Source organism: Streptomyces sp. NPDC013187 (genome assembly GCF_042899705.1).
GTDB classification, from domain to species: Bacteria; Actinomycetota; Actinomycetes; order Streptomycetales; family Streptomycetaceae; genus Streptomyces; species Streptomyces hawaiiensis_A.
The window spans coordinates 1-48255 of the sequence record NZ_JBIBAF010000017.1 but is presented as its reverse complement, the minus strand read 5'-3'; the positions used below and the strand labels follow the sequence as shown (position 1 = coordinate 48255).

Genomic DNA, 48255 nt, shown 5'->3' with positions numbered 1-48255 from the left:
CCTGGAGCCGGTGCCTGCTCGTGGTCCTCGTAGCGGCTGGAGCCGGTGCCTGCTCGTGGTCCTCGTAGCGGCTGGAGCCGGTGCCTGCTCGTGGTCTTCGGAGCGGCTGGAGCCGGTGCCTGCTCGTGGTCCTCGTAGCGGCTGGAGCCGGTGCCTGCTCGTGGTCCTCGGAGCCTCCGCAGCCGGTCCCTACTCGTCGTCCTCGTCGTCCAGCCGCGCCAGCCACGTGGCCAGCCGCTCCACCGGCACCTCGAAGTCGGGATTGAGATCGACGAACGTCCGCAGCTGCTCGGCGAGCCACTCGAAGGTGACTTCCTCCTCGCCGCGCCGCTTCTCCAGTTCCTCGATGCCACGGTCCGTGAAGTACATGCCTCAAGGATAGGTGCGCGAAAACGGCCGGGCCGCACCCCCCGAGCGGGGGATGCGGCCCGGCCGCGCACGCACTGCACGAGGGCGATTACGCCTCGAACACCTCACGCACCAGCTGCTCCTGCTCGGCCTGGTGCCGCTTCGCGGAACCCACCGCGGGGGACGAGCCGTGCGGGCGCGAGATGCGCCGCAGCCGCTCGCCGTGCGGGACGTCCGCGCCGACCGCCAGATCCAGGTGGTCGATCAGGTTGAGTGCGATGAACGGCCAGGCACCCTGGTTCGCCGGCTCCTCCTGGGCCCACAGGTACTTCTCGGCGTTCGGGTACTTCTTGATCTCCGCCTGGAGCTCGGCACCCGGCAGCGGGTACAGGCGCTCGATGCGGATGATCGCCGTGTCCGTCACACCGCGCTTCTGACGCTCGGCCTCCAGGTCGTAGTAGACCTTGCCGGCGCAGAAGACGACCTTCTTGACCGCGGCCGGGTCCACCGACGCGTCGCCGATGACCGGCTGGAACTGACCCGTCGTGAACTCCTCCGCCTTCGCCGCCGCGGCCTTCAGGCGCAGCATCGACTTCGGCGTGAAGACCACCAGCGGCTTGTGGTGCGGGTTGTGCACCTGCCACCGCAGGAGGTGGAAGTAGTTCGACGGCGACGTCGGCATGGCGACCGTCATGTTGTTCTGCGCGCACATCTGCAGGAAGCGCTCCGGGCGGGCGGACGAGTGGTCCGGGCCCTGGCCCTCGTAGCCGTGCGGCAGGAGCAGGACGACGCCGGACGTCTGGGCCCACTTCTGCTCGGCCGAGGAGATGAACTCGTCCACGACCGTCTGGGCGCCGTTGACGAAGTCGCCGAACTGCGCCTCCCACATCACGAGCGCCTCGGGGCGGGCCAGCGAGTAGCCGTACTCGAAGCCCATCGCCGCGTACTCGGAGAGCAGGGAGTTGTAGACGTTGAGCCGCGCCTGGTCCTCGGAGAGGTACTGCAGCGGCGTGTACTCGTCGCCCGTGCTGCGGTCGATGATGACCGCGTGGCGCTGGCCGAACGTACCGCGCTGCGAGTCCTGGCCCGCCAGGCGGACCGGCACGCCCTCCAGCAGGAGGGAACCGATCGCGAGGGTCTCGCCCATGCCCCAGTCGATCGTGCCGTCCTCGACCATCGACGCCCGGCGCTGCAGCTGCGGCAGCAGACGCGGGTGCACGGTGATGTTGTCGGGGATGTTGACCTGGGACTCGGCGATCCGCTTGACGACCTCCGTGGTCACCGCGGTGTTCACGGCGACCGGGAACTCGGCCTGCGGGTCCGTGGACTCGACCGTCCCCGGCTGGGACGTGGCCTCACGGACCTCCGTGAAGACCTTCTCCAGCTGGCCCTGGTAGTCCTGCAGCGCCTGCTCGGCCTCTTCCAGGGTGATGTCGCCGCGACCGATGAGGGACTCGGTGTAAAGCTTGCGCACCGAGCGCTTCTTGTCGATCAGGTCGTACATCAGCGGCTGGGTGAAGGCCGGGTTGTCCGACTCGTTGTGACCGCGGCGGCGGTAGCAGATGAGGTCGATCACCACGTCCTTGTTGAACGCCTGGCGGAACTCGAAGGCGAGCCGCGCGACGCGGACCACGGCCTCCGGGTCGTCGCCGTTCACGTGGAAGATCGGGGCCTCGATCATGCGGGCCACGTCCGTCGCGTACATGGAGGAACGCGAGGACTCGGGGGCCGCGGTGAAGCCGACCTGGTTGTTGATGACGATGTGGACCGTGCCGCCGGTGCGGTAGCCGCGCAGCTGCGACATGTTCAGGGTCTCGGCCACCACGCCCTGGCCCGCGAAGGCCGCGTCGCCGTGGATCGCCACCGGCAGGACGGTGAAGTCCGTGCCGCCCTTGTTGATGATGTCCTGCTTGGCGCGCGAGACGCCCTCCAGGACCGGGTCCACCGCCTCCAGGTGCGAGGGGTTCGCGACCAGGGAGACCTTGATCTGCTCGCCGTCGAGACCGGTGAAGGTGCCCTCGGCGCCCAGGTGGTACTTCACGTCACCGGAGCCGTGCATCGACTTCGGGTCGAGGTTGCCCTCGAACTCACGGAAGATCTGCGCGTACGACTTGCCGACGATGTTCGCCAGGACGTTCAGGCGGCCGCGGTGGGCCATGCCGATGACGACCTCGTCCAGGCGCGACTCGGCGGCCGAGTCCAGCACGGCGTCCAGCAGCGGGATGACGGACTCGCCGCCTTCCAGGGAGAAGCGCTTCTGGCCGACGTACTTCGTCTGCAGGAACGTCTCGAACGCCTCGGCGGCGTTCAGCCGGCGCAGGATGCGCAGCTGCTCCTCACGCTCCGGCTTGGAGTGCGGGCGCTCCACGCGGTCCTGGATCCACTTGCGCTGCTTGGGGTCCTGGATGTGCATGAACTCGATGCCGGTGGTGCGGCAGTACGAGTCGCGCAGCACGCCGAGGATGTCGCGCAGCTTCATCATCGACTTGCCGGAGAAGCCGCCGACGGCGAACTCGCGCTCCAGGTCCCACAGCGTGAGCCCGTGCTCGGTGATGTCCAGGTCGGGGTGCTTGCGCTGCTGGTACTCCAGCGGGTCGGTGTCGGCCATGACGTGGCCGCGGACCCGGTAGGAGTGGATCAGCTCGAAGACGCGGGCGGCCTTCGTGACGTCGTCGTCGTGGCTGGCGTCGATGTCCTTGAGCCAGCGGACCGGCTCGTAGGGGATGCGCAGCGCCTCGAAGATGTCGTCGTAGAAGCCGTTCTCGCCGAGCAGCAGGTTCGCGACGATCCGCAGGAACTCGCCCGAGGCGGCGCCCTGGATGACCCGGTGGTCGTAGGTCGACGTGAGCGTCATGACCTTCGAGATGCCGAGCTTGTTCAGGGTGTCCTGGGAGGTGCCTTGGAACTCCGCCGGGTAGTCCATGGAGCCGACGCCCATGATCACGGACTGGCCGGGCATCAGACGCGGCACGGAGTGGACGGTGCCGAGGCCGCCGGGGTTGGTCAGGGAGACCGTCACGCCGGTGAAGTCGTCCATGCCCAGCTTGCCGTCGCGGGCGCGGCGGACGATGTCCTCGTAGGCCTGCCAGAACTCGAAGAAGTTCAGCGTCTCGGCCTTCTTGATGCCCGCGACCACGAGCTGGCGGTCGCCGTTGGGCTTGACCAGGTCGATCGCGAGGCCGAAGTTGACGTGCTCCGGCTTGACCAGGGTCGGCTTGCCGTCCTTCTCCGCGAAGGAGTAGTTCATCGACGGCATGGCCTTGATGGCCTGCACCATCGCGTAGCCGATCAGGTGCGTGAAGGAGATCTTCCCGCCCCGGGCGCGCTTCAGGTGGTTGTTGATGACGATGCGGTTGTCGAACAGCAGCTTCACCGGGACCGCGCGCACGGACGTGGCCGTGGGCACTTCCAGCGAGGCGTTCATGTTCTTGGCGACCGCGGCGGCGGGGCCGCGCAGCACGACCTGCTCGGGGCCCGAGGGGGCCTCACCGGCGGGCTCCGCCTTCTTCGCCGCGGCAGCGGGCTTGGCGGCGGGCTTCGCGGCCGGGGCGGCCTGCGCCGGAGCGGGGGCCTTGGCCGGAGCGGGGGCCTGCGCGGGGGCCGGGGCCTGCGCGGCGGGCTTCGCCTGGGCCGGAGCCGGGGCGGGCGCCGGAGCGGCGGCGGGCTTCTCGGCGGCCGGGGCGGGAGCCTGCGCGGGAGCGGCCGCAGGAGCGGTGGTGGTCCCCGCGGCCCCCGCGGCCGCGGTACCCGCCGGAGCCGAGGCGGCGGCCGCCCCTGGCTTGTAGTCGGCGAAGAAGTCCCACCAGGCGCGGTCTACGGAATTCGGGTCCTGGAGGTACTGCTGATAGATCTCGTCGACGAGCCACTCGTTGGCACCGAACGACGCGGCAGGGTTCTTCCCCGCTTGGTCGGTGTCGGTCGAGATGCTCGAATTACTGGGGGACTGTGGCGACACGGCGGCAACCGCCCTCTTCCGCTTCACAAGATGATGGACAGCGGGAATCAAGGCTACGCCCCCTGGAGGGGGAAGGTCAGGCCGGGCCCGTTCAACGTCGTGCACATCACATCTGGAACCGTGTTTCGGGGCTTGAAATGGCGGGAAACAAGCGTGGTTCCGCTTAATGAGGCAAGAGCGGGGGAGGGCCCAGGGCGCCGATGGCGCGGGCCCGTGCCTGATCACACGTGTCCGTCAGCGCGGACGCCCGTGGATCTTGTGGCTCCGCTTCGAACTTTACGTCAACTTGGCACAGATGACAGTCCCGGAAGAGTGACAAGAATCCGGCAACCGCGCTCGGATTCGGCCACTCCGATCCGGCCCCCGTGCAGGTCCACCGCCCAGCGGGCGATCGCCAGGCCGAGGCCCGTGCCGCCGTCGCTGCCCGGCCCCTGCGGCCGCTTGGCGCTGCCGCGGTTGAACCGCTCGAAGACGCGGTGCCACTCGGACTTCGGAATGCCGGGGCCCTCGTCCAGGACCTCCAGTTCCAGCGACTCCGGCAGGGCGCCGCGCCGCGCCTTGACCGTCACCCGGCCGTGCGGCGGGCTGTGCTTGACCGCGTTGTCGATGAGATTGGCGACGACCTGGTGGATGCGCTCCGGGTCGGCGTGCGCGGTCAACTCCGGTGGATGGACGTCGAGGTGCAGATGGACGTCCGTACGGGTGTGACTGCCCGAGCCGGTGGCGATGCCCGCGCGTACGGAGGCGACCATGTTGGCCTCCTTCAGCACGCCGGAAAGGTACGGCCACACCTCGAACCGCCGCTGTTTCAGCGGTACGACGCCGTTGTCCAGCCGGGACAGGTCCAGCAGCGTCTCCACCAGCCGCCCGAGGCGCTCGGTCTGCTTCAGGGCCGTGCGCATGGTCTCCGGGTCGGCCTGCGTGACGCCGTCGACGATGTTCTCCAGCACCGCGCGCAGACCCGCGATGGGCGTGCGCAGCTCGTGCGAGACATTCGCCACGAGTTCCTTGCGCTGGCTGTCCTGGGCCTCCAGCTCATCGGCCATGGCGTTGATCGTCACGGCCAGGTCGCCCAGCTCGTCACGGCGGTTCTCCCGCGTGCGGCGGGTGTAGTCGCCCTGGGAGATGGAGCGGGCCACCGCGGTCATCTCGTCCAGCGGTGCGGTGAGTGAATGGGCCACGAACTGCGTAATGAGAAGCGTGGCGATCATCGAGAAGACCGTGATGAAGCGCAGCTCCGTCTTGGTGTGCACCGCGATCACCGACAGGCCCGTGGTGATCAGCACCGAGATGACGACCAGCGCGCCCAGCTTGGTCTTGATCGAGAACGGGCTCACCCCGCCCCAGGGGTTCTCCCCGGGGTTTCTCCGTGCGGCCGGCCCGCCGCTCATGGCGTCGGGGTCTCCAGGGCGTAACCCACGCCGTGCACCGTGCGGATCCGCTCGGCGCCGATCTTCCGGCGCAGGGCCTTGATGTGGCTGTCGACCGTGCGGGTGCCGGAGGCGTCCGCCCAGTCCCAGACCTCGGCGAGCAGCTGCTCACGGGAGAGCACCGCGCGCGGGGTGTTGGCCAGGCACACCAGCAGGTCGAACTCGGTGGGCGTGAGGTGGACGTCCTCGCTGCGCACCCGGACCCGGCGCTGCGCGTGGTCGATCTCCAGTTCGCCGAGGCGCAGGATGCCGGAGCGGGGAGTGGCCGCCGCGATGGCGGCCCGCTCCACCCGGCGCAGCAGGACGTGCACGCGTGCCGCCAGCTCCCGCATCGAGAACGGCTTGGTCATGTAGTCGTCGGCGCCGACCCCGAGACCGACCAGCATGTCGGTCTCGTCGTCGCGCGCGGTGAGCATCATCACCGGCACCGGGCGGGCGGCCTGCACGCGCCGGCAGACCTCCAGACCGTCGAAGCCGGGCAGCATGATGTCGAGGATCAGCAGGTCGGGCTGCCACGCCTCGGCCGTGTCGACCGCGGCCGGGCCGTCACCCGCCGTTTGCACGAGGAATCCCTCGGCCCGCAGGCGGGTCGCGATGGCGTCCACGATCGTCGCGTCGTCCTCGACCACCAGGACCCGGCGCTGTGCGCCAGTAGTAGCCGTCGCCGAACCGTTGTGGGAGGTCTGTGTCTGCTCCATCGCCCGCCCCTGGGGTGTGCTTTCCGGAATCAGTGGGGTGATTCCTTCTGACTGGCTATGCCTGCGCATGGTTGCGATTGACGCTTGAATGATCGGCGTCAGGGGAGCAGCGTACGGGGAGTCAGTACGCCTTTGCTATCCAGGGCTGATGGCGAGGTGTACGACGTCCGGAACGCCCCGGGCAACCGGGATCTCTTCGGTACGCACCTGTTGGAACCCGGCATTCCGCAAGGTTTCTTCGAATTCCGGTGACGGCTGGGCGGACCAGACGGCCAGAACCCCGCCGGGTCTCAACACCCTTGCACAGCTGGCCAGTCCGGCTGCCCGGTAGAGATTTCCGTTGCCCTCCGTGACGGTCCAGCCGGGTCCGTTGTCGATGTCGAGGCACAGGGCGTCGTACGTGTCGGATGTCTCATTGACGTATGTGACGAGATCGGTTTCGACGATGTGCGTGCGGGGGTCCGCCAGGGCCCGGGCGGAGAGCGCGGACAGCGGGCCGTCGCGGTGCCATTCGACGATCGCGTGCTCGCGTTCCACCACCGTGATCCGTCCCCAGCGCGGGTCCGCCGCGGCGTGCGCGAGGGAGAAGCCGACGCCGAGTCCGCCGATCAGGACGTCGGGGCGGTCCCGGCCGGCCAGGGCGTCCAGCGCCGCGTCGACCAGCCGCCGCTCCGAGCGGCCGTCGGAGGTGTCCATCAGGAAACAGCCGTTGGCGATGATCTCCAGCCGGTCGCCGTGCCGCCGCAGCACCACCTCACCGTGGGGGCCCTCACGACGGTCCAGGACGTCGGGAATGTCGTACGAGGCAGGCATGGGGGCATCCTGACAGGGGTGGGGGGTGAGGCGCCTCGCATTTCGCCGGGCCTCGCGGGTCACGCGGGGGACGCGGGGGACGCGGGGCGGGGCTTTCGGGTTGCTGTGAATCGGCTCTCGCGTGGCGAGGGTCACAGACAGCGGAGTGTCCGGAGCGAAGGCTGGGACCTGACGGAAGGAGTGCCCGTGGTGGAACGCACCGTGCCGCCCCCCGATACGGCCGCACCGACGCCGGCCGGCGCGCCCGACGCGGATGCACCGGGGCTGCTGGACGGAGTGCCGCGGCAGCGGGGCCCGGGCGAGCGCGCCGTCGCGGGGGTACGGCAGCCCGATCGGCAGCCCGGTCCGGCGGCGGAGCTCCGGCGACGACTGCGCCCGTGGCGGCTGCCGCCCGGTCTGCGCCCCTGGCTGCTGCTTCCCACCCCCACCGGTACGCCGTTCACCTTCGGATACGCGCTCCTCCTCTGCCTCACCTCACTGATCTCCGCGCACGCGAATCCGGCCCTCGTGCACGCCCTGCTCCAGGGCTCCAGCACGGATGTGACGCACCTGGTGCGCACGCCGGAGCTGGTGCTGGTCGGCAGCGCCCTGTGGGTCGCGGGCGGCGTGACCTCGCCGTTCGCGATCGCCTTCGTACTGGTGCTGACAGCGTTGGAACGGCGGATCGGGGGCGTGCGCACGGCCGGCGTCTTCCTGCTCGGGCATGTCCTCGCCACTCTCGCGACCGAGGTCCCGGTGGGACTCGCGGTCCTGGCCGGGCACCTCCCCGGCAGCTCCCTGCACCGCCTCGACTACGGCGTCAGCTTCGGCGTCGCCGCCGGTATCGGCGCCCTGGCCGGTCTGCTGCCGCTGTGGCAGCGTCTGCCGCTGCTGGCCGCATTCGGCTGGATGCTGCTCCAGGACCTGCTCGCCTACGCCGATCCGATGACGAACTGGGGGCACCTCATCGCGCTGGGCATCGGGATCGCGACCTGGCCGGTGGTCCGGCGGTGGTACGCGACCCACCCCGGCGTGGCCGGGGCCTGACCGTAAGGCTTTCGGGTCCGGGCCTGCCGGGGCCCGACCGTAAGGCTTCCAAGTCCGGGACTGCCGGGGCCTGACCGTAAGGCTTTCAAGTCCGGGACTGCCGGGGCCCGAGCTTGAGGCGCTTCAGGGCCGGGCGGAGGCCGGCGGGTCGTGCCTGGCGCTGGTCAGCGGGGCCACCATCTCCCAGCCCAACGCCTCGTAGAGCCCTCGGCCCGCCGGGGTGCCGGCCAGGACTCCGGTGCGCGCCCCCTGCCGGACGGCGGCGTTCTGCAAGGTCCGCACGACGAGGCTGCCCAGACCCTTGCGGCGGTGCTCGGGAGCCGTCTCGATCTGGTCGACGACGGCGGTCCGGCCCGTCGGGGTGACCTGTCCGCGGGCCGCCAGGGACCCGTCCGGCGCGGCCACCATCAGACGGGTCACTCCACCGCGCGACCACTCGCGCAGCCGGAAGCCCTCGGGGACGGCCGGAGCGCCGTCCGCCTTCAGTGGAACCGTCATCAGGCAGCCGGGCTCGGGGTCGATCCACCAGTCGTCGTCCAGCCAGCCGGAGACCACCGAGGGGTCCCGGAAGGCCTTCAGCCACACGCCGTGCCCGGTCACCGCGCCGGCCACCTTGCGGACGGTCGTCTCGTCGAGGTCCTCGCCCGTGGCGCCGAACACGTGCCGCGTGACGTGCCCGTACATGCCCATGTCGATCGTCCAGCCCCACGGCTCGGTCATGGGCGGCGCGGCCCCGCGCGACACGACCCACCCGTTCACCCAGGCCTGCACGGTTCCGTCCATGCCATCCCCCTGTAATGAGCGCGTAACCTGATCATCCCTTACCCGAGGGGACCTTACGTGCCCTCCCGGCACCGGTGTCACGGGTGATCGCTGACAGCGAACAGTGACTGGGGAACATCCGGCCCCGCTCAAGCATTGAGTCGGCATAGCTCAACTTGACTGCCGAAAGGGAGATCATGGCTTCGACGTCCACACCGCTCACCCTGCCCGTGCTGCCGCTCGACGGCGAGGTCGTGCTGCCCGGAATGGTGGTCCCGCTGGACCTGAGCGATTCCGAGGTCCGCGCCGCGGTGGAGGCCGCTCAGGCCGCTGCCCGGTCAACGCCCGGAAAGCCCCGGGTACTCCTGGTGCCACGCATCGACGGGACCTACGCGAACACCGGTGTCCTCGGCACCGTCGAGCAGGTCGGCCGGCTCGCCGACGGCGACCCGGGCGCCCTGATCCGCGGCCGGGGCCGGGTGCGCATCGGCGCGGGGACCACGGGTCCCGGTGCCGCCCTCTGGGTGGAAGGCACCCAGGTCGACGAGACCGTGCCGGAGCCCCTGCCCGGGCATCTCGCCGAACTGGTGAAGGAGTACAAGGCCCTCGCCACCGCCTGGCTGCGCAAGCGCGGCGCCTGGCAGGTCGTCGACCGGGTCCAGGCCATCGACGACGTCTCCGCGCTCGCCGACAACTCCGGCTACTCACCGTTCCTGACCACCGACCAGAAGATCGAACTGCTGGAGACCGCCGACCCGGTGGCCCGGCTGAAGCTCGCCACCCAGCAGTTGCGCGACCACCTCGCCGAGCAGGACGTGGCCGAGTCGATCGCCAAGGACGTCCAGGAGGGCGTGGACAAGCAGCAGCGCGAGTTCCTGCTGCGCCGTCAGCTGGACGCCGTGCGCAAGGAGCTGCGCGAGCTCAACGGCGAGCAGGAGGGCGAGGAGTCCGACGACTACCGCACCCGAGTGGAGGCCGCCGACCTGCCCGGGAAGGTCCGCGAGGCAGCGCTCAAGGAGGTCGACAAGCTGGAGCGGTCCTCCGACCAGTCGCCCGAGGGCTCCTGGATCCGCACCTGGCTCGACACGGTCCTGGAGATGCCGTGGAACGAGCGCACCGAGGACGCCTACGACATCCAGGGCGCCCAGGCCGTCCTCGACGCCGAGCACTCCGGCCTGGAGGACGTGAAGGAGCGGATCACCGAGTACCTGGCGGTGCGCAAGCGGCGTACCGACCGGGGACTGGGCGTGGTCGGCGGGCGGCGCGGCGGTGCCGTGCTGGCGCTCGTCGGGCCGCCCGGCGTCGGCAAGACCAGCCTCGGCGAGTCCGTCGCCCATGCCATGGGCCGCAAGTTCGTCCGCGTCGCCCTCGGCGGCGTCCGCGACGAGGCCGAGATCCGCGGCCACCGGCGTACGTACGTCGGCGCGCTGCCGGGCCGGATCGTCCGGGCCGTCAAGGAGGCCGGCTCGATGAACCCGGTCGTGCTGCTCGACGAGATCGACAAGGTGGGTTCGGACTTCCGGGGCGACCCGGCCGCGGCCCTCCTCGAAGTGCTCGACCCGGCGCAGAACCACACCTTCCGGGACCACTACCTGGAGGTCGAGCTGGACCTGTCCGACGTCGTCTTCCTCGCCACCGCCAACGTCCTGGAGGCGATCCCGGAGGCCCTGGCCGACCGGATGGAGATCGTCCGCCTGGACGGCTACACCGAGGACGAGAAGGTCGTCATCGCCCGTGACCATCTGCTCCCGCGCCAGCTGGAGAGGGCCGGGCTCGGCGAGGACGAGGTGACCATCGACGAGGGCGCCCTGCGCAAGCTCGCCGGCGAGTACACCCGCGAGGCGGGCGTGCGCACCCTGGAGCGGTCCGTCGCACGGCTGCTGCGCAAGGTCGCGGCCCAGCACGAACTGGGCGAGCGGAAGCTGCCCTTCACCGTCCGGGACGAGGACCTGCGCGACCTGATCGGCCGGCCGCACCACGTGCCCGAGTCCGCCCAGGACCCGGCCGAGCGGCGGACGTCCGTCCCCGGCGTGGCGACCGGCCTCGCGGTGACCGGAGCGGGCGGTGACGTCCTGTACGTCGAGGCGTCCCTGTCCGACCCGGAGACCGGCGCGGCCGGACTGACCCTGACCGGTCAGCTGGGCGACGTGATGAAGGAGTCCGCGCAGATCGCGCTGAGCTTCCTGCGCTCCCACGGCGCCGAGCTCGAACTGCCGGTGGCCGACCTTAAGGACCGGGGCGTGCACATCCACTTCCCGGCGGGCGCGGTCCCCAAGGACGGCCCGAGCGCCGGCATCACCATGACGACGGCCCTCGCGTCCCTGCTGTCCGGCCGGCTGGTCCGCACGGACGTGGCGATGACCGGCGAGGTCTCGCTCACCGGGCGGGTGCTGCCGATCGGCGGCGTGAAGCAGAAGCTGCTCGCGGCGCACCGGGCCGGGGTCACCACGGTGATCATCCCCAAGCGCAACGAGCCCGACCTGGACGACGTCCCGGCGGAGGTGCTGGACAAGCTCGACGTCCACGCCGTCACCGACGTCCGCCAGGTCCTGGAGCTGGCGCTCGCGCCCGCCACCGCGGGTGCCACGCCGGAGGTTCCGGTCGCGGCGTGACGGACGTGACCGGACAAGGGAAGGCCCGGGTTCTCGTGAGGGAGGCCCGGGCCTTCACCGTGTGGTGGCCCTGTGGACACGGACGCCCTGACCTGCGGAATACTTGCCGAACTGCGGTGATGACGGCAGGTGGCGGAAAATTCAGGTACCGGCGTTCTCACGACCGGGTGACGACCGAGGCAGGGGCTGACGTGCACGAGGGCGGCAACGACGACGGACACCGCGACGCCGGTGTGGCCGGAACCGGTGTGGATCAGCCCGCCTTCCTGGCGCTGGAGCGCGAACTGACCGTGCTGCTGCGGCGCGCCCGGGCCAGCCAGGGCGAGATGGCCCGCGAGGTCCACCCCGACCTGGAGTCGTCCGCGTACGGCCTGCTCGTGCGGCTGGACGAGTACGGGAAGCAGCGGGCCACCGAGCTGGCCGCCTACATCGGGGTCGGCAAGGCGACGATGTCCCGCCAGCTGCGCGCCCTGGAGGAACTCGGGCTGGTGGCCCGCGAGCCCGACCCCGCCGACGGGCGCGCCTGGCTCGTCGCCCTCACCCAGGAGGGCCACGACCGCGTCCGCCGGGTCCGGGAGGCCCGCCGCGCCCGCTACGCCGGTCGCCTGGCCGACTGGGACTCCCGCGAGGTCACGGAACTGGCCCGGCTGCTGAACCAGCTCAACCGCGGCATGGAGAAGTAGGCCACGCACCGGCCGGTGCCCCGGTGCGTGGGGCGGTACTAGAACTCGACGAACGCCGCCGTCGCGTCGTCGTGCCTCTTGCTCCGGCCCAGGAAGGTCGTGGCGGCGGCCGACCGCTCCAGTGTCCGGACGCGGTCCACCAGTGCCTGGGGTCCCTCCTTGCGGATCAGGTGGAAGCAGTCCGTCCAGTCGCCCTCCTCGAACCGCTCGACCCAGCGCGTCGCGCCGTCCGTCAGCGCGGCCAGGGCACGCACCTCGCGCCGGGGCACGGTTCCGGTCACCGCCCGGGCGGCCACCGAGGGGTCGGCGGCCGCTGTGAAGAAGCCGCCCTCCAGGTTGCGGAACGTGGAGTCCACCAGCGCGTCGGTGGCCAGCGCCGCGCGGGGGAGCAGGGCCAGCCGGTCGTCGAGGACGGGAGTCACCACGCCGTCCGGCGACTCCAGCAGCAGGGCCGAGTCGGACAGGACCAGATATTCCACCGTGGCCGGATTCCAGCGGGCCACGACCACCGTGGCCTGAGGAGTTCGAGGGTGAGAAAGGTCACAGGTTGCGGCGTGCGCCTCGGAGGTACGCGCGATGGCGCGGGACAAGGCGTCGACCAGGGGGACATCCGGGAGTGAAACGGTCAGTTCGGTCAGTGCCCCACCGAGGCGTGCGGTGAACCAGGGAACGGAATGCAGACAGCCCGTCCCGGTTCTTGGCGGCGTGACCCCGTCCAGAACGACGACCGAACCGCCCTGCCCCGAGGCCGGTAGCCCGACACCGGCGAAGTCCTCGTTGGGGCGGTCGGCGTCTCCCGGCTCCGAGGCGAGTTCAGTGCGCATCCAGCCAGTCTGCACGAGCCCTTCACAAGGTCCGCAGGAGACCGGCAACGGTTGCCTGACCGGCGCAGTCGCGCAGGTCAGACGCCAGGTTTGGGAGGGAATGATTTGTTCCGGGAAGGCGTGGTGGCGAATACTGCCACCGGCCGTCGCCATCGTCCAACCGGTGTGCCGCGCAAGGTCGCTGCAAGGGCCTGCGGAACTTGCCCCTCAACTCCCGTCCGGGGTTCACTCCTTCGGGTGGCGGGTCAGGTGATGCGCGTGCGCTGCCCACCGGCGCTGGGAGGGTCGGGAAGTGTACCGGGAGTACGCACCAGTTGACGGAGCGTCACCCGGGCCCAAGGGTTCACGAGTCAGGAATGCGAGCACCGGTGCAGAAGACGCGGCCTCGTCGCACAGGCAAGCAGAAGGCCCCCGTTCAGGGCGCTGAGCCGACGCCCCCCACCGGCACGGGCCGCCCCACGCACGTACGCAACCGGCTGATCGTGGCCGTGGCCGTGGTCGCCGCGGCCATCGCCGGTGCCGGCACCCCGTCCGTCCTGGCCGCCTCCGGGCAGCTCCACGACTCCCAGCAACTGGTGACGCTCGCGGAGCAGACGCAGGACGCGCTCGCCCTCGCGCACTCCCTCGCCGACGAACGGGACGACGTCACCTCCTACATCGCGGCCGGACGCCCCAAGTCCAAGGCGCCCTCCGAGCAGCGCAGCGCCCGGGTGGACCGGCAGGTCGAGGAGCTCCGCTCCGACACCGACACGCCCGCCTCGCTCCGCTCGGACCTCGACGGCATAGCGGCCGTGCGCAGGGCGGCGCTCACCGGCAAGAGCAGCGCCCTCGAAGCGCACCAGGCGTACTCCCGCGCCATCACCGAACTCCACGACCTCGCCGAGCAGCTGGCGCAGCGGACCCCACCGCGCGCGGGAGCCGGCGGTCACGCGCTGGCCGAGCTGGACTCCGCCGTCCAGCAGGCCGCCGCGGCCCGCGGGCTGCTGCTCGCCGCGCTCAGCGTGCCGCGCAGCACCGAGACGGTCGTCGACCCCGTCACCGGCCTGCCGACCGAGACCTCCACCTCCTCGGACGCCGACGCCCGGCAGCGTGACGCCCTCAGCGCCGCCGCCCAGCAGGCCCGGCTGCGCTCCGACGCGGCCCTGGCCGACTTCCGCGACACCGCGCCCAAGCCGGCCCGCGCCTCCTTCGACTCCACGGTCACCGGCACCGAGGTCAACTCCGCGGACAAGTACCTCGCCACCCTGACCGACCAGCCGACGCTCTCCCGCACCGACCTCGCCACCAGCACCAAGAAGCTGGACGCGACCCTGTCCGCCCGCGTCGACCTGATGCGCGGCGTGGAGTCGGCCCTCTACGACCGCCGCACCAAGGACCTCGAGGCGCTGCGCGACGACGACGTCACCGCGCTGGAGATCCGCATCGCCGTGCTCGGCGCCCTCATGCTGCTCGCCGTCGGCGTCGCCACGGGCATGGCCCGCAGCCTCACCCGTCCGCTCGCGGTCCTCCGCCTGGGGTCCAAGCGCCTCGCCGAGGCCGACGACCCGGCCGCCGAGGAGCCGGTGAAGTTCACCGGCCGCAACGACGAGTTCGCCCAGGCCGTCCGCTCCGTCAACGCCCTGCACGCGCACGCCGCCGCCCTCACCGAGCGGATCACCACGCTGGAGTCCGACCGCAAGCACCTGGTCGGCCAGCGCCAGAAGATGGCCGACGCGCGCGAGGAACTGCGCGGTGAACTCGCCGAGTCCGCCGCCCAGCTGGAGCGGCTGCGCACCGCCATCGGCGGGACGTTCGTCAACCTCGCCCTGCGCACCCTCGGCCTCGTCGAGCGGCAACTGGCCGTCATCGAGAACCTGGAGGAGCGCGAGCAGGACCCGGACCGGCTCGCCACGCTGTTCAAGCTCGACCACTTCGCCACGGTCATGCGCCGGCACAGCGAGAACCTGCTGGTCCTCGCCGGCACCGAGCACGTCCAGCACGCCGCCGGGCCGGTGCCGCTGGTGGACGTCGTCCGGGCCGCGGTGAGCGAGATCGAGCGCTACGAGCGGGTCCGGATCGCCGCGCTGCCGCCGCACGCGCACATCGCCGGGTTCGCCGCGGACGACCTCTCCCACCTGCTGGCCGAACTCATGGAGAACGCCACCTCGTTCTCCCCGCCCGACCTGCCCGTCGAGATCTCCGGCTGGCTGCTGGAGAACGGCGAGGTCATGCTGTCCGTCCAGGACGAGGGCATCGGCATGGCCGAGGACCGGCTGGAGCGCCTCAACTCCCGCCTCGCCGACTTCGACCCCGAGGCGCCCTACGACCAGGAGGGCGAGGACGGTCTCGGCCTCGGTCTGTACGTCGTGGCCCGGCTCGCCCACCGCCACGGCGTGCGCGTCCAGTTGCGCGAGCAGAAGCAGGGCGGTGTCGCGGCGGTCGTCGTCCTGCCGCGCACGCTCCTCGCCGCCGCCCCGCCGGTGGCCGTACCGACCTCCGGCCCCCTCACCGGCACAGCCCACTCCTACTCCTTCCCGGGCGCCGACGCCGAGGCCAACTCCAACGTCCTGCACGGCCGCGCCTCCGGCGACGACCCGCTGGTGACCCTGGCGGAGAAGGCGGTACGCCAGGACGAAGCCACGGAGGCCACGACGCCCACCCACCACCCGGAACCGGCCGGGGAGCCGGGACCGGCAGAGGCGTCCGATGCGCCCGAGGTGCCCAAGGCGCTGGAGGTGCCGGAGTCGCCGGAGGCGGCAGCGACAGCCCCGGCGGCATCCGCCGAACCGGCAGCGCCCGGTGAGCCGGCGGCACACGCCGAGCCGGCGGCACACGCAGAGCCGGGGACACACGCCGACCCGGACGAGACCGCCGCACCCGTGGAATCCCCCGCGGAGACCACGATGGAGCTGCTGATCCCGGCGCAGGCGGGGGAGCCGGACCCGGCGGGGCACGGAACCGCGGTCGACGGCGCCGAGACCGGCCCGCACGAGCGGCCCGCGCCCGACGCCGCTTCCCGTACGACCGGCCCGCACGAGCGGCCCGCGCCCGACGCCGCTTCCCGTACGACCGGCCCGCACGAGCGGCCCGCGCCCGACGCCGCCTTCCGTACGGGCGAGACCGGCCCCTTCGGGCAGCCCGAGCCCGAGGGCGGTTCCCACCCGGGGGGCGCGGGCCGGGACGAGAGCCCCGAGCACGAGCGCGTGCCCGACGAGGAGGAGGACCGCGTCACCGACAAGGGCCTCCCCAAGCGCACTCCGAAGATCACCGCACAGACCACCGCCCCGCGCCAGCGCAGCGGCTCCGTCGACGCCGAAGCCCTGCGCCGCCGCCTCGGCGGCTTCCGCCAGGGCGCACAGGCGGGGTACCGCGACGTGGAGGCGGAGATCGCCGAGAGGACGGCCTCGCACCAGCGGCCGGACACCGGCACGGCACGACCAGCTGGATCCGAAGAATCCACGGGGGGCACAGTCGAGGAGGCAAGCAGTTGACCGCTCCCAGTACCTTCGGACTGATCGGACTGAGCAGTGAGGCCCGCAACCTGCACTGGCTGCTGACCAACCTCGTCGAGGAGGTACCCGGCATCCTCTCGGTCGCGGTCGTCTCGTCCGACGGACTGCTTCTGCTCTCCTCCGACGACCACCGCAACAAGGAGGCGCGGGAGGCCCTGCAGGCCCGCGGCACCCGCCGCACCGGCCCGCGCGGCTCCGCCGCCGACCTGGCCACCATCGTCTCCGGCATCGGCAGCCTCACCGTCGGCGCCGCCCGGCTGATGGACTTCGGCGGCGTCCGGCACACGATGATCGCCATGGACGAGGGCAGCCTGTTCGTGATGTCCATCAGCGACGGCTCGCTGCTCGGCGTCCACGGCTCCGCGGACTGCGACATGAGCGTGGTGGCGTACCACATGGCCCTGTTCGTCGGCCGCGCCGGTCACGTGCTGACTCCGGAGCTCCGCAGCGAGCTCCGGAAGTCCCTGGAGGATTCCCAGACGACGGGGAGTGCCCGATGAGCAGTACGCCGAAGCAGCACCTCCCGGTCCGCGGCGGTGACCGCAAACCCGCCCGGGTCCGCCCGTACTCGCTCACCGGTGGCCGCACCCGGTTCGGCCACGTCCTCCTCGTGGAGACGTTCGTGGCGAGCACGGCCGCGCTCGACGCCCCCGAGGAGCGCAGGGAACTGACGAACGGCCACCTCTCCACCCGCGTGATGCCGGAGCTGCGGGCCATCGTCGAACTGTGCCGCCGGATGCGTACGGTGGCCGAGATCGCCGCGCTGCTGAAGATGCCGCTCGGCGTGGTCCGCGTGCTCCTCAGCGACCTCGCGGACCAGGGAAAGATCCGTGTGTACGGAACGGGCACCGGCCATGGCACGGGCCGCCCGGACCGGGCTCTGCTGGAAAGGGTGCTGAGTGGACTCCGTCGTCTCTGACGCCGCTCACGGCGTTGCTGGTTCCTCCCCGTCCGTCCGGCCGGACGACAGCATGCACGCCTGGGAGACGGACCGCACCCGCGCCCCCATCGCCACGAAGATCGTGGTGGCGGGTGGCTTCGGTGTGGGCAAGACCACGCTGGTCACCGCCGTCTCGGAGATCACGCCCCTGCAGACGGAGGCGCTGATGACCGAGGCGAGCGAGGCGACCGACGACCTCACCGCCACCCCGGGCAAGTCCACCACCACCGTGGCCATGGACTTCGGGCGCATCACGCTCGACGACGACCTGGTGCTCTACCTGTTCGGCACGCCGGGCCAGCAGCGGTTCTGGTTCATGTGGGACGACATCGTGCGCGGCGCGATCGGCGCCGTCGTCCTGGCCGACACCCGCCGCCTGAAGGACTGCTTCCCGGTCCTGGACTACTTCGAGAGCTCCGGGCTGCCGTACGTGGTCGCGGTCAACCACTTCGACGGCAGCGAGCTGTTCGAGCCGGAGGATGTGCGGGAGGCCCTGACCATCCCGCGACACATACCTGTCATGATCATGGACGCGCGTCGCCGGATCTCCGTGATCGAGACCCTCCTGGCCCTCGTGGGCCACGCGCTCGACGAAACCCCCGAGTAGAGGACAGCCCGCATGCGGAAGATACTCGTCGTCGGAGCCGGTCAGTCCGGGCTCCAGATCGCTCTCGGCCTCCAGTCACAGGGGTACGAGGTCACCCTGATGTCCAACCGGACGGCGGACGAGATCCGCACCGGCCGGGTCATGTCCACGCAGTGCATGTTCCACACGGCCCTGCAGCACGAGCGCGACCTCCAGCTGAACTTCTGGGAGTCCCAGGCCCCGAAGATCGAAGGACTCGGCGTCTCGGTCGCCGCCCCCGGCTCCTGGGCCGAAGGCCCCTCCGCCCGTGCCATCGACTGGCTGGGCAGGCTCGACGGCTACGCCCAGTCCGTCGACCAGCGCGTGAAGATGGCCGGCTGGATGGAGACGTTCGCCCAGCGCGGCGGCCAGCTCGTCATCCACGGCGCGGCCGTCGGCGACCTCGACTACTTCTCCCGGACGTACGACCTGGTGCTCGTCGCGGCCGGCAAGGGCGAACTGGTCCAGATGTTCGGCCGTGACGCCGAGCGGTCCCCCTACAGCGAGCCGCAGCGCGCGCTGGCCGTGTCGTACGTCCACGGCCTGGGCCCGCGCCCCGAGCACCCGGGCACCGAAGCGGTCCGCTGCAACCTCGTGCCGGGTGTCGGCGAGCTGTTCGTCATGCCGACGCTGACCACCTCCGGCCGCGCCGACATCCTGTTCTGGGAGGGCATACCCGGCGGCCCGCTCGACGCCTTCAACGGCGTGAAGGACCCCGCGGAGCACCTCTCCCTGACCCTGGAACTCATGGAGCGGTACGTCCCCTGGGAGTACGCGCGGGCCACCAAGGTCGAACTGACCGACGCCGGCGGCACGCTGGCCGGGCGCTACGCCCCCACCGTCCGCAACCCGATCGGCCGCCTCCCCGGCGGTGGACTCGTGCTCGGCGTGGCGGACGTCGTCGTCGCGAACGACCCGATCACCGGACAGGGCTCCAACTCCGCGTCCAAGTGCGCCGCCGCCTACCTCTCCTCGATCACCGAGCACGGCGACAAGCCGTTCGACGAGGAGTGGATGCGGGCCACCTTCGACCGCTACTGGAACACCGCCCAGCACGTCACCAAGTGGACCAACGCGATGCTCGCGCCGCCGCCGGAGCACATCCTGAACCTCATCGGCGCCGCCGGTGAGCTCCAGCCGGTCGCCGACCGCTTCGCCAACGGCTTCGACAACCCGGCCGACTTCGAGAACTTCTTCTACGACCCGGACAAGACGCAGGCCTACCTGGCCGAGGTGTCCGGCGCGGGCGCCGCGTAACCGTCGTAGCCCTCGTCGGACCCGTCCGTGGCACCCTCGGGGAGCTCCGGCGGCTCGTAGCGCCGCAGGGGCTCCCCGTCCGGGTCCGGTCGTACGGCGCCCAGGACCGGGTTGGCAGCGATCGGTGACGCCTTCACCTTCGCTCCCGGACGGGGTGCATGGACGACCATGCCGTCGCCGAGGTACAGCGCCACGTGCGTGGCCTTGGGGAAGTACACGACCAGGTCGCCGGGGCGCAGTTCGTCCAGCGGAATCCGCTTCAGCCGCTTCCACTGCTCCTGACTGGTCCGGGGGACGGGCGTCCCGGCCTCGGCCCACGCCTGCGAGGTCAGCCCCGAGCAGTCGTACGTGCGCGGACCCTCCGCGGCCCACTCGTACGGCTTGCCGAGCTGCCGCACGGCGTAGCGCACGGCCCGGCGGCCTTCGGCGGACGGGGCGCGGACGGTGTTGCCGCTCCCGCGGCTGTCTCTGTTCTTGCCGTTCTCGCTGCCGTCGCCGCTGCCGTCGCCGCTGTCCGCGTCGTCCGCGTCGTCCAAGCTGTCCTCGCTGCCGAGCGCGCCCGACGCGATGAAGTCCGACTGTGCCTTCGCGATGCCCTTCCGTTCCAACCCGGCGAGCGCGGTGAGCTGTTCACGGCTGAGGGAGGCGAGCAGTTCCTCGACGTCGTGGAGGCGGGTGCGGACCTCGTCCCGTTCCTTCTTGCGCCGTTCGGTGAGGGCGAGCTGCCGGTCGAGGGCGGTGCGTGCCTTGCGGGCCAGTTCGTCGGCCTTGTGCTCGTTGCCGGTCAGCCGGGTGACGGTGCCGGCCCGTTCCCGCGCGAGCCGGCCGATCACATGGCCCTGCTCGATCGCGTGCTGCGGATCGCGGGCCAGGAGCAGGCGGACGTACGGGGAGATGTCGGTGCTGCTCTGGTACTGCTGCCGGGCCAGCCGGCCGGCCGCGCCCCGGCTGTCGTGCAGGGAGAGCCGGGCGCGAGCGAGGGCGCGGTCCAGACGGTCGGTCTCGGCGCGCTGCTTCTTCAGCTTCTCCTCGGTGCCGTTGTAGGCCTCGGTGGCCTCCTCGGCCTTCCGGTACAGCCCCTGAAGATCCGTCAGGAGGTCCGCGACCCCGCGCTGTTCCGTGTCCGGCTCGGGGACGGCCCTGGCCGGGACGGGTGCCAGGGCGGTTCCGGCCGCCGTCGCCGCGATGCAGACCAGACGCAGAAGCTTTCCTGACATGCCATCACCTCCGGTGCGGGGGCGGCGTGGTGCCGCCGGACATCGTGAGGATCAGGCGTGTACGGGCGGTGCGCGCGGTGGGTGTGCGCGGTTCGGCGCAACAGGGTCACCCGTCGGCGTCGTCCGGCTTGCCGGGCGGCGTGGCGGCTGGCTTCGACCAGGGCCAGTTCAGCCGGCGGGGCGGGACGCCCTCCGGGGCGTACGCGTACTTCCAGCGGTTGGACAGGCCGACCTTGCCCGGTCCCCGGGGCACGCGGCGGTAGACGAGCACGGTGTCCGGTCCGCCGTCGGGGTCCGGGACGGGGATGCGGTACGTCTTGGGCGGGTGGCCGGTGATGCCGAGGAGGACGGGCAGGACCCTGCCGTCCATGGGGCCGCCCTCGAAGGGGGTGTCTTCGCTTCTCACGGGATCAGTGTCGGGGATCCTCGGCGAGCGCCCGGACCAGGGCGTCGGTCTGCGGGTCGCGGCGGGCGGTCACGGTCAGCATCGCCACGAACTGCTCGACGAGCCAGTCGCGGAGTTCCCCGGCGGGGGGCTGCTTGTCCTCGTCGAGCCAGATGAGTGACGACGCCTCCACGGCCGTGATCCACATGCGGATGGTCATGCGCAGACGCGGGCCGGGGCCGGTGACGCCCAGGTGGCTGAGGATGTGCTCGGCGGCGACGCGGCGGACGCCGTCGACGATGGCGGTGGTGCGGGACGTCTCCACGACGCTGCCGCCCTGGAGGAGGGCGCTGAAGCCGGTGCCGTGCTGGTCGACGAAGGTGAGGTAGCGGTCGAGGGCGCGGGACAGGCGGGGGAGGAGGGGGCCCTCGCGGGGTTCGTCGAAGCAGTGCTGGAGCTCGTCGGCGGCGGAGCGCAGGGCGGCCTCGTAGAGCTGTTGTTTGCCGCCCGGGAAGTACCGGTACACCAGGGGGCGTGAGACGCCGGCCGCCTCCGCCACGTCGTCCAGGGACACCTCCTCCGGGGCGCGGTGGGCGAAGAGGTTCAGGGCGGAGGTGAGCAGCTGACTGCGGCGTTCCTCGACGCTGAGTCGCCGGTAGGCGGGGGTGGGGGCGGCTGGTGTCATGCCTCGCAGCGTAATCGGGGGGCCGGGGGCTGCGTAGCGGTGGCGGGGATGCGCATCTTCGCCTTTGCGTGGGGGGTGGGTCGGGGCCGCGCCGCGGGGTGTCCGTCCTCGGAACGGCGCGATGGGGTTGCGTACCGACTGACTCCCCGGTGACGCGCCAACCGCTGCGGGCGACACCCTCCGACACGGCCCCTTCCCGCCGTACGCGGGTGCGGGTGCGCGGTGGCGCTCTTAGCGCGCGTCCACGTGCTGGAAGTCGACTGCGGTGATCCGGGCGGCCTTCGGGGTCAGTTCGGCGATGCCCTGACCCTCGAACACGTCGGTGATCAGCGGGCCCCTGGTGGCGCCGAACGCGGACTGCTCGTTGCTGGGCACGAGGGACGCATTCGAGCGGTAGGGCTCCTTCAGCAGGGTCTCCTGCTTGTGGGCGGCCGGGAACAGGGCGAGGACGCCGCCGTCGGCCGTCCGCAGGGCGTAGACGCTCGGGTCGGTCGGGGGCTTGGCGAAGAACATCTTCGTGGCCATGCCGTCGGCCGCGCCCTCCTTGTTGCTGCGCCGGTAGGTCTTCTTCGCGTTCTCGACCGGCTTCGTGGAGGTCAGGGCGGTGCCCTTCTTCTTGCCGCCCGTCTGGAGGAGGTCCTCGTAGGCGGCGCCGATGTCGGCGGGGGCGAGCTTGCCCACCTTGGTGCCGGGGTCCGCGACCTCGGCCAGGCCGTGCTCGTCGAGGGCCGGCTCGGGGAGGGGTTCGCCGCCGTCGGCCCATAGGGACAGCACCATCTTGTAGGTGCCGCCCGTCTTGTCGAAGACCAGCAGCACCTTGCTCTTGCTGTCCTCGCTCGACGTGGCTCGAACGGCGAACCAGGTGGCCGTGCCCTTCTCGGGGATCACGTACTGGCGGTCCCGGTAGGAGAAGGGCTTGGCGTAAGCCTTCTGCTCCTTGTCCGGCCAGGTCTCGAAGAGGGTGTAGGTGGCCTTGTCCATCGCGTGGACCTGCCCCGCCTCGACCGTCGCCAGCAGCTTCTCGTCCTGGGTCGCGTTGGCCTTGTTGTTGACCTGTTCGTAATGGTCGGCGATCTTCTTGGCCTCCGCCCGGCTGACGACGCCCTGCGGCTTGTCGGCGGCGGCCTTGTCGCCGTCCGAGCCGGTGCCACCGCCGCACGCGGTCAGCGCGAGGGCGGTCATGGCACCGATGGCGGCGGTCCTGAGACGGGTGATGTGGGGGGACATGCGGTGCTGAACTCCTTCAGGGCCACGGAGGGTGACTGCGTCTCGAAGGACAGTAGTCACCCTGCATGGACATGATGGAGTCGGGGCCGCTACGCCAGCAGCCCGGACGACTTCCACAGGCGGCGTCCGACGCCTCGGAGCACGCCGATGTCGTCGAGGAAGTCGGTCAGGCGCCTGGAGCCGTTCTGCATGACCTCTCGGCGGTGGCCGCTCGCGCGGACCTGGGCGAGGGCCTCTCGCTTGTCCAGGCCGACGTTCGTGTAGACGTCGGGGTTCACGAAGGCCACCGAGAAGACGCGGGCGAACTCGCCGGAGGTGACGCGGGTGAACTCCTGGGACCACTTGGGGGCCGTCACCATCTGGCGGCGGAGTTCCTCGCGGGCGTAGCGGACGTGCCGGGCCTCTTCGACCACGTGGATGCGGGTGACGCCGCGGACCAGGGTCTGGACCCGCTCGTCGGGGAACGTCAGCCGCTGCATCCAGTCGAGGACCTCCTCGCCCAGCAGGGTCGCCGTGAAGGAACCAGGTGTGGTCGAGATGGTCTTGAACAGCCGGCCCATCTGCTGGTGGGCGCGGCTGACCGGGTACCAGGGCGTGTCGCCGTGGGAGATCAGGCGGGCGAACATCTTGGAGTGGCGGCACTCGTCCTCGATCTCCGTGAGTGCGTAGCGGACGTGTGCGCTCGTCGCCGCCTTGTCGTAGATGTGCCGGACCAGCAGTTGCATCAGGATGATCTCGAACCAGATGCCCAGGGAGGCCAGGGCCGCCGCCTCGTGCTGGGAGAGCAGGATCCGCTGCTCCTCGCCCATCCGCTTCCACAGCGGGGTGTCGTACAGCGAGACCAGCTCCGGCGGCCAGAACCACTTGCCCTCCTCGAAGGGCGCGTCCCAGTCCAGTTCCTTGTCGGGGTCGAAGGAGTGCTTGGCGGAGGAGTCGAGCAGCCGCTGGGCCACCTGCTCCCGGTCCTTCAGCAGGCCGAGGGCGTCGCGCAGGCCGTCGAGCGCGTCGGCTTCCGTCAGGGTCGTCATGGCTGCCCACCTCGTTGTGCACACGTCACTGATGCACTTATGAGACTGCTTGTCAGCAAGCTCGTCAATCCCCTGCGCGCCACTTGTTGACCGGGCGTCTACCTAGAGCGCGCAGCCGAGCCCCTCCGGCACCTCGCCGATCAGCGGCTCGGCCCCCTGTGGCGGGAACTGCGTCCGTAGGGTGAAGGCGTACGGCGTCGGGCCGTGCGTGCGCAGGTGCAGCACACGCGACTCCGCCTCGGCGACCGTGGGGCGGTGCCCCGACGGGACCCACCAGAGGGCGACCATGGCTTCCTGTACGCGTTCGAACCACGCACGGCGGCGGGCGAGCATCTCCCGGTGCCTGCCTCGGTACATGTACGCCGTCAGCGCGTCGGTGTCGCGCCACACCGACATGTTGATGATCAGCCAGGAGTCACCGAAGACGGGCACGTCCGTGGCGTCGTCGCCGGCCTCGCCCTGCAGGCGCCAGACGAAACCGTCGGCGTCGTCCGCGTCCGCGTTCACCGGGTCGAGGCTGTCGACGAAGTCCTTCAGCTGCGGGGAGTCCAGAGGGGCCTTGAGGCGGCCGAGGTTGACCTGGGCGAGTTCGTACGCGGCGGGTTCAGTCATGGACCGAACGGTAGGTCGGGGTTTCCCGGACCCGGAAGCCCCGTCTCATCAAACGGGCACCCGTCAGGGCGACTTGAGCACTGCCTCCATCACCGCCCGCGCGATCGCCGCCGCGTCGCCGCCCCCGGCCTCGGCGTCCTCCACCACGACCGCGACCGCCACCCTCGGCACCAGCTCGCGGTCGCCCTGTGCCCAGGCGACGAACCAGGCGTACGGGATCCCGGAGTTGCCGAGGCCGTGCTGGGCGGTGCCGGTCTTGCCACCGACCGTGGCACCGCGGATCGCGGCGCCACGGCCGGTGCCGTGCTCGACCACGTCCCTCATCATCGCCCGCAGCCGTCCGGCGGTGGACGGGTACATCGCCTGGCGGACCCCCCGCGGACCGGCCGCCGCGAGGGTGCCGCCGCCCGGACGGGTCGTGCGCTCGACCAGGTAGGGGTCCCGCACCTGGCCGCCGTTCGCCACGGCCGCAGCGACCATCGCCATCTGCAGCGGTGTGGCGCGGGTGTTGTACTGGCCGATCGACGACAGGGCGAGCTGCGCCCTGTCGAGGGTGGTGTCGAACGTGGACCGGGCCACCGGGAAGGGGATCCTCAGCTCCCCGTTGTTGAAGCCGAAGGCCTGTGCCGAGGCCGTCATGTCCGTCGCGCCCACTTCCACGCCGAGCTTGGCGAACACCGTGTTGCAGGAGAAGGTGAAGGCATCCCGGACAGAGGCGTCCGCGCAGCCCTTCGACGCGTTCGTCAGGCGCGTGCGCGTTCCGGGCAGCCGGTAGGGATCGGGGGAGTCGGTGGGCGCTTCGAGGTCCGTGATTACACCGGTGTCCAGCGCGGCGGCCGCGGTGACGACCTTGAAGGTCGAGCCCGGCGGATAGGTCTGCCGCACCGCCCGGTTGAGCATCGGCCTGTCCTTGTCCGCGGTGAGCCGCCGCCAGGCCCGGGCCGCCGCCGAGCCGTTGCCCGAGAGCGGCTGGGGGTCGTAGGACGGGGCGGACACCAGGGCCAGGATCCGTCCGGTCGACGGCTCCAGCGCCGCCACCGCGCCCTTGCGGCCCGTAAGTCCCCGGTACGCGGCCTCCTGGGCGGCCGGGTGGAGCGTCGTGACGACGTCCCCGCCCGCGTTGCGCGCTCGCGTGAAGTCGTTCCAGAGCGGGAACGGCGCGAGCATCGGATCCGCGCCGGACAGCACGCCGTCCTCGGTGCTCTCCAGCAGGGTCGTCCCGTACAGCTGGGAGGCGAAGCCCGTGACCGGTGCGTACATCGGGCCGTCCTTGTAGGTCCGTTCGTAGCGGAGGTGCTCGCGGGTGTCCCGGGAACCGGTGACGGGGCGCCCGCCGACCCAGATGTCCCCGCGCGGCTGCTCGTAGCGGGCGATGTCGGGTCGCCGGTTGGCCGGGTTGCGGTCGTACGACGGTGCCTGGACGACCTGGACGCGGGCGGCGTTCACCAGCAGGGCCACCAGCAGCAGCGCGCAGAAGTACTGGGCGTGCCGGATGTGCCGGGTCATCGGGCGTCCTGCCCGTCGTAACCGCGCCGGGCCGAGTCGCTCACCCGGACCAGCAGCGCCACGATCGCCCAGTTGGTGACCACCGACGAGCCGCCCTGAGCCAGGAACGGCATCGCCATGCCGGTCAGCGGGATCAGTCCGGTCACCCCGCCCGCGATCACGAACACCTGGAGTGCCACCAGCGAGGCGAGGCCGACCGCGAGCAGCCGGCCGAAGGGCTCGCGCTGCGCGAGGCCGGCGCGAAAGCCGCGCTCCACCAGCAGGCCGTAGAGGAGGAAGACGGCGCTGAGGCCGGCCAGGCCGAGTTCCTCGCCCGCGGTGGCCAGGATGAAGTCCGACTTCACGGCGAAGCCGATGAGGAAGGAGTGCCCGAGTCCGAGGCCCGTGCCGAGCATGCCGCCCTCCGCGAAGGCGAACAGCGACTGGGCGAGCTGGTTGGCGCCCTCGCCGGCCTCGATGGAGGCGAAGGGGTGCAGCCAGGTCTCGATCCTGCTGTGCACGTGCGGTTCCAGCCGGCCCACGGCGACCGCGCCCAGCGTGGCCAGCAGCAGGCCGACCGCGATCCAGCCGGTGCGGCCGGTGGCCACGTAGAGGAGCACCACGAACAGGCCGAAGAACAGCAGCGAGGTGCCGAGGTCGCGCTCCAGGATCAGCACGCCCACGCTCACCAGCCAGACGGCGACGATCGGGCCGAGCACGCGGCCCGTGGGGAGCTGGAGCTTCCAGACACGGCGGCCGGTGTAGGCCAGCGCGCTGCGGTTCGCCGCCAGGTACGCGGCGAAGAACACCGCCAGCAGCACCTTCGCGAACTCGCCCGGCTGGATGGAGAACCCGGCGATCCGGATCCAGATGCGGGCCCCGTTCACCGCCGGGAACAGGATCGGCAGCGTGAGCAGGACCAGGGCGGCGACCACGCAGACGTATGTGTAGCGCTGGAGCACCCGGTGGTCGCGCAGCAGCAGGCCGACCAGGATGAACAGCGTCACGCCCAGCGTCGACCACACCAGCTGGGCCGGTGCCGCCCGGTCGCCCGGGGTCTCCAGGTCGAGCCGGTAGATCAGCACCAGGCCCAGGCCGTTCAGCAGCACCCCGATCGGGAGTAGCAGGGGGTCGGCGTACGGGGCCCGCAGACGTACCGTCAGATGGGCCAGCAGCGCCAGTACGCCGAGGCCGGCGCCGTAGCCTGCGGCACCGGGCGGCAGCGTTCCGTGCCGGGCGAGGCCCACGGCGCAGTAGCCGTACACCGACAGCAGGACGGCCAGCACGATGAGGGCGAGTTCGATGCCCCGGCACCGGGGGAGGCGGTGGACGGCGGGCGCGGGCGGGTCCGCCGTCGACACGGTGATTCCGGCCTTGCTCATGTCCGGAATCTACCCAAACAGTGCATCTTGTTTGCCTTTGGGTGACCGGGTGTCAGCACCAGCGTGGCGCGGGGCCGATGTTGTCGATGTACCGGGCCGCGCCCCAGGCCCAGGTGCCGTCCGTCAGCAGATACCAGAGGGGGTTGCCCTTCACGGTCTCGCCGCCCGCCTTGCAGAAGATGCTGACGACGTCGCCCCGATGGGCGAACCGGATGATCCGTGAACCGCGGTTCGGGGCACTGCGCAGCGCCAGCGTGTTCGCCGTGACGACGCCCCGGTAGAGGCGCTGGTCGTGGCGGCCCTGGTGGTCGCCGTTGCCGCCGCTCGGGTCATGGTGGTGGTTGCCGTTGCCGCCGCTCGGGTCGTGCTGGTGGTTGCCGTTGCCGCCGCTCGGATCCTGCTGGTGGTTGCCGTTGCCACCGCCCGGGTCCCAGTCGCCGTCCGCGGCGGCGGGCGTGACGGCGGCCGCCGCGGCGAGGAGCCCGGCGACGATGGCTATGGAGAGGCGGGTGCGCAGGGACATGGGGGATACCTCCATGTGGGGGCGAGAGTGCCGAAGCTGACTAATCGACACATTAGGAGCACCCCCGGAGTGCCGCCCCTCACGCTGGGCCATAGGAGGTCGCGAACCGGGTGCTCACTCCGCCGCGAGTGTCAGGGTGGCCACCGCCCCGCCCTCCGGCGCGTTCGCGAACTCCAGCCGCGCCCCCAACACCTCGGCCTGCCCGCGCGCGATGGTCAGCCCCAGACCGTGCCCCCGCGTAACGCCCTCCGTGCGGAACCGCTGCGGGCCGTGCGCGACCAGGTACTCCGGAAATCCGTCCCCGTGGTCGCGAACGGTCACCACCGGCCCGTCCACGGTCAGCACCACCGGCCCCCGCCCGTGCTTGTGCGCGTTCGCCACGAGATTGCCCAGCACCCGCTCCAGCCGCCGCCGGTCCGTCTCCACGGACACGTCCTGTACGACCCTGACCTCCGTGCCGTTCCCCGCCGCTCGCACCACCCGCTCGGCCAGCGGCCCCAACTGCTCGGTGTCCAGCTCCACCCGCTCCCGGCCGGTGTCCAGCCGGGAGATCTCCAGGAGGTCCTCGGTGAGGGTGCGCAGCGCCGCCACCCGGTCGCGCACCAGCTCCGTCGGACGGCCCGGCGGCAGCAGCTCCGCCGCCGCGTGCAACCCGGTCAGCGGCGTGCGCAGCTCATGCGCGACATCCGCCGTGAACCGCTGCTCGGCCAGCAGCTTCCCCTGCAGCGACGCCGCCATGGAGTCCAGCGCGGCGGCGACCGCGGCCACCTCGTCCTGCGGACTGGCCTGCGTGCGCGGGCCAGTGCGGGGGTCGTTCACGCGCGCGTCCAGGTCGCCCGCGCTGATCCGCCGGGCCACCAGGGCCGTGGTGTGCAGCCGCCGCGTCACACGCGTCACCGCGAACGCCCCGACCAGCAGCGTCGCCCCGATGGCCAGACCCGACGACCACACGATCGCCCGGTCCAGACCCTCGATCGTGCGGGCCTGCTGCGAGTAGTCGACCGCCACGGCCAGCGCCCGCTCGCCGTCGACGGGACCCGCCGCCCACATCGTGGGGCGTCCCTCACGTTCGGCGACCATCGTGCCGCGATCCCCGGCCACCGCCAGCTCCCGCAGCTGCCCGGGCAGCTCCGGCGGATCCACCCCGGCGCCCCGCCGCAGGGTGTCCCCGGCCTCGTACCGCTGCGTCACCTGCGTAAGCCGCTGCAACGCCTGATCACGGGCCTGGCCGACGGTCTGGTTCGTCACCTGCACGTGCACCAGGACGCCCAGCAGGGCCGCGAGCGCGCAGCACATGACCGTGATGAAGGCGGCGGCCTTCGCGGCGAGCGTCCCCGACCACGGGGGCAGCACCGGTCTCATCCGCCGCTCACCGAGGGGGAGCCGGACGGCGAGGCGGCCGGGGAAGCGGACGGCGAGACCGACGGGGGACCGGTGCGGGAAGCCGGCGGAGAGCCCGTGCGGGAGTCCGACGGAGAGTCCGTGCGGAAGTCCGACGGGTGTCGGGAGCGCTGGTGCGGGCCGGTGCGCAGCATCTCGTCGTGGGTGAGGAGCATGGCCCGCTGATCCCGGTCCCAGGTCCACTGCAGACGGTACTCGTAGCCCGCGACCTCCGACGGCGAGCGGATCACCAGGGAACGCCCGGCCAGCTCGACACCGCTCAGCGCGTCCTCCCACGCCATGACCTGCACCAGCCGGTGCCTCTCGACGGTGTAGACGCGGACCGCGGTCGTCTTGCCGGGCAGCAGCGGGAAACCGAGCGTCAGGTCGTCGCGCCCGTCACCGGTCAGGTCCCGGTAGTACGGCCGGAGCACCGGGCACTTCCCGTGCCCCGGGCCCTTCGCGCAGTCGGCCATTGCGCGCTTGGTGTCGCGGTAGGGCGCCTTGCCGCCGTCGTAGTCGCCCGGGTTCGCGGCGATCTCGGCCCGGACGATCCCGACCGGGTTCACCCGGCGGATGTCGTCGCCGGGGACCTTCACGCCCTTGACCACCTCGGTGTTCACCTCGCCGATCTCGAACGCCGGGCTGGACGCCGGGGTCAGCTCCGGCCAGAGCCGGGCGGGCCCCTCCGCCGTCGGGGTCGAGCCCGCGCCCTCCAGTCCGCCGGCGTCCCCGCAGCCCACGGCGGCGGCCAGCAGCAGGGCGACGACGGCGAGGCGGCGGGCGGCCTGCCCGGGGCGGCTGAGGGGCACTGCACTCCTGGCGGTTCGTGGGTGAGCACACGGCGGACACACGGTGGACGGATGGTGGGCGGACGGCAGGCGCGACCGTCGGCCGCGTACACCTTATTCGTGGGGAAGTCCCATTTGCGCGAGAGGGTGGCCGTGTGCGCGCAGCCGTACGGGCGTCCTGCTACTCGGTGAGTTCCTCCAGCAGCCGGACCGTGGCCAGCCCGGCCCGCAGATACTCGACGAACAGGTCGTTGTGCAGCGCCCAGGGCGAGCGGCGGGCCCGGATCAGCCGGATCGCCGCCTCGGCGGACCTGCCCTGGCGCATCAGAGCGTGCGCGACGACGAGACCGGAGCGGTTGTACCCGTGGTAGCAGCGGACCAGGACCCTGCGGCCCTCGTCCATCGCCTCGCAGGCGGCCTCGGCCAGCCGGATCACCCCGGCGAGCTGCGTCCCGTCCAGCGGCCCGTCGGGGATGGGCCACACATGGTGCCGGACGCCCGGATCGGGCCCGTGCCCCGGCAGCCGCAGCAGCGTCTGCACGAGATCGAACTCGTCCCGTACGACGGCGAACTCCAGATGCCCCAAGGTCCCCGTGTACTCGTGACCGCCCATCCAGAGGCCGGGGACGACCTCGTTCCACGGACTCTCCGGAGCGGGCACGTCGGGTTTACTGCGGGTACGCAACGGCGCCTCCCCACCATGACCGCCCGAGGGTCCGCGGGCAGGCTCAACTCCTCCAAGGTAGCCGGGTTCTTGCCCCCGCAGCACCCCGCCTGTTCCCATGGAACGGGGTGATGGTGCATGAACGGACTGCGCGTCATACCGACCTGGTGGCACGGCCGGGAGCGGCTCTACGTCTGCCTCCCGGACGGCAGGAACATCGCCTGGTACGACCGTGAGGCCGCCCGGGTGAACCTGCTCGGCGAGGACCGCGAGGACGACGTCCTGAGGGCCCTCGGGCCCTTCATCACCGGCCCCGTGACGGTAGGGCCGCCGCCGGTGCCGACCCCCGCCGAGCTGGCCCGCCTCACCCTCCACCCCGACGACGACCTGGCCCCCAACCGCCCCGGCGAAGCCCTCGTCGTCGCCCTCGACCGCGACCCCGGCACCACGCACCGGCTGCGCACCGACCCGCGCCGCAGGGCCCTGGCGGCCGAGCAGACCGTCGGCGACGCCCTGGACCGTCTCGACGGCGCGTGCTGGCACACCCTGCACTCCGTGCCGCTCCCCGGCGGCGACCGCATCCACCACCTGCTGATCGGCCCCGGCGGCCTCTACGCCGTCCACACCCTCCACGCGCGCAAGCAGCGCGTCCGGATAGCCGACCCCATGATCACGCTGGGCCGCCGCGACCCCCACCCCCTCCTCCACCGCCTCCGCACCGACGCCGACCGCGCCTCCTACGCCCTGACGGCGGAGGTCCGCCCGGTACTCGTCCTGGTCGACCCGGCGGCGCTGTCGATCCCGGCCGCCCCCCGTGAGGTCCAGGTCCTGACGGCGGCGGAGGTGGAAGGCCTGTCGCGCCGGGGCGGCGTCCTCAAACCGGCGGACGTGGAGGCCCTGCACGCGATGGCCCGCGACCGGAACACGTGGGCGCGGGTGTGAGGGAGCGGGGGGCGGCGGGGGTGTCTGCGGGTCGGCCGCACTATGGGGGGCCGGGGGCGGCGGCGTACGCGGGCCGGCTGGGCCGGGCCCGGGCGGCCTCGGCGGTGTGAGCGGCCCACTGTGCCGCTGCAGCGCTACGGCAGGGTCCCGGCCCCGTCCGCGTCCAGCAGGGGAGCCAGTAGGTCGCCGTAGTCCTGGATCCTCGGGGCGATGTCCACCGCGTGGAAGTCCAGCCGGCCCGGGGTGCGGCACTCCTCGATCTCCTCCCAGGTCACCGGCGCCGAGACGGTCGGCTCCGGGCGGGCCCGGAGGGTGTAGGGGGTGGCCGTGGTCTTGCGGGCGGCGTTCTGGCTCCAGTCGACGAAGACCTTCCCCGGGCGCAGGCTCCTGGTCATCCGGTGGAGCGCGAGTCGCGGCATGGCCTTCTCGGCCTCGACGGCGAGCGCCTTGGCGTACTCGGACACCCGCTCGGAAGACGCCCCGCGCACGGCGGAGAGCAGATGCAGCCCCTTGGAGCCGGAGGTCTTGGCGTAGGCCTCGAAACCGTCCTGCGCGAGCCGTTCCCGCAGCCACAGCGCGACCTCGCAGCACTGGACGATGCTCGCCGGAGCCCCCGGATCGAGGTCGAACACGATCCGGTCCGCCTCGTCGGGTGTGTCGACGAGCCACTGATGGGTGTGGAACTCGGTCACGAGGTTCGCCGACCACATCAGACTCGGCAGATCCTGCACCAGCACCATTCGCGAAGGCCCCTCGACCCGGGGCACCTCGGCGGTGGTGACCCACTCGGGCGTACCCGGCGGCACGTTCTTCGTGAAGAACACCTGCCCGTCCGGCCCGTCCGGGTACCGCAGGAAGGACACCGCCCTGTCCCGCAGATGGGGCAGCAGGACCTCGGCGACGGTCGCGTAGTAGTGCAGCACCTCGCCCTTGGTGAAGCCGGTGGCGGGATACAGCACCTTGTCCAGATTGCTGAGAGCGAGCCGTCGCCCCTCCACCTGCGTGATAGGCGCCATACGATAAGAATCCCACGCAAACCGTGACGAACACTCCCGAGCGTGACCGGAAGGGTGCTGCACGTGAGATCCATCTGGAACGGCGCCATCTCGTTCGGCCTGGTCAGCATTCCGATCAAGCTGGTGAACGCCACCGAGAGCCACTCGATCTCCTTCCGCCAGATCCACACCGAGGACGGCGGCCGCATCCGGTACCGCAAATTCTGCGAACTGGAGGACCGCGAGGTCACCCAGGGGGAGATCGGCAAGGGCTACGAGGACGCGGACGGCACGATCATCCCGATCACCGAGGAGGACCTGTCGAGCCTGCCCCTCCCGACGGCCAAGACGATCGAGATCGTCGCCTTCGTCCCAGCCGACCGGATCGACCCGCTCCAGATGGACGCCGCGTACTACCTCCAGGCCGGCGGCGCCCCCGCGGCGAAGCCGTACACCCTGCTGCGCGAGGCGCTGAAGCGCAGCAACAAGGTGGCCATCGCGAAGTTCGCCCTGCGGGGGCGGGAGCGTCTGGGCATGCTCAGGGTCGTCGGCGAGGCCATCGCCATGCACGGCCTGCTGTGGCCGGACGAGGTCCGCGCCCCCGAGGGCCTGGCCCCCGACTCCCACGTCACCGTCCGCGACCAGGAATTGGACCTCGCGGACGCGCTGATGGACACCCTGGGCGAGGTCGACCTGGAGGACCTGCACGACGAGTACCGGGAGGCCGTGGAGGAGGTCATCGCCGCGAAGGCCGCCGGCGAGGCCCCGCCCCAGGCCCCGGAACCGGCCACGGGCGGCAAGGTCCTGGACCTCATGGCGGCCCTGGAGAGCAGCGTCCGCGCGGCCCGCGAGTCCCGAGGCGAGGAGGCCGAGCACGCCGAGGTGAAGTCGCTCCCGCAGCGCAAGACGGCCCGTGCGGCCCCGAAGCAGACCGGCGGCAAGAAGTCGACGTCCACCGCGAAGAAGACGGCGGCCAAGAAGACCACGGCGGCGAAGAAGTCGACGGCCAAGTCGGGGCAGGGGCAGGGTCAGGGTCAGGGCCAGGGGCAGGGGCAGGGGGCGACGAAGAAGGCGGCGTCGAAGAGCACCGCGAAGAAGACGACGGCGAAGAAGTCGGCGTCCCGCAAGCGCACGGCCTGACGCGCCGCGCGCTCGGCACCGGCCGGCTTCCGCCCCCCGGGTACCCCACGTCGGAGGGAGAGCGGAGGGAGCATGACGCACTCCACGGATCACCACACCGGCGACGCGCTCGACATCCACTTCGTCGGCAACGCGACGGTGCTGCTGTCGTACGGCCCGCTGACCCTGCTCACCGACCCGAACTTCCTGCACCGGGGGCAGTACGCCTACCTCGGTTACGGCCTGCTGAGCCGCCGCCTGACCGAACCGGCCCTGGACGTGCACGACCTGCCCCGCCTCGACGCGGTCGTGCTGTCGCATCTGCACGGAGACCACTGGGACCGCCGAACCCGTCGGCACCTGGACCACACCGTGCCGATCCTGACCACACCGCACGCCGCCCGCCGCCTCAGGACGGTGCACGGATTCCACCGCACGGCGGGACTGCGCACCTGGAAGGCGCTCACCCTCCAGCGCGACGGCGTGCAGGTCACGGTCACCGCCCTGCCCGGCCGGCACGCCGGCCACGCGATGCTGCGCAGGCTGCTGCCGCCGGTGATGGGAAGCATGCTGGAGTTCGGCCCCGCCGGGGGACCGGCCCGTATGCGGCTCTACATCTCGGGCGACACGCTCGTGTACGACGGCCTGCAGAAGATCGCCGACCGCTTCCCGGCCGCCGACCTCGCCGTCCTCCACCTGGGAGGCACCCGCCTTCCCGGCGGCTTCGTGGTCACGATGGACGGCGCCCAGGGCGCCGAACTCGCCCGTCGCCTCGACCCCCGGCTCGTGCTGCCCGTGCACTACGGGGACTACACGGTGATGCGCTCGCCGCTGACCGCGTTCGTCGCCGAGGCCGACGCCATCGGCCTCGGCGACCGTATCGTCCACTGCGGTCACGGGCAGCACGCCCGCGTGCCGTGCGGTCCGCGGGTGGCCCCGGAGATCTACTGAGGCGCACCCGCCGGGTCAGGCCACTGGCCTGCCCTGCTGAGATCTACCGAGGCGCACCCGGCGGGTCAGGCCACCCGCCTGCCCCCTTGCTGCTCGGACTCGTCCTCTTCCTCGTCCGGCAGATGGACGTCGCCGACGGCGATGTTGACCTCCACGACCTCCAGGCCGGTCATCCGCTCCACCGCGTTGATGACGTTGGTCCGTACGTCCGCGGCGGTGTCGGCGATGGCGGTGCCGTATTCGACGACCACATCGAGATCGACGGCGGCCTGGCGCTCGCCCACCTCGACCTTCACCCCCTGGGTGACTCCGCTGCCCCCGCCCGGCACCCGCTGCCGTACGGCCCCGAAGGCCCTGGTCATGCCTCCGCCGAGGTTGTGCACCTCGGGGATCTCCCGGGCCGCCATGCCCGCGATCTTCGCGACGACCGTGTCCGCGATGGCGGTGCTCCCGCGGGTGCCGGGAGCACCCTTGCCGCCCTGCGATGTCGCCCCGTCCTGCCTGCCCGCTGTGGTACTGCGCTGAGTGGTCTCCGTCATGACCGTCACCTCGTGATCGGTGAGGGGGTGAGCAGCGTCGTTCTCTCCACCGTAGAACAATGGTGCGCACGGGGCGAAAGTGGGCAATATCAGGTCGCTCTGAACCTCACCCTTCCCGGGTGAAGCCGGTCCTGTCTTGCCGTGGGCACGCTGAGACGGCATGCGTCACCGGCCGGGGCCGCCCTCTGCCGGCCGCACCCGGGGATGGAGGACGGACATGACCGCGCAGACGTACCTGGCCTACGACTTTCCGCTGCTGAGCGCCTTCTGGACCGTGTTCTGGGTATTCCTGTGGATCATGTGGTTCGTCCTGCTGTTCCGGATCGTCGTCGACATCTTCCGCGACGACTCCATGGGCGGCTGGGCCAAGGCGGGCTGGCTGGTGTTCGTCTGCGTCCTGCCGTTCCTCGGGGTGTTCATCTACGTGATCGCTCGCGGCAAGAACATGGGCCGCCGCGAAGTCGCCCAGGCGCGCGCCCAGCAGGAGGCCTTCGAGAGCTACGTCCGGGAGACCGCGAAGGGCGGCGAGAGCCGGTCCGGCAGCGTCGACGAGCTCGCCAGGCTGTCCGAGATCCGCGCCCGCGGCGACATCACGGACGAGGAGTTCCGCCGGGCGAAGGAACTGGTCCTGGCGGGCGGCCACCCCTCACCCGGCGGCTCGGGCCCGAGGTAGCGGCATGACCGCCACGCACCCGGGGAGCTCCGGCACGTCCCTGCGGGAATGGGCCACCGGCGTCACCGTGTTCGCGGCCATCATGCTCATACTCGCCGGCGTCATCGACATCCTGCGCGGCATCGCGGAGATCGCCGACGACGACATCTTCGTCACGACGCGGAACTACGTCTTCGCGTTCGACCTGACCGCCTGGGGCTGGATCCACCTGGCCCTGGGCGTGCTCGCCTTCGCCGTCAGCTTCGGCCTGTTCGTTGCGGCGACCTGGGCCCGCGTGGCCGGCGTGTGCATCGCCGCCCTGGTCATCATCGCCAACTTCCTCTCCCTGCCGTACTACCCGGTCTGGTCGATCGTGCTGATCGCGGTCTCGGGGTTCATCGTCTGGGCGCTGTGCGTGATGAGGAAGGACGACGCTGCGGTCGCGACCGGGAGTCCACGGGGCGGGTGAAAGCGGCGTTCCGGGGCACGTCGCCTACTTGTGGCGGTAGGGGCGCCAAGCGGGCCGCTCGGTCTCCAGCTCGATTCCGTGCGTGCCGACGAACTGATCGACCGCGGCCTCCATCGTCCTGGTGAAGGCCATGTCGAACAGACGGGCCACGAAAGCGCCGAGATAGAGAACCGTGGAGAACAGACAACCCAGCAGGGTCGCCACGGCCAACCAGGGCGCGTCCCCGCCCTCCTGCCTGGCCGACCACTCGAGAATGGCGAATATGGTCACCGCTGAAAGGAGGGCCACCCCCAGGGACAGGAACATGCGCGTGATGCGCACCTTGTTCACGAACACTGCCAGCAGGAACGGGCGCCAGAAGAACTCGTCGAGCCGGTCGAACTCCTCGCCGAGCGTGGGATGATTACCGGTTTCGTACTCGGCATCCCACCAGCGTTCCGCGATCTCCTGCCAGGCGCCACGGAAGTCGAGAGCGTACTGAAATCTGCGGAACGCGCGGTTCCTGAGGATGTGGTCGGGGACCGTGTATCCGAGGTTGATGGCCCGGTCGGAGAACCGGACCACCCGGGCCACTCCCGTGTACAGGACGTGACTCACTTTCACGGGGCGCCCGACATTGTCCGTCGTGATGGCGTAGAACTCCACGAGTGACGCGAGCAGCAGCGCGGCGGCGATGCTCGTGGCGATGGCGGCGTATTCCTGGCTCATCTGGTACCGAGCTGCCGCAGAGGTGAGCGAAGATCCCAATCGTGGCCTCCCCCGGACCCAGGCGGGAGGTGAAGCGTAGCGGGAGGTCGAGGCCGGGGACATGCCGCGAGAGACTCGAGCCGACGAGTTCGAGGGGCACGCTCGTGTCAGGGCGTGGCGTTGCCTGATTCGATCGCACCGGTCGCACCGTCCTGTTCAGGCAGCACGCGATCGACTACGGTCTCGGGGCCGGGCGCCATGTCCAAAGCGCGCAGGGCCGTTACAGCGTTGAGGCGATCCTTCAACTGATCGTCCTGGACACGGTCGATCAGGGCGTGGGCCCTTTCGAGCTTGTGGTCCTCCTCGATCTTCACATCGATGCGATCCGCTTGATCCGTCACGTGCTTGCGAGCCCTGTTCGAGTGAACAGCCAGGGCGCCGCCGCCCGTTGTGATCAAAGCGCCCGTCAGGGCCGTCACCAACGGCAGATAGTTCAGGTCTGGATTCCCGGCGTGCACGAGGGCCAGGACACCACCGACAAGGATGATGGCAGCACCACACGACATGAAGATCATGCTCAGACGAAACGTGATCTCTGACTGCCGCAGTGACTGGCTCAGGAAGTCGAAGAAGAACTTCTGCCTTTGACTGGCAAGAGAGTTCGCCGGATGGTTGCCCTGAAGCTCTCTCTCGTCAGGATCCGAGCCTTGATGGATGTGAAGGTCACCAGCAGCCTGGTACACACGGGCATCGCCAGAAGCAGTTGCCCGCTGTCGAATCTCCTCGTCCACTGACTTCCCCCGGCCTGCAGTCATACGGGACAGGCCGTGAGCTTAGCGCCGACCGGAGGCGCAGGGCAGGGCTCAGGCCCATTCTCGAGGTGACGGCTGCCGTCGACACAGGCGTTCCGTGCTCGGCGTAGCGGAACCACACTCTCCCGACAACACTTGAGGTGACGGCTGCCGTCGACGCAGGCGTTCCGTGCTCGGCGTAGCGGAACCGCACTCTCCCGACAACACTTGACGCCCCGGTGCCGAATGCCGGCAGCGGGGCGTCGACGGAGCCAGGCAGGCTACTTCGGACGGCTCCCGGAATATCAGCGCGTGATTCCGTACTTCCTCAGGATGCCTTCCGCGACTGCCACGAGCTCGTTGAGGCCGGGTCCGAGAGGGCCGTCGGCGCGAGCGGCCGAGCTCACCGGGCTTTGCTGGGTGGAGGTGGGGGCGGCGTGGGCGGCCGGGGCGGCCAGGGTGAGGGCGGCGGCAGTGAGTGCGACGGCCGAAATGATCTTCTTCATGCTCTTCAAACGAGCCCTGCGGGAGCAGGGCACGGGCGGTCCGCCCGATCGGCACACCGGGGACCTGCATGGCCCAGTTCCTGGCTGAACACGTCCCCGTCCGCGCAGGAAAGGTTCGGATCAAGGCTTGGGGACCGGCAGTGCGCCGATGCCCTTGTCGTCTCCAGGAGTGGTCGTGCCCGAGCTGATGCGTGCCATGCCGACATAGTGCGTGCCATGCCGACATAGGCGTGATTGCGTACGCGGCTGGTTCGGTTGGAGCAGGCGATGAAGTCGGTCTGGATCCTGCGGCCTGCTGCACGAGCACCCCCGAAAACCGCGGGCCCGCGACTGCCGACAGTGGCGGGCAGAATCAGTGCTTGCCTCGCGAGCGTTCGTCATACTGCGTGGTGCCCCAATGTGGCGAGCCGCCGTCTACCACAGCCCTCGACATACAGCCGCTCCGCGCGGCACACGCCTGCACACACGAAGACCCCGTCCCAGCGAAAGCGCTGATGGCGGGGTCTTTGGGCACCTAATCCAAGGTGCCCCCGGCAGGATTCGAACCTGCGCACACGGCTCCGGAGGCCCCGTGAGAGCCGGGCAATGCGGCAGGTCATGGCGCTGCCCACGTCAGATCGAGCGGGACGAGTCCACAGATAGGCCACGACCGGATGAACACATGAGAGTTTTCAACGTTCGGCGCGGCAACGGAGCTGTAGGGGCGCGTCGTCCCTGCCAAGGCGCGTAAGACCACCACAATCTCCCACCGCTGATGTCATCGAGGCATGCCACCTAGCCGATGCTTCCAACCAGCCATCCGTAATCGGCGTTTGGCGTACATGAGCCGGACGGAGGCCCCACGATGTACATAACACACGAGGGGCCACACATGACGACTACTCTCACTAAAGGTGGCAATGCGCCACTGCCATTCGGCACCTGCCGCGTAACCCTTACCTCGGCCACCACAGGTATCGACGTCTCAGCTGTCCTGCTCAAGCAGGACGGCAAGGTGAGGGGGGACGACGATCTCGTCTTCTACAACCATCCGTTTCAGGACGGGGTTGCCCTGAAAGGCCAGACGATCGTCGCGAACCTGGCCGAGGTGCCGCCAGCGGTTGACCGCATCGCCATCGTGGCCAGCATCGACCCCGAACTGCGGGCCACGCACTTCGACGCAGGCAGCACCCCCGACGCGGTCGTCGACTGCGGCAGCACACAGATCACCTTTGTTCCGCCTCCCCTTACGGATCGGGAGACGGTAGCCATCCTGATCGAGCTGTACAGACGTGCCGGCGGTTGGAAGGCACGGGCGGTGGGCCAGGGCTGGGATACGGGACTAGCTGGCCTGGCCAGGGACGTTGGCATTGTCGTGGATGATCCAGGACCAAGCCCAGCTCAGACGCCAGTTGCAGCCAGGGCCGCTCAAACCCGCCTACGGTCGACTCACCCACCGCGCCCTACCTACGTACCGAGCAGCCCACCACCAACTGCACCAGTCCTTGAGATGGCAACGCCTCGCCCTCTGGGCAAGGTCGCTCTCACCAAGTCGGGTGAGGCGACGATTGACATGCGGAAGGACGACCCGAGCCTGGTTGTTACGGCCATGCTTGAGTGGAACGGCGGCAGCCTGGAGCGACGGCAAGCTGGCGCCGACCTTGACCTCTACGCTTTCTACGTTCCCAAGAGTGTCGTAACCCCGCAGGGGAAGCGTCCAACCAAGTCTGACGAGGTTGTCTACTACCGACAGCTCGGATCATCCGTTGCACCGCCGTACATTGCTCTGGACGGCGACTCCAAGGTGCCAGGTCGAGAGACCATCACCATCCGTCGCCCCGACCTTCAGGGCTACGTGCTCCTATGCGCTTACAGCGCCCTGGAGAACGGCACTGGATCGTTCAAGTCCTACGGAGCCCGAGCAATCGTCACCGACGGACGAGGTTCCACTGTCACCGTGCCGCTGTTCAATAACCGCAACTTGTCCTACTGGGTAGCAATTGCCCTCATTGACTTCACACTTCCCGGCGGCGCTCAGATCAGACATGTAGAAAAGTACAGCGGGAACCACGTCGAGGCTCGTCCCACGCTGTACTCGAACGGGAAATTCCGGATGAGCACCGGAAAGGTTGAATTCAAGAGTAGGGACAATTGGTAGCCCGGATCCGAATTACACGAGAACCGTGGCATGGACGCGGAAGCCAGGCGACCTAGACCGCGAAACGGCTACGCCGGCTACATCCGTTACGTCTCGACACGGCGACCCCTTCGTCCCGAAGCAACTTGGGCGGCGGCAGTCCCTGGGCGTTCGCAATTAGTCCCGCTGTCCGCGGGCGTTGTCAAGCAGTTAGACACTCACCTCCTTAGGGGGCGGTGTCGTAGGGCTCTGATACAGAGGACCCTTTCCCCTTCAGCGGACTTGCCACCCGTGTCTGTGCTGCTGCACGACGCTGCCAGGTGACGTCGATTCAGCCAGGAGTGTTGTGGATGGCACCGCAGGCCGTAGACGTCGTGCGCTTTCGTACGGTTGGCTCTCGGCGGCTCTGCTCCGACCGCATGAAATCGCTGAGCCACCCATAGAACGCTCGGGCCCGGTTAGGCCACAGCAGCGGTAGCACCCGATAGTGGTAAATCCATGGGCAGGCCATATCGACTCTTCCGACGCTCTCTGCGTCTTCTCCGCGGGCACGTCAGTCCGAATCATTCAGGCCATACGGACAGGACGCACTCTGATGAACATCGCAGATTCGAGGTCCTTGCACTCGACTACGAGATGGCAAGGGAAGACGAGCGTGCCTTCGCTAATATCCAAGCGGCGGTGGCTAGCATCACGGTGATCCTGCTCGGTGCGGTTGCCACCATCGTGAGTGATGCTTGCACTTTCAAGGACCCTGCTGATGCAGGCGACTGTAAGGAAATTCCTCCTCTTTTCCTCGCAGCTGCGCCGGCCATTCCGCTGGCGACCCTTGCCTTCGTGCAACTCCTTGGAATGGTTGCTGCGCTGCGGAGCTATTACATCCGAGCGGTAGAGAACGAGCTGAGAAAGTACGCCCCTTCCCCGCTAGCCGACCTCGCTGCTGTTGGCCCCATTAGCCCAGCCTCTTATCACGGCCTAATTACGGAGGTAACGACGCTGCGCCGGGGGCGGGCGGGTTACCGCATCCTTGCCACGATGATTATGTTGGTGGCGCTAGGCGTCTTCGGCGGACTCACCGTGTATCTCGCAATCAATCTCGGCGGAGCATACCGTAACGCCATACTTATTGGCTATGGCGCGGCATTTCTCGTGCTAATCGCAGATGTGGTTGGTGCCACTTTTGGAGCCCGATTTACCTTTTTTGAAGTGGCTCGCAGCTATCGAGATAGGCAGGATCGGCCGCTTCTTAACGGGAGCGTCCCGACCGACCGGAGCTTGACCTCATACCTCCTCCTCCCCCGGCCAGAAGACTGGATCAAGTGGCTCTTCGTGCCCGGAGGCTACCTAGTTGCTGCCTGGTCTACAAAGGGAACCGTGCACTGGGGGGCGCTTGCACTAGCAGTCCTCATCACGGAGTACCTGGTCTACTCCGCCCGCTATCAATGGAATGATATCCGCGGATGGGCGGACGACGAGTCCCATCCCCATTCGGCTGCCCGGCTGAGATTGCCCTCTGCGCTGGGGCAGGGCACCAAAGTAAATAAACAAAGGCGCCTCATTGTCGCTGCAAGTTCAATCATTGCGCTCCTGCGTCTGGCAGTTGCTGTCTTGCTGGGCCTTGCCGTGGGAAGAACCTCAGCTGTGCTGATCCTGATTGTCTCTGTGTTCGCCATTGGCATCCTATACGAATTTTTGCGCACAGTAGAATCCCTCGAAAGGGTCCCATGGGCGGCCCGAGTGTCGACCGCAGGAATGATCTGGATCATTGTCGGTACAGGATACGGACTACGCTATCTTGCGGGCGTTTATGTCGCTGGCGTGTCCCTGGCCGACTCAATCGCCATAACCGGGGCCCTGTTCACATACCTTTTCGGGATCATGTTTGTCCTCCTAACGTGGGTTTTGGAGGCAAGTAGTTACTGCCGTGAGGGGACGGCAGCCACGTACACCGACGGTGAGTTGCAACAGCCAGCATGCTGGTACGCAGCCGATCAACTGTGCCGAAAGCCCCATCTGATGCTTCTACTCAGAAGCATTTCACGCGTGGACGTAAGCCGCGATCCCTGGCAAGATTACCTACCGCGGAATTGTGGAAAAGTCCCGGTTCTCAAGGATCACGTGCCACTTCTCGCCCCCTGGAACCTTGCCTACTGGGCCGCCTGCGTCGTGGGCGCATGGCTGGCTGTGAGTATGATGCGAAACTCCGGCGGCGACGATGAGGTTGCCAAGCTGGCGGTGGTCGGATTGGTGGGATCGGTAACCGTTTCGCGTGTCAGTCACTCCCTGTGCCGGACGGTTACGGGGCTTTTCATCATCGTACTTCTGTGGCTTGCAGCCGCATGGGATGGCTCGCAATTCGGTCGACCTAGCGTCGCAATGTCAGTAATCCCATGGGCGCTAGCGACGGTCACATATCTGGCATTCCGAAATCAGTCATACGATGCCCTGAGGGAATTCCCCAAGGTTCTACGGCAACTTGTCAGGAAACTAGGTCAAGCCATCATCAAGGCAATCGTTGGTCACGACACCTGGCAGAAGATCCGCTGAACTGCAGATCGAAGGGGTCTGTCGAGGCATAAGTTGCGTGCACGGCTGGAAGGGATCCGCCTGTGCTGGCACTCACCGGCCTGCTCGTCGAGGACCGGGGTTGAGCTGGATGCAGCCTCAGTTCAGCCACAACTGATCACCGGTGGCCGTGACCTGCGGCTGCCTTATCGATCATCGCTCTGACCTGCTGTTGAGCTGTCGGCAGTTGTCGACGTTGGTCATCGTTGAGCGCCCTTCTACGGCCCCAGGACGGCCCAGGAGGGCGCTCGTGCGTGAGCACCGCATTAGGGATTTCGATCGCAGCGCGGCGCGGCGCGCGGAAACGGGGGCCGCAGGCTGCTCGCCGATCCGGCTGTGGTCGCTGCGGTGCACCTTCGTTCGCAGCCGTTGATGTCACCTGGTGATGTCAGCCCGACGGGCTATGCACTGATGGCCAACTCGCCTGCTCGCTGGCAGGCTTGGAGTCGCAGTTTCTTGAGGTGGCTGTCGAACGGGTGTGGCGGTTCTGGTGCCAGCTACTCATCGAGTAGGCCGCTAACCCTGATGGTTGTGGGCGGTATGCCAGAGGGTCTCCCCACTGCCAGCAGATTTCCGCTAGCTTCCGGGTGTCTGCATCGCCAAGATAACCTCGTAGGAAAGGAGACGAACCAGCTCGATGTCTGGCCAAAGAGATTCTGCCTCATGACTCTGAGGAAGAAGTGCGGGGACATCGGCATATTTTGGATCATCTTTGGCATGAACGATCCTGTTCCTGATGCGGTACACGCGATCCGCAACTTGCTTAGCCAGAGGAGTCTGCTTATTTTCCAGGTTGATACTGTCGGCGATACCCTTGATGGGTCCCTGTTTCGAAAAATGCTTCCCCCCAGACACCTGGAGAGAAGAAGTCGACCAGGACTTGCGGCCTGACGAACTCTGTCAAAACAGTTCGCAACTGTTCTGATTCTGTGGCGTTGGCCGAATTCTCGCCAATCGCAAGAATGCTCATCAAGTGTTTTTTGTCATGGCGATTGAAGCGTTGATCGGCGAGCGCGAGCCCCAACTCTCTTATTCCGCTCCGCCGGCTCGCCATCGGGTAGAAACTTTCGAGAATCTGATAGTAAGACAGATATGCGAGAGGTGGGTTTTCGGTAGCCCCTACCGGCGAATCCGAAGAGGACAGACACGGCTGGGTCAATCTCGGTTTCCGGAAAGCGTACCGATTGAATTTTGGGAGCACGCCTTCTCAGGCGGCGAAAATCACTGTCGATCGGCCACTGGACGGTGAAAATCTTAATGTTATTACGCACGTCCAGTTCATAGAGAAGTGAGCTGATGATCCTTTCTGCCTCATCCTCAAGCTCATCGGCTTCCATCGGCCGCCCAAATGAGATCTTCACGCTGTGGCTGAATTTGGGCTTGGATTGGTATCTGCCACTGCTTGCTAGAGCGTGACAAGCTGGCGAGGTGGAAGAAACTTCAACGCATGCGTCGCGCCCAACCAGATGGATCGGCCTCTCTGATTCCGAGCCGTCGATTTCGAACGAGGAGGCATGGAATGCCTGATTTCCGATGTGGATACAGGAGGGAGGTTCATCCGAGCTCAAGAACCGCAACGTACGGTATAGCGAGAGAGGGACGACGCGGCGTACGAGAACCTCAATGTACCCCTCGGCGGGTATTGCAATTCCAGCCCATTTCTTAGCGTGTGTTGGCCGATCCTGCATTTGCACAAGAAGAGAGTATGCGTCATCACGTGCGACGCATGTTGGAGCCCTCTCCTGTAGGCGAGTGTGCGGCTTAAAAATGAGATGCCGCTTGGTGAAACTATCAAATCCAATGCCAGCCTTCTTCGCCAACTCGATAGCTTGAGTTTCAATGAAAGTTAGGGGCGGTACTGATTTTGGCGAGGTTGAGTTCTCCTCAACTTCCTCTTGACTGCCTTCTTCCTCTGCCCATTCTTCTTCTCCTTCAGTGAGGGTCATGTTTTCCTCTTTCGGTCGCGAACAGGCGCGCGGTGGACGAATCGTGCAGCTCGGCGTCCTGAGAGCGAAGATACAGATCCGACAGCTGAGCTAACGAGACATAAGGGAATCCGGCTGTCGCTCGGATGACAGAGTGCGCCGGTTCGCCACAGGGCTGCCGGGTGTCGCCCCGCTCCCCGCTCCGGATTCCTTGCGGTCGGCGGAGTCTCAATGGGCGAGTCACGAAGTACATGATCTTGAAAACCGTCGTGGCAGCGATGTCACCGTGGGTTCCAATCCCACAGCCTCCGCCAGCTGAGCAGTGAGAACGGCCCCTGACCAGGAACATCGGTCGGGGGCCTTCCTCATGCGCTGTACCTGCTGGTGACCATGGTTCCCCGTGAGTTACCGGTCTATCAGGCACGGATGGGGCACGGCTTCAGTCGCCCTGGAACCACAGATAGCTGCCTGGAGTGCTCGCGCACTGCTCCAGCAACCTTGCAAGGTCGTCCAAGGCAGCGAGCTGACGCTCATCGGTGCACCGTTGCCGTAGAGCGGGGATCTCACCGAGAGCAACGGCAGCCTCCTGCTCGTTTATCAGAGCGTCCCCGTACAGATCTACGGCGGTCAGCCGCCCAGGCACTCCGAGCAGCTGGAGCGAGCCGATCGCATCTGCCAACGCGTCCCCGTGCCCGTACGAACTCTGTAGCAGCGTCGCTCGGGACTTGCGCCAGTTGCGCGTTGGCCGTGCTGAGTGCAGCTCCACGTCTATCCCCACGGGCTCATGATGCCTGCTACGAAGGCTCAGCATCTGATCCGTAGCTCTATGTGGGCCGGTGGGTGAGGTCATACCGGTGGCGTTACGGCACCGGAGGGGCGCTAGCCGCCGATCTTAGTTGCTGTGGTTGCTGTACTCAGTTGCTGTACGGCGGTGGTGGGGGGCGTCCTCTGCGTCGCAGTATCCGGCTTCCTGCGAACGCCCGCCTTACGAGGCCAGCCCACTCCACGTGTCCCTTCAGGACAGCACAGATTATCATCGCCACTGTGTAGATCGTCATTGCCAGGATCAACTTCGTCGTGGCCATGATGACGGCTTCACCACCACTCAGTGCCGACCAAACTACGACTGAGCCCACGATGGGTGCGGCCGGCCACTCGGTGCCACTGCCCATGGGTGCAGGAGATGACGCCGAAGGATCCGTTCCGGTGTTGCGGTCGCTGGATTGCATACGAGCCTCCTAAAGCCACGTCAGCAAGCGCCCGGTTCGGGCTTGCCGTTGTGGTCATCAGCTTCGGAGAGGGCTTCGTCGTCGTTGTCAGCATTTTGCTGACAACCATCTGGCAGTCTGATCGCATGGCCTCTGACATGGATGAACGTTGGCTTGAGCTAGTCACCGGCCTGTCCAAGGCGGCGCTGGACCTTGCATCGTCGGCAACGACGGTCTCTCAGCCGGTGGACGGGCCTTCCTTTGGACTTCGCTTCGTCCGAGAGATCGCGTATCAACATCAGGAACTCGAAGTGCTTCTCATCGCTGTCCTCCGTCACAGCGGGCGTTCCTTGGGAGGTCCTTGCGCGCTGTTACGGGGTCACCAGGCAGACCCTCCACCGTCGATTGGCGGCTCCGGTGAACGAGGCTCTGACCACTAGGCGGAATCAGCGTCTAGAACTGCACAGGGCCGAAGAGACAACCGAGCACCTGGCGTCTATGGCTGAGATCGTGTTCGCCAACTTGGGGCGACTGGATGAGGCCACCGCGACGTGGCGTCAGCGTCAAGCGGAACCACCGGTGTGTGGGTCGACGGCGGACGGGATGGGAGCTGGGGTAGGTGGTGGGTTGAGGTAAGCAGGTCTGTGCACCGTCCTTACTCGAATGAGTAGTGGGAACCCTTCGTCCACCACTGTGTGGAGCGGGCGTGGTTCAGGGCGTCCAGGTGGAGTGCGCCACTGTACGAACGAACTGGACGCCCTGGGCCGCGTCTGCTCGGCTCTGCCTGGGTCGACGGTGGACGGGATGGGAGCACCCCACGCACGCCCCAACGTGCCCGCGGTCGGCGACGGCGCCCCCTCCATCCCGGTGCCGGCCGATCCCCCGCCGGAGGCATCGTCTGTGACCGCGCCCCGTTCATCGCCTCATGGCTTCCGGCCCTATCCACCTGTGGGCGCGCGTCGGCGCAGCGCGGGCGGAGCGGGCCGAAGGCAGGAGCGGCGCCCGGAGCGGAGCCGGGAAGCGCGCCCGGCGGAGCGGAGCGGAGCCGGGGCTTGACAACGTCATCAAGCCCCGGCGGAAGCTCAGCACGTTCGACAAGTACGAGGCACACGTCCGGCTCTACCTGGTGCCTCTGCTCGGTGCCAAGCGGCTGGAATCCCTCGGCGTCGCCGACGTCCGCCGGTTCCTCGTCCGCCTGGAGAAGGAGACGACCGCCGCAACGGCCAAGGAGTCGCACCGAGTTCTGCGCTCGGCTCTGGCTTCCGCCTGTCGCGAGGAACTCATCGCGCGCAACGTCGCCAAGCTCGTCGAGTCGCCCCGCACGGACAAGCCCGAGCTGCACCCCTGGACCCTCGACGAGACGCTCGACTTCCTCGCTGCCTCCCGCAAGGACCCGCTCTACGCGGCCTTCGTGCTTGCCATCGCCATGGGGCTCCGCCGGGGAGAGATCGTGGGCCTGCGCTGGTCGGACCTCGACCTCGACAACCGTGTCCTCTACGTCCGCCACCAGGTCCAGCGCCGCCGTGGCGTTCTGTACGACGACCACCCCAAGAGCCGTCGTCGCCGCGCAGTCCCCTTGCCCGCTCTCTGCATCGCACCCCTGCGCTGGCACCGCCTGCGGCAGGCGGACGCTCGCGCCAAGGCGGGGGAGAGGTGGCAGGAGTCGGACTACGTCTTCGCCACCCGCACCGGCCGCCCCGTCGAGCCGCGTAACCTGTACCGCTCCTTCACCCGCGTCGCCCAGTCCGCCGGCCTCCGCGTGATCCGGCTGCACGACGCTCGCCACGGGACGGCCACCTTGCTCACGGCGGCCGGGGTCGCACCCCGCGTTGTCATGGAGATCCTCGGTCACTGAGCATTTTCAGCGTGACCACCTATCAGGTGACAGCTCCGGCGCCTCTGGCGCAAGCACTTGCCGGGGAGGCAGTCAGTTGAAAGCGTCGGTCA

The 48255-nt window shown here is 69.1% G+C and carries 41 protein-coding genes; 16 read left to right on the top strand and 25 right to left on the bottom strand.

Going from position 1 to position 48255, the window contains the following annotated elements:
- Positions 1–189: 189 nt before the first annotated feature.
- From ACFY5B_RS31415 to ACFY5B_RS31395, 5 genes are all read right to left on the bottom strand, one after another.
- A complete protein-coding gene (locus ACFY5B_RS31415; RefSeq protein ID WP_003992906.1) occupies positions 190–369 on the bottom strand; it encodes a DUF6104 family protein in 180 nt (59 codons plus the stop codon).
- Between the two features lie 88 nt (positions 370–457).
- Positions 458–4303: a multifunctional oxoglutarate decarboxylase/oxoglutarate dehydrogenase thiamine pyrophosphate-binding subunit/dihydrolipoyllysine-residue succinyltransferase subunit gene (locus ACFY5B_RS31410; protein WP_389975953.1), complete on the bottom strand. Its 3846-nt coding sequence runs from the start codon at positions 4301–4303 to the stop codon at positions 458–460.
- Positions 4304–4584: 281 nt separating this feature from the next.
- Complete coding sequence (locus ACFY5B_RS31405) at positions 4585–5694, bottom strand: HAMP domain-containing sensor histidine kinase (protein ID WP_352098397.1); 1110 nt, start codon at positions 5692–5694, stop codon at positions 4585–4587.
- Positions 5691–6431 (bottom strand): response regulator transcription factor, encoded by a 741-nt coding sequence (locus ACFY5B_RS31400; protein WP_389975950.1) that lies wholly within the window; start codon positions 6429–6431, stop codon positions 5691–5693. The genes ACFY5B_RS31405 and ACFY5B_RS31400 overlap by 4 nt, the downstream gene beginning before the upstream one ends.
- Before the next feature lie 135 nt (positions 6432–6566).
- On the bottom strand, positions 6567–7244 hold the full coding sequence (locus tag ACFY5B_RS31395) for a spermidine synthase (protein WP_389975947.1): 678 nt from the start codon (positions 7242–7244) through the stop codon (positions 6567–6569).
- A gap of 189 nt (positions 7245–7433) precedes the next feature.
- Here ACFY5B_RS31395 and ACFY5B_RS31390 point away from each other — a divergent pair, with 189 nt between their 5' ends.
- Entirely contained in the window at positions 7434–8270 is an 837-nt protein-coding gene (locus tag ACFY5B_RS31390) for a rhomboid-like protein (RefSeq protein ID WP_389976279.1), read from the top strand.
- 123 nt (positions 8271–8393) lie between these two features.
- Here ACFY5B_RS31390 and ACFY5B_RS31385 read toward each other — a convergent pair whose 3' ends face one another.
- Complete coding sequence (locus tag ACFY5B_RS31385) at positions 8394–9053, bottom strand: GNAT family N-acetyltransferase (protein WP_389975944.1); 660 nt, start codon at positions 9051–9053, stop codon at positions 8394–8396.
- Between the two features lie 176 nt (positions 9054–9229).
- On the opposite strand from ACFY5B_RS31385, the gene lon reads away from it, so the two are divergent.
- Both lon and ACFY5B_RS31375 read left to right on the top strand, forming a co-directional pair.
- The gene (gene lon, locus ACFY5B_RS31380) at positions 9230–11644 is read left to right on the top strand and encodes an endopeptidase La (protein WP_389975941.1); all 2415 of its coding nucleotides are present in this window, start codon (positions 9230–9232) and stop codon (positions 11642–11644) included.
- A 191-nt stretch (positions 11645–11835) separates the two neighbouring features.
- Positions 11836–12327, top strand: coding sequence for a MarR family winged helix-turn-helix transcriptional regulator (locus tag ACFY5B_RS31375; protein WP_104784851.1), 492 nt, complete (start codon positions 11836–11838; stop codon positions 12325–12327).
- A gap of 38 nt (positions 12328–12365) precedes the next feature.
- Here ACFY5B_RS31375 and ACFY5B_RS31370 read toward each other — a convergent pair whose 3' ends face one another.
- Complete coding sequence (locus ACFY5B_RS31370; protein ID WP_389975938.1) at positions 12366–13151, bottom strand: protein phosphatase 2C domain-containing protein; 786 nt, start codon at positions 13149–13151, stop codon at positions 12366–12368.
- Between the two features lie 368 nt (positions 13152–13519).
- Between ACFY5B_RS31370 and ACFY5B_RS31365 the strand changes: the two genes are divergently transcribed.
- Genes ACFY5B_RS31365 through ACFY5B_RS31345 form a run of 5 tightly spaced genes read left to right on the top strand, consistent with a single transcriptional unit; the run spans position 13520 to position 19464 of the window.
- On the top strand, positions 13520–16621 hold the full coding sequence (locus ACFY5B_RS31365) for a nitrate- and nitrite sensing domain-containing protein (protein WP_389975935.1): 3102 nt from the start codon (positions 13520–13522) through the stop codon (positions 16619–16621).
- On the top strand, positions 16618–17142 hold the full coding sequence (locus ACFY5B_RS31360) for a roadblock/LC7 domain-containing protein (RefSeq protein WP_389975932.1): 525 nt from the start codon (positions 16618–16620) through the stop codon (positions 17140–17142). Before ACFY5B_RS31365 ends, ACFY5B_RS31360 begins: the two co-directional genes overlap by 4 nt.
- On the top strand, positions 17139–17561 hold the full coding sequence (locus ACFY5B_RS31355; protein ID WP_104784842.1) for a DUF742 domain-containing protein: 423 nt from the start codon (positions 17139–17141) through the stop codon (positions 17559–17561). Before ACFY5B_RS31360 ends, ACFY5B_RS31355 begins: the two co-directional genes overlap by 4 nt.
- Positions 17542–18189, top strand: coding sequence for an ATP/GTP-binding protein (locus ACFY5B_RS31350; RefSeq protein ID WP_389975929.1), 648 nt, complete (start codon positions 17542–17544; stop codon positions 18187–18189). The genes ACFY5B_RS31355 and ACFY5B_RS31350 overlap by 20 nt, the downstream gene beginning before the upstream one ends.
- Positions 18190–18201: 12 nt before the next feature.
- Positions 18202–19464, top strand: coding sequence for a styrene monooxygenase/indole monooxygenase family protein (locus tag ACFY5B_RS31345; protein WP_344458750.1), 1263 nt, complete (start codon positions 18202–18204; stop codon positions 19462–19464).
- Here ACFY5B_RS31345 and ACFY5B_RS31340 read toward each other — a convergent pair.
- The 12 genes from ACFY5B_RS31340 to ACFY5B_RS31285 all read right to left on the bottom strand — a co-directional run bounded on the left by ACFY5B_RS31340 (position 19428) and on the right by ACFY5B_RS31285 (position 30864).
- Entirely contained in the window at positions 19428–20681 is a 1254-nt protein-coding gene (locus ACFY5B_RS31340) for an NlpC/P60 family protein (protein WP_389975926.1), read from the bottom strand. The genes ACFY5B_RS31345 and ACFY5B_RS31340 overlap by 37 nt on opposite strands.
- A gap of 106 nt (positions 20682–20787) precedes the next feature.
- Positions 20788–21087 (bottom strand): hypothetical protein, encoded by a 300-nt coding sequence (locus ACFY5B_RS31335; RefSeq protein WP_389975923.1) that lies wholly within the window; start codon positions 21085–21087, stop codon positions 20788–20790.
- A gap of 4 nt (positions 21088–21091) precedes the next feature.
- Entirely contained in the window at positions 21092–21751 is a 660-nt protein-coding gene (locus ACFY5B_RS31330) for a TetR/AcrR family transcriptional regulator (protein WP_389975920.1), read from the bottom strand.
- 231 nt (positions 21752–21982) lie between these two features.
- Positions 21983–22978 (bottom strand): hypothetical protein, encoded by a 996-nt coding sequence (locus ACFY5B_RS31325; protein ID WP_389975917.1) that lies wholly within the window; start codon positions 22976–22978, stop codon positions 21983–21985.
- A gap of 89 nt (positions 22979–23067) precedes the next feature.
- Positions 23068–24006: a diiron oxygenase gene (locus ACFY5B_RS31320; protein WP_389975914.1), complete on the bottom strand. Its 939-nt coding sequence runs from the start codon at positions 24004–24006 to the stop codon at positions 23068–23070.
- A 102-nt stretch (positions 24007–24108) separates the two neighbouring features.
- Positions 24109–24618, bottom strand: a complete 510-nt coding sequence (locus tag ACFY5B_RS31315; RefSeq protein ID WP_389975911.1) for a DUF3291 domain-containing protein — start codon at positions 24616–24618, stop codon at positions 24109–24111.
- Between the two features lie 63 nt (positions 24619–24681).
- On the bottom strand, positions 24682–26124 hold the full coding sequence (locus ACFY5B_RS31310) for a penicillin-binding transpeptidase domain-containing protein (protein WP_389975909.1): 1443 nt from the start codon (positions 26122–26124) through the stop codon (positions 24682–24684).
- Positions 26121–27485: an FtsW/RodA/SpoVE family cell cycle protein gene (locus ACFY5B_RS31305; RefSeq protein ID WP_389975906.1), complete on the bottom strand. Its 1365-nt coding sequence runs from the start codon at positions 27483–27485 to the stop codon at positions 26121–26123. The genes ACFY5B_RS31310 and ACFY5B_RS31305 overlap by 4 nt, the downstream gene beginning before the upstream one ends.
- 52 nt (positions 27486–27537) lie before the next feature.
- Positions 27538–28008 carry an SH3 domain-containing protein gene (locus ACFY5B_RS31300; protein ID WP_389975903.1) on the bottom strand — a complete coding sequence of 157 codons (471 nt, stop codon included), beginning with the start codon at positions 28006–28008 and terminating at the stop codon, positions 27538–27540.
- 114 nt (positions 28009–28122) lie between these two features.
- Entirely contained in the window at positions 28123–29370 is a 1248-nt protein-coding gene (locus ACFY5B_RS31295; protein ID WP_389975900.1) for an ATP-binding protein, read from the bottom strand.
- A complete protein-coding gene (locus tag ACFY5B_RS31290; RefSeq protein WP_389975897.1) occupies positions 29367–30200 on the bottom strand; it encodes a hypothetical protein in 834 nt (277 codons plus the stop codon). Before ACFY5B_RS31290 ends, ACFY5B_RS31295 begins: the two co-directional genes overlap by 4 nt.
- A 160-nt stretch (positions 30201–30360) precedes the next feature.
- The gene (locus tag ACFY5B_RS31285) at positions 30361–30864 is read right to left on the bottom strand and encodes a dual specificity protein phosphatase family protein (protein ID WP_389975891.1); all 504 of its coding nucleotides are present in this window, start codon (positions 30862–30864) and stop codon (positions 30361–30363) included.
- A gap of 117 nt (positions 30865–30981) precedes the next feature.
- Here ACFY5B_RS31285 and ACFY5B_RS31280 point away from each other — a divergent pair, with 117 nt between their 5' ends.
- A complete protein-coding gene (locus tag ACFY5B_RS31280) occupies positions 30982–31785 on the top strand; it encodes a nuclease-related domain-containing protein (protein ID WP_389975888.1) in 804 nt (267 codons plus the stop codon).
- A 134-nt stretch (positions 31786–31919) separates the two neighbouring features.
- On the opposite strand, the gene ligD is transcribed toward ACFY5B_RS31280, so the two are convergent.
- On the bottom strand, positions 31920–32801 hold the full coding sequence (ligD, locus tag ACFY5B_RS31275) for a non-homologous end-joining DNA ligase (RefSeq protein WP_389975885.1): 882 nt from the start codon (positions 32799–32801) through the stop codon (positions 31920–31922).
- Between the two features lie 54 nt (positions 32802–32855).
- Here ligD and ACFY5B_RS31270 point away from each other — a divergent pair, with 54 nt between their 5' ends.
- Both ACFY5B_RS31270 and ACFY5B_RS31265 read left to right on the top strand, forming a co-directional pair.
- Positions 32856–33920, top strand: coding sequence for a Ku protein (locus ACFY5B_RS31270; protein ID WP_389976276.1), 1065 nt, complete (start codon positions 32856–32858; stop codon positions 33918–33920).
- Between the two features lie 72 nt (positions 33921–33992).
- Complete coding sequence (locus tag ACFY5B_RS31265) at positions 33993–34850, top strand: MBL fold metallo-hydrolase (protein ID WP_389975882.1); 858 nt, start codon at positions 33993–33995, stop codon at positions 34848–34850.
- 65 nt (positions 34851–34915) lie between these two features.
- On the opposite strand, the gene ACFY5B_RS31260 is transcribed toward ACFY5B_RS31265, so the two are convergent.
- Entirely contained in the window at positions 34916–35389 is a 474-nt protein-coding gene (locus ACFY5B_RS31260; RefSeq protein ID WP_389975880.1) for an Asp23/Gls24 family envelope stress response protein, read from the bottom strand.
- A gap of 217 nt (positions 35390–35606) precedes the next feature.
- Between ACFY5B_RS31260 and ACFY5B_RS31255 the strand changes: the two genes are divergently transcribed.
- Positions 35607–36062, top strand: a complete 456-nt coding sequence (locus ACFY5B_RS31255) for an SHOCT domain-containing protein (RefSeq protein WP_389975877.1) — start codon at positions 35607–35609, stop codon at positions 36060–36062.
- A gap of 4 nt (positions 36063–36066) precedes the next feature.
- Complete coding sequence (locus ACFY5B_RS31250; protein WP_389975874.1) at positions 36067–36510, top strand: hypothetical protein; 444 nt, start codon at positions 36067–36069, stop codon at positions 36508–36510.
- A gap of 24 nt (positions 36511–36534) precedes the next feature.
- Here the strand turns inward: ACFY5B_RS31250 and ACFY5B_RS31245 are convergent, their stop codons facing one another.
- The 3 genes from ACFY5B_RS31245 to ACFY5B_RS31235 all read right to left on the bottom strand — a co-directional run bounded on the left by ACFY5B_RS31245 (position 36535) and on the right by ACFY5B_RS31235 (position 38494).
- Positions 36535–37257 (bottom strand): hypothetical protein, encoded by a 723-nt coding sequence (locus ACFY5B_RS31245; RefSeq protein WP_389975870.1) that lies wholly within the window; start codon positions 37255–37257, stop codon positions 36535–36537.
- Positions 37258–37364: 107 nt separating this feature from the next.
- Positions 37365–37988, bottom strand: a complete 624-nt coding sequence (locus tag ACFY5B_RS31240) for a hypothetical protein (RefSeq protein WP_389975867.1) — start codon at positions 37986–37988, stop codon at positions 37365–37367.
- 305 nt (positions 37989–38293) lie between these two features.
- Positions 38294–38494: a hypothetical protein gene (locus ACFY5B_RS31235; RefSeq protein WP_389975864.1), complete on the bottom strand. Its 201-nt coding sequence runs from the start codon at positions 38492–38494 to the stop codon at positions 38294–38296.
- An 871-nt stretch (positions 38495–39365) separates the two neighbouring features.
- On the opposite strand from ACFY5B_RS31235, the gene ACFY5B_RS31230 reads away from it, so the two are divergent.
- Together ACFY5B_RS31230 and ACFY5B_RS31225 are read left to right on the top strand one after the other, a co-directional pair.
- A complete protein-coding gene (locus ACFY5B_RS31230; RefSeq protein WP_389975861.1) occupies positions 39366–40631 on the top strand; it encodes a TerD family protein in 1266 nt (421 codons plus the stop codon).
- Positions 40632–41291: 660 nt separating this feature from the next.
- Positions 41292–43157: a hypothetical protein gene (locus ACFY5B_RS31225; protein ID WP_389975858.1), complete on the top strand. Its 1866-nt coding sequence runs from the start codon at positions 41292–41294 to the stop codon at positions 43155–43157.
- Positions 43158–44158: 1001 nt separating this feature from the next.
- On the opposite strand, the gene ACFY5B_RS31220 is transcribed toward ACFY5B_RS31225, so the two are convergent.
- The gene (locus ACFY5B_RS31220) at positions 44159–45121 is read right to left on the bottom strand and encodes a hypothetical protein (protein ID WP_389975856.1); all 963 of its coding nucleotides are present in this window, start codon (positions 45119–45121) and stop codon (positions 44159–44161) included.
- 2112 nt (positions 45122–47233) lie between these two features.
- On the opposite strand from ACFY5B_RS31220, the gene ACFY5B_RS31215 reads away from it, so the two are divergent.
- Positions 47234–48163 (top strand): tyrosine-type recombinase/integrase, encoded by a 930-nt coding sequence (locus ACFY5B_RS31215; protein WP_389975853.1) that lies wholly within the window; start codon positions 47234–47236, stop codon positions 48161–48163.
- The last annotated feature ends 92 nt before the right edge of the window (positions 48164–48255 follow it).

Excerpts from the sequence above, each read along its gene's own strand:
- lon (WP_389975941.1), top strand. The coding sequence starts at position 9,230 with ATGGCTTCGACGTCCACACCGCTCACCCTGCCCGTGCTGCCGCTCGAC.
- ACFY5B_RS31250 (WP_389975874.1), top strand. The coding sequence starts at position 36,067 with ATGACCGCCACGCACCCGGGGAGCTCCGGCACGTCCCTGCGGGAATGG.
- ACFY5B_RS31370 (WP_389975938.1), bottom strand. The coding sequence starts at position 13,151 with ATGCGCACTGAACTCGCCTCGGAGCCGGGAGACGCCGACCGCCCCAAC.
- ACFY5B_RS31325 (WP_389975917.1), bottom strand. The coding sequence starts at position 22,978 with ATGTCCCCCCACATCACCCGTCTCAGGACCGCCGCCATCGGTGCCATG.
- ACFY5B_RS31295 (WP_389975900.1), bottom strand. The coding sequence starts at position 29,370 with ATGAGACCGGTGCTGCCCCCGTGGTCGGGGACGCTCGCCGCGAAGGCC.
- ACFY5B_RS31340 (WP_389975926.1), bottom strand. The coding sequence starts at position 20,681 with ATGTCAGGAAAGCTTCTGCGTCTGGTCTGCATCGCGGCGACGGCGGCC.
- ACFY5B_RS31310 (WP_389975909.1), bottom strand. The coding sequence starts at position 26,124 with ATGACCCGGCACATCCGGCACGCCCAGTACTTCTGCGCGCTGCTGCTG.
- ACFY5B_RS31355 (WP_104784842.1), top strand. The coding sequence starts at position 17,139 with ATGAGCAGTACGCCGAAGCAGCACCTCCCGGTCCGCGGCGGTGACCGC.
- ACFY5B_RS31400 (WP_389975950.1), bottom strand. The coding sequence starts at position 6,431 with ATGGAGCAGACACAGACCTCCCACAACGGTTCGGCGACGGCTACTACT.
- ACFY5B_RS31300 (WP_389975903.1), bottom strand. The coding sequence starts at position 28,008 with ATGTCCCTGCGCACCCGCCTCTCCATAGCCATCGTCGCCGGGCTCCTC.
- ACFY5B_RS31415 (WP_003992906.1), bottom strand. The coding sequence starts at position 369 with ATGTACTTCACGGACCGTGGCATCGAGGAACTGGAGAAGCGGCGCGGC.
- ACFY5B_RS31385 (WP_389975944.1), bottom strand. The coding sequence starts at position 9,053 with ATGGACGGAACCGTGCAGGCCTGGGTGAACGGGTGGGTCGTGTCGCGC.
- ACFY5B_RS31405 (WP_352098397.1), bottom strand. The coding sequence starts at position 5,694 with ATGAGCGGCGGGCCGGCCGCACGGAGAAACCCCGGGGAGAACCCCTGG.
- ACFY5B_RS31330 (WP_389975920.1), bottom strand. The coding sequence starts at position 21,751 with ATGACACCAGCCGCCCCCACCCCCGCCTACCGGCGACTCAGCGTCGAG.
- ACFY5B_RS31230 (WP_389975861.1), top strand. The coding sequence starts at position 39,366 with ATGACGACTACTCTCACTAAAGGTGGCAATGCGCCACTGCCATTCGGC.
- ACFY5B_RS31265 (WP_389975882.1), top strand. The coding sequence starts at position 33,993 with ATGACGCACTCCACGGATCACCACACCGGCGACGCGCTCGACATCCAC.
- ACFY5B_RS31235 (WP_389975864.1), bottom strand. The coding sequence starts at position 38,494 with ATGAAGAAGATCATTTCGGCCGTCGCACTCACTGCCGCCGCCCTCACC.
- ACFY5B_RS31345 (WP_344458750.1), top strand. The coding sequence starts at position 18,202 with ATGCGGAAGATACTCGTCGTCGGAGCCGGTCAGTCCGGGCTCCAGATC.
- ligD (WP_389975885.1), bottom strand. The coding sequence starts at position 32,801 with ATGGCGCCTATCACGCAGGTGGAGGGGCGACGGCTCGCTCTCAGCAAT.
- ACFY5B_RS31315 (WP_389975911.1), bottom strand. The coding sequence starts at position 24,618 with ATGACTGAACCCGCCGCGTACGAACTCGCCCAGGTCAACCTCGGCCGC.
- ACFY5B_RS31395 (WP_389975947.1), bottom strand. The coding sequence starts at position 7,244 with ATGCCTGCCTCGTACGACATTCCCGACGTCCTGGACCGTCGTGAGGGC.
- ACFY5B_RS31320 (WP_389975914.1), bottom strand. The coding sequence starts at position 24,006 with ATGACGACCCTGACGGAAGCCGACGCGCTCGACGGCCTGCGCGACGCC.
- ACFY5B_RS31280 (WP_389975888.1), top strand. The coding sequence starts at position 30,982 with ATGAACGGACTGCGCGTCATACCGACCTGGTGGCACGGCCGGGAGCGG.
- ACFY5B_RS31260 (WP_389975880.1), bottom strand. The coding sequence starts at position 35,389 with ATGACGGAGACCACTCAGCGCAGTACCACAGCGGGCAGGCAGGACGGG.
- ACFY5B_RS31220 (WP_389975856.1), bottom strand. The coding sequence starts at position 45,121 with ATGACCCTCACTGAAGGAGAAGAAGAATGGGCAGAGGAAGAAGGCAGT.
- ACFY5B_RS31305 (WP_389975906.1), bottom strand. The coding sequence starts at position 27,485 with ATGAGCAAGGCCGGAATCACCGTGTCGACGGCGGACCCGCCCGCGCCC.
- ACFY5B_RS31215 (WP_389975853.1), top strand. The coding sequence starts at position 47,234 with ATGGCTTCCGGCCCTATCCACCTGTGGGCGCGCGTCGGCGCAGCGCGG.
- ACFY5B_RS31255 (WP_389975877.1), top strand. The coding sequence starts at position 35,607 with ATGACCGCGCAGACGTACCTGGCCTACGACTTTCCGCTGCTGAGCGCC.